At 35.6% G+C, this 57671-nt stretch carries 49 protein-coding genes, 1 tRNA gene, 1 other RNA gene and 1 other annotated feature (1 of these 52 cut by a window edge); of the genes, 41 read left to right on the plus strand and 10 right to left on the minus strand.

Going from position 1 to position 57671, the window contains the following annotated elements:
* Positions 1 to 38 precede the first annotated feature (38 nt).
* Positions 39 to 295: a binding site (T-box leader), on the plus strand.
* Positions 296 to 460: 165 nt separating this feature from the next.
* The 10 genes from H8S01_RS09820 (at position 461) to H8S01_RS09865 (ending at position 11713) form a co-directional block, all read left to right on the plus strand.
* On the plus strand, positions 461 to 2131 hold the full coding sequence (locus H8S01_RS09820; protein ID WP_021866598.1) for a 2-isopropylmalate synthase: 1671 nt from the start codon (positions 461 to 463) through the stop codon (positions 2129 to 2131).
* Positions 2132 to 2133: 2 nt separating this feature from the next.
* Entirely contained in the window at positions 2134 to 2757 is a 624-nt protein-coding gene (locus tag H8S01_RS09825; protein WP_186837065.1) for a Maf family protein, read from the plus strand.
* The gene (locus H8S01_RS09830; RefSeq protein WP_021866596.1) at positions 2754 to 3527 is read left to right on the plus strand and encodes a Cof-type HAD-IIB family hydrolase; all 774 of its coding nucleotides are present in this window, start codon (positions 2754 to 2756) and stop codon (positions 3525 to 3527) included. Before H8S01_RS09825 ends, H8S01_RS09830 begins: the two co-directional genes overlap by 4 nt.
* Complete coding sequence (locus tag H8S01_RS09835; RefSeq protein WP_186837066.1) at positions 3527 to 3790, plus strand: glyoxalase; 264 nt, start codon at positions 3527 to 3529, stop codon at positions 3788 to 3790. The genes H8S01_RS09830 and H8S01_RS09835 overlap by 1 nt, the downstream gene beginning before the upstream one ends.
* Entirely contained in the window at positions 3790 to 4269 is a 480-nt protein-coding gene (gene rlmH, locus H8S01_RS09840) for a 23S rRNA (pseudouridine(1915)-N(3))-methyltransferase RlmH (protein WP_021866594.1), read from the plus strand. The genes H8S01_RS09835 and rlmH overlap by 1 nt, the downstream gene beginning before the upstream one ends.
* Before the next feature lie 30 nt (positions 4270 to 4299).
* A complete protein-coding gene (locus H8S01_RS09845; RefSeq protein WP_186837067.1) occupies positions 4300 to 5658 on the plus strand; it encodes a sodium-dependent transporter in 1359 nt (452 codons plus the stop codon).
* A 226-nt stretch (positions 5659 to 5884) separates the two neighbouring features.
* Positions 5885 to 6310, plus strand: coding sequence for a large conductance mechanosensitive channel protein MscL (gene mscL / locus H8S01_RS09850; protein WP_021866591.1), 426 nt, complete (start codon positions 5885 to 5887; stop codon positions 6308 to 6310).
* A 74-nt stretch (positions 6311 to 6384) separates the two neighbouring features.
* On the plus strand, positions 6385 to 7380 hold the full coding sequence (locus H8S01_RS14310) for a peptidylprolyl isomerase (protein WP_186837068.1): 996 nt from the start codon (positions 6385 to 6387) through the stop codon (positions 7378 to 7380).
* 17 nt (positions 7381 to 7397) lie between these two features.
* Positions 7398 to 9335, plus strand: coding sequence for a DNA gyrase/topoisomerase IV subunit B (locus H8S01_RS09860; protein ID WP_021866589.1), 1938 nt, complete (start codon positions 7398 to 7400; stop codon positions 9333 to 9335).
* A 65-nt stretch (positions 9336 to 9400) separates the two neighbouring features.
* Positions 9401 to 11713: a DNA gyrase/topoisomerase IV subunit A gene (locus tag H8S01_RS09865; protein ID WP_186837069.1), complete on the plus strand. Its 2313-nt coding sequence runs from the start codon at positions 9401 to 9403 to the stop codon at positions 11711 to 11713.
* 179 nt (positions 11714 to 11892) lie between these two features.
* Here the strand turns inward: H8S01_RS09865 and argH are convergent, their stop codons facing one another.
* Entirely contained in the window at positions 11893 to 13281 is a 1389-nt protein-coding gene (gene argH, locus H8S01_RS09870; RefSeq protein ID WP_186837070.1) for an argininosuccinate lyase, read from the minus strand.
* Position 13282: 1 nt separating this feature from the next.
* Positions 13283 to 15910, minus strand: coding sequence for a YfhO family protein (locus tag H8S01_RS09875; RefSeq protein WP_186837071.1), 2628 nt, complete (start codon positions 15908 to 15910; stop codon positions 13283 to 13285).
* 152 nt (positions 15911 to 16062) lie between these two features.
* Here H8S01_RS09875 and H8S01_RS09880 point away from each other — a divergent pair, with 152 nt between their 5' ends.
* The 6 genes from H8S01_RS09880 to holA all read left to right on the plus strand — a co-directional run bounded on the left by H8S01_RS09880 (position 16063) and on the right by holA (position 23251).
* Positions 16063 to 16731, plus strand: coding sequence for a helix-hairpin-helix domain-containing protein (locus H8S01_RS09880; RefSeq protein ID WP_186837072.1), 669 nt, complete (start codon positions 16063 to 16065; stop codon positions 16729 to 16731).
* 23 nt (positions 16732 to 16754) lie between these two features.
* Positions 16755 to 17444, plus strand: a complete 690-nt coding sequence (locus H8S01_RS09885) for a response regulator transcription factor (protein WP_021866584.1) — start codon at positions 16755 to 16757, stop codon at positions 17442 to 17444.
* Positions 17437 to 18912, plus strand: a complete 1476-nt coding sequence (locus H8S01_RS09890) for a sensor histidine kinase (RefSeq protein WP_021866583.1) — start codon at positions 17437 to 17439, stop codon at positions 18910 to 18912. Before H8S01_RS09885 ends, H8S01_RS09890 begins: the two co-directional genes overlap by 8 nt.
* A gap of 29 nt (positions 18913 to 18941) precedes the next feature.
* A complete protein-coding gene (locus H8S01_RS09895; protein WP_186837073.1) occupies positions 18942 to 19874 on the plus strand; it encodes a GerMN domain-containing protein in 933 nt (310 codons plus the stop codon).
* 8 nt (positions 19875 to 19882) lie between these two features.
* On the plus strand, positions 19883 to 22195 hold the full coding sequence (locus H8S01_RS09900; protein ID WP_186837074.1) for a DNA internalization-related competence protein ComEC/Rec2: 2313 nt from the start codon (positions 19883 to 19885) through the stop codon (positions 22193 to 22195).
* A gap of 69 nt (positions 22196 to 22264) precedes the next feature.
* Entirely contained in the window at positions 22265 to 23251 is a 987-nt protein-coding gene (gene holA, locus H8S01_RS09905; protein ID WP_186837075.1) for a DNA polymerase III subunit delta, read from the plus strand.
* 21 nt (positions 23252 to 23272) lie between these two features.
* Here the strand turns inward: holA and H8S01_RS09910 are convergent, their stop codons facing one another.
* Positions 23273 to 24556, minus strand: a complete 1284-nt coding sequence (locus H8S01_RS09910) for an MATE family efflux transporter (protein WP_186837076.1) — start codon at positions 24554 to 24556, stop codon at positions 23273 to 23275.
* A gap of 245 nt (positions 24557 to 24801) precedes the next feature.
* Here H8S01_RS09910 and H8S01_RS09915 point away from each other — a divergent pair, with 245 nt between their 5' ends.
* Positions 24802 to 26379 carry a cellulase family glycosylhydrolase gene (locus H8S01_RS09915; RefSeq protein WP_186837077.1) on the plus strand — a complete coding sequence of 526 codons (1578 nt, stop codon included), beginning with the start codon at positions 24802 to 24804 and terminating at the stop codon, positions 26377 to 26379.
* A gap of 119 nt (positions 26380 to 26498) precedes the next feature.
* Here H8S01_RS09915 and rpsT read toward each other — a convergent pair whose 3' ends face one another.
* Entirely contained in the window at positions 26499 to 26759 is a 261-nt protein-coding gene (gene rpsT / locus H8S01_RS09920; protein WP_021866577.1) for a 30S ribosomal protein S20, read from the minus strand.
* Positions 26760 to 26985: 226 nt separating this feature from the next.
* Here rpsT and gpr point away from each other — a divergent pair, with 226 nt between their 5' ends.
* Both gpr and H8S01_RS09930 read left to right on the plus strand, forming a co-directional pair.
* Positions 26986 to 27834 carry a GPR endopeptidase gene (gene gpr / locus H8S01_RS09925; RefSeq protein WP_207723047.1) on the plus strand — a complete coding sequence of 283 codons (849 nt, stop codon included), beginning with the start codon at positions 26986 to 26988 and terminating at the stop codon, positions 27832 to 27834.
* A gap of 69 nt (positions 27835 to 27903) precedes the next feature.
* Positions 27904 to 29148: a stage II sporulation protein P gene (locus H8S01_RS09930; RefSeq protein WP_021866575.1), complete on the plus strand. Its 1245-nt coding sequence runs from the start codon at positions 27904 to 27906 to the stop codon at positions 29146 to 29148.
* Between the two features lie 41 nt (positions 29149 to 29189).
* Here H8S01_RS09930 and H8S01_RS09935 read toward each other — a convergent pair whose 3' ends face one another.
* Complete coding sequence (locus H8S01_RS09935) at positions 29190 to 30635, minus strand: PLP-dependent aminotransferase family protein (protein ID WP_021866574.1); 1446 nt, start codon at positions 30633 to 30635, stop codon at positions 29190 to 29192.
* 380 nt (positions 30636 to 31015) lie between these two features.
* On the opposite strand from H8S01_RS09935, the gene H8S01_RS09940 reads away from it, so the two are divergent.
* Positions 31016 to 31918, plus strand: a complete 903-nt coding sequence (locus H8S01_RS09940; RefSeq protein WP_186837078.1) for a DUF5688 family protein — start codon at positions 31016 to 31018, stop codon at positions 31916 to 31918.
* Positions 31919 to 31955: 37 nt separating this feature from the next.
* Here the strand turns inward: H8S01_RS09940 and H8S01_RS09945 are convergent.
* Positions 31956 to 32028: transfer RNA gene (locus tag H8S01_RS09945), tRNA-Arg, on the minus strand.
* Between the two features lie 106 nt (positions 32029 to 32134).
* Here H8S01_RS09945 and H8S01_RS09950 point away from each other — a divergent pair.
* From H8S01_RS09950 to H8S01_RS09980, 7 genes are all read left to right on the plus strand, one after another.
* Entirely contained in the window at positions 32135 to 32851 is a 717-nt protein-coding gene (locus H8S01_RS09950) for a pseudouridine synthase (protein ID WP_021866572.1), read from the plus strand.
* A 21-nt stretch (positions 32852 to 32872) separates the two neighbouring features.
* The gene (gene ligA, locus H8S01_RS09955) at positions 32873 to 34846 is read left to right on the plus strand and encodes an NAD-dependent DNA ligase LigA (RefSeq protein ID WP_186837079.1); all 1974 of its coding nucleotides are present in this window, start codon (positions 32873 to 32875) and stop codon (positions 34844 to 34846) included.
* 73 nt (positions 34847 to 34919) lie between these two features.
* Positions 34920 to 35837, plus strand: coding sequence for a homoserine O-acetyltransferase MetA (gene metA / locus H8S01_RS09960; RefSeq protein ID WP_021866570.1), 918 nt, complete (start codon positions 34920 to 34922; stop codon positions 35835 to 35837).
* A gap of 3 nt (positions 35838 to 35840) precedes the next feature.
* On the plus strand, positions 35841 to 36419 hold the full coding sequence (locus H8S01_RS09965) for a hypothetical protein (RefSeq protein ID WP_021866569.1): 579 nt from the start codon (positions 35841 to 35843) through the stop codon (positions 36417 to 36419).
* Positions 36420 to 36517: 98 nt separating this feature from the next.
* Positions 36518 to 37192, plus strand: a complete 675-nt coding sequence (locus H8S01_RS09970; protein ID WP_021866568.1) for a response regulator transcription factor — start codon at positions 36518 to 36520, stop codon at positions 37190 to 37192.
* A gap of 14 nt (positions 37193 to 37206) precedes the next feature.
* Positions 37207 to 38859 (plus strand): sensor histidine kinase, encoded by a 1653-nt coding sequence (locus tag H8S01_RS09975; RefSeq protein ID WP_186837080.1) that lies wholly within the window; start codon positions 37207 to 37209, stop codon positions 38857 to 38859.
* A gap of 50 nt (positions 38860 to 38909) precedes the next feature.
* A complete protein-coding gene (locus H8S01_RS09980) occupies positions 38910 to 39659 on the plus strand; it encodes a hypothetical protein (protein WP_186837081.1) in 750 nt (249 codons plus the stop codon).
* A gap of 59 nt (positions 39660 to 39718) precedes the next feature.
* Here the strand turns inward: H8S01_RS09980 and H8S01_RS09985 are convergent, their stop codons facing one another.
* A complete protein-coding gene (locus H8S01_RS09985; protein ID WP_186837082.1) occupies positions 39719 to 40678 on the minus strand; it encodes a pectinesterase family protein in 960 nt (319 codons plus the stop codon).
* A gap of 170 nt (positions 40679 to 40848) precedes the next feature.
* Here H8S01_RS09985 and H8S01_RS09990 point away from each other — a divergent pair, with 170 nt between their 5' ends.
* Entirely contained in the window at positions 40849 to 41268 is a 420-nt protein-coding gene (locus tag H8S01_RS09990) for a GNAT family N-acetyltransferase (protein WP_186837083.1), read from the plus strand.
* A gap of 116 nt (positions 41269 to 41384) precedes the next feature.
* Here the strand turns inward: H8S01_RS09990 and H8S01_RS09995 are convergent, their stop codons facing one another.
* Positions 41385 to 42026 (minus strand): RpiB/LacA/LacB family sugar-phosphate isomerase, encoded by a 642-nt coding sequence (locus H8S01_RS09995; RefSeq protein ID WP_021866563.1) that lies wholly within the window; start codon positions 42024 to 42026, stop codon positions 41385 to 41387.
* A 226-nt stretch (positions 42027 to 42252) separates the two neighbouring features.
* Here H8S01_RS09995 and H8S01_RS10000 point away from each other — a divergent pair, with 226 nt between their 5' ends.
* The 3 genes from H8S01_RS10000 to H8S01_RS10010 all read left to right on the plus strand — a co-directional run bounded on the left by H8S01_RS10000 (position 42253) and on the right by H8S01_RS10010 (position 45829).
* Complete coding sequence (locus H8S01_RS10000) at positions 42253 to 43146, plus strand: sigma-70 domain-containing protein (protein WP_021866562.1); 894 nt, start codon at positions 42253 to 42255, stop codon at positions 43144 to 43146.
* A 129-nt stretch (positions 43147 to 43275) separates the two neighbouring features.
* Positions 43276 to 43456: non-coding RNA, 6S RNA (gene ssrS / locus H8S01_RS10005), on the plus strand.
* Between the two features lie 186 nt (positions 43457 to 43642).
* Positions 43643 to 45829: a SpoIID/LytB domain-containing protein gene (locus tag H8S01_RS10010; RefSeq protein WP_186837084.1), complete on the plus strand. Its 2187-nt coding sequence runs from the start codon at positions 43643 to 43645 to the stop codon at positions 45827 to 45829.
* Here the strand turns inward: H8S01_RS10010 and H8S01_RS10015 are convergent.
* Positions 45794 to 46639 carry a YihY/virulence factor BrkB family protein gene (locus H8S01_RS10015; RefSeq protein WP_186837085.1) on the minus strand — a complete coding sequence of 282 codons (846 nt, stop codon included), beginning with the start codon at positions 46637 to 46639 and terminating at the stop codon, positions 45794 to 45796. The genes H8S01_RS10010 and H8S01_RS10015 overlap by 36 nt on opposite strands.
* Positions 46640 to 46834: 195 nt before the next feature.
* Between H8S01_RS10015 and H8S01_RS10020 the strand changes: the two genes are divergently transcribed.
* Genes H8S01_RS10020 through thiI form a run of 7 tightly spaced genes read left to right on the plus strand, consistent with a single transcriptional unit; the run spans position 46835 to position 53842 of the window.
* Positions 46835 to 47614 carry a segregation and condensation protein A gene (locus tag H8S01_RS10020; protein ID WP_021866559.1) on the plus strand — a complete coding sequence of 260 codons (780 nt, stop codon included), beginning with the start codon at positions 46835 to 46837 and terminating at the stop codon, positions 47612 to 47614.
* A gap of 14 nt (positions 47615 to 47628) precedes the next feature.
* The gene (gene scpB, locus H8S01_RS10025) at positions 47629 to 48246 is read left to right on the plus strand and encodes an SMC-Scp complex subunit ScpB (protein ID WP_021866558.1); all 618 of its coding nucleotides are present in this window, start codon (positions 47629 to 47631) and stop codon (positions 48244 to 48246) included.
* Positions 48247 to 48287: 41 nt separating this feature from the next.
* Positions 48288 to 49709, plus strand: a complete 1422-nt coding sequence (locus H8S01_RS10030; protein ID WP_186837086.1) for an aminopeptidase — start codon at positions 48288 to 48290, stop codon at positions 49707 to 49709.
* 54 nt (positions 49710 to 49763) lie between these two features.
* Positions 49764 to 50726, plus strand: a complete 963-nt coding sequence (gene prmA / locus H8S01_RS10035; RefSeq protein ID WP_021866556.1) for a 50S ribosomal protein L11 methyltransferase — start codon at positions 49764 to 49766, stop codon at positions 50724 to 50726.
* Entirely contained in the window at positions 50726 to 51463 is a 738-nt protein-coding gene (locus H8S01_RS10040) for a 16S rRNA (uracil(1498)-N(3))-methyltransferase (RefSeq protein WP_186837087.1), read from the plus strand. Before prmA ends, H8S01_RS10040 begins: the two co-directional genes overlap by 1 nt.
* Before the next feature lie 30 nt (positions 51464 to 51493).
* Positions 51494 to 52651, plus strand: a complete 1158-nt coding sequence (locus tag H8S01_RS10045; protein WP_021866554.1) for a cysteine desulfurase family protein — start codon at positions 51494 to 51496, stop codon at positions 52649 to 52651.
* Positions 52652 to 52663: 12 nt separating this feature from the next.
* Positions 52664 to 53842: a tRNA uracil 4-sulfurtransferase ThiI gene (gene thiI / locus H8S01_RS10050; protein WP_021866553.1), complete on the plus strand. Its 1179-nt coding sequence runs from the start codon at positions 52664 to 52666 to the stop codon at positions 53840 to 53842.
* An 85-nt stretch (positions 53843 to 53927) separates the two neighbouring features.
* Here the strand turns inward: thiI and H8S01_RS10055 are convergent, their stop codons facing one another.
* The gene (locus H8S01_RS10055) at positions 53928 to 54158 is read right to left on the minus strand and encodes a hypothetical protein (RefSeq protein ID WP_021866552.1); all 231 of its coding nucleotides are present in this window, start codon (positions 54156 to 54158) and stop codon (positions 53928 to 53930) included.
* Between the two features lie 171 nt (positions 54159 to 54329).
* Here H8S01_RS10055 and mtaB point away from each other — a divergent pair, with 171 nt between their 5' ends.
* From mtaB to pstC, 3 genes are all read left to right on the plus strand, one after another.
* Positions 54330 to 55667 carry a tRNA (N(6)-L-threonylcarbamoyladenosine(37)-C(2))-methylthiotransferase MtaB gene (mtaB, locus tag H8S01_RS10060; protein ID WP_186837088.1) on the plus strand — a complete coding sequence of 446 codons (1338 nt, stop codon included), beginning with the start codon at positions 54330 to 54332 and terminating at the stop codon, positions 55665 to 55667.
* Positions 55668 to 55865: 198 nt separating this feature from the next.
* Positions 55866 to 56777 (plus strand): phosphate ABC transporter substrate-binding protein, encoded by a 912-nt coding sequence (locus H8S01_RS10065; RefSeq protein WP_207723048.1) that lies wholly within the window; start codon positions 55866 to 55868, stop codon positions 56775 to 56777.
* Positions 56778 to 56943: 166 nt separating this feature from the next.
* Positions 56944 to 57671 carry the 5' portion of a phosphate ABC transporter permease subunit PstC gene (gene pstC, locus H8S01_RS10070; protein ID WP_021866549.1) on the plus strand. It continues 211 nt past the right edge of the window, so the window shows 728 of its 939 coding nt (coding positions 1-728); the start codon lies at positions 56944 to 56946; the stop codon falls past the right edge of the window.

Raw genomic sequence — 57671 nt, forward strand, 5'->3', positions numbered from 1 at the left:
ATGGTTAAAAATATAATGTATTATTTAGATAATAATTAGCAAAAGCAATGAAGAGGAATAATAGGTATTAACCGGAGTCAGAGAGTTGCCGTGTGGTGCGAGGCAATGGAAGGAAGATATTGAACTCACCTCGGAGCTGCTATCTGAAAGTATTATTATATATGAGTAGGCGTAGCCGGAAGCCAACCGTTATATTGGACAGAATATAAGGCAGAGATGTCCGTATTCAGTGAGTGCACGATTGATTCGTGAATAAGAGTGGTAACGCGTGAGACTATAGTCTTTCGTCTCTTGACAGATGTTTTGTCATGGACGGAAGACTTTTTTATATGACAGGATATTTTGAGCAGATATACTAAAAAATGTCTTGTTATAAAAATACATGCGTTCAAAAAACGAGAAAATTGCAAATGCTTTTTATTGAATTTAAGAATAGTATTAATTTTTTGGAGGTATTAAGATGTTTGATTACAGACAGTACAAGAGAGGTTATTTCATGCCACCTGTAGAGTGCAACGACTGGGTGAAAAAGGAGTATATTGATAAGGCACCAATCTGGTGTTCAGTTGATTTAAGAGATGGAAACCAGGCACTTGTAGAACCGATGAGCCTTGAACAGAAACTTGAATTTTTCAAGCTCCTTGTAAAAGTTGGTTTTAAGGAAATCGAAGTTGGTTTCCCGGCTGCATCAGAGACAGAATATGTCTTTTTAAGAACACTTATTGAAAAGAACATGATTCCTGATGATGTTACAATTCAGGTCCTTACTCAGGCAAGAGAACATATCATCAAGAAAACATTTGAGGCTGTAAAGGGTGCACCGAGAGCTATTGTTCATGTATACAATTCAACATCTTTAGCACAGCGTGAACAGGTATTCAGAAAGTCAAAAGAAGATATCAAAAAGATTGCTGTTGAGGGTGCAAAGCTTCTTAAAGAACTTGCTGCAAAAGAAGAAGGAAACTTTGCATTTGAATACAGTCCTGAAAGTTTTACAGGAACAGAACCTGAATATGCACTTGAAGTATGTAATGCAGTAATTGATATCTGGGAACCTACAGCTGACAATAAATGCATAATCAACCTTCCTGCTACAGTGGAGATGTCACTTCCTCATGTATTTGCAAGCCAGGTGGAATACATGGATAAGAATCTTCATAACAGGGAAAATGTTATTATTTCGCTTCATCCTCATAATGACCGGGGAACAGGCGTTGCTGATGCAGAACTTGGTCTTCTTGCAGGTGCGGACAGAATTGAGGGAACATTATTCGGTAATGGTGAAAGAACAGGTAATGTTGATGTAATTACACTTGCAATGAATATGTATGCACAGGGTGTTAATCCTGAACTTGATTTATCTAATATGCCTGAACTTTCAGAGACATTTGAAAGACTTACACAGATGAAGATAGATGACAGACATCCGTATTGTGGTAAACTTGTATTTGCAGCTTTCTCAGGTTCACATCAGGATGCTATTTCAAAGGGGATGCATTACCGTATTGAAAATGATACAGAGCATTGGACAGTTCCATATCTTCCAATTAATCCTGAAGATGTAGGACGTACATATGATTCAGATGTTATCAGAATTAACAGCCAGTCAGGAAAGGGTGGCGTTGCATATGTCCTTGAACATAATTATGGAATGATAATACCTAAGAAGATGAGAGAAGATCTCGGCTATGCTGTTAAGGATGTATCAGATGTTAATCATAAAGAGCTTACACCTGGAGAAGTTCTCGAAATATTTGAAAAAAGATATAAGAAATATACACCTGTATTTAAGATTACAGAAGTTCATTTCAGACAGATTGATGGAATCCAGACAACAGTTACAATAGAAAAAGACGGTGAAAAGATTAATGTTGAATCAAAGGGTAACGGACGTCTTGATGCTGTAAGTAATGCACTTTCAGAATATTTCAACCATAACTGCGATATCTGCTGCTATGAAGAGCATACTCTTAATAATAAGGGTTCAGAATCAAGTGCTATTGCATATGTAGGTATTGTAAGTGATGATGGAAAGGAATATTATGGTGCAGGTGTTGACCATGATATTATCCGTGCATCTATAGATGCTCTTGAGTCAGCTATGAACAGAAGTTTGGAAAAGGCTGAATAAAAATGAAAAAAGAGATTATACTTGCTTCGGGGTCGCCTAGAAGAAGAGAACTTCTTAATCAGATTGGAATTGATTTTACTGTGATTACAAGTGACGCCGATGAGATAACAACAGAAAAATCTCCCGAAAAAATAGTTATGCAGCTATCAAGCCTTAAAGCAGAAGCGGTTGCAAAACTTCCTGTTAAAAAAAGTACAGCTGCGGTACAAAAAAGTGCCGCAGCCTCTTTCGGTGATAGCGATAGTTATGTTATAATAGGAGCTGATACGATTGTCTATGCGGATGGTCAGGTTCTTGGCAAGCCAAGAGATGAGAGACATGCATTTGATATGATAAAATGTCTTTCGGGCGGCAGCCACAGTGTATATACGGGAGTTACATTTATTTGTGGAAAAGAAAAAACGTCATTTTATGAACAGACAGAAGTTTATGTATATGATATGACAGATGAAGAAATTCTTGATTATATAAAGACAAAAGAGCCGATGGACAAGGCGGGGGCTTATGGCATACAGGGCAGATTTGCGGCTTTTGTATCAAAAATTGAGGGCGATTATAACTCAGTAGTCGGACTGCCTGTTGGCAGAGTATATCAGGAATTAAGAAAGGCCGGGTATATCGGATGATAAAACTTGTTGCAAGTGATTTGGATGGAACGATTCTTCTGAATGGAGCACAGCATGTTGACGATTCAATGTGTGAAACTATAGACATGCTTGGCAGAAAAGGAATAATATTTGCACCCGCAAGCGGCAGACAGTGTGAAAGTCTTGTAAGACTTTTTTCAAAGGTAAAAAGTCCGTTAATGTATATTTCTGATAATGGTGCATTAGTAAGATATAAAGGTGAGACAATTGTAAAGACACCAATGGATTATAATCTTGCAATAGAGATTGCGAAGGATATAATTTCAGTTCCGAATTGCGAGGTACTGTTATCAGGAGAAAAGACAGCATATATAATGCCAAAGACAGAAGAATATCTTATCAGGATGACAAAGGTTGTGCAATATAAGACGACAATAATTAAAAGTCTCGATGAGATTCAGGAAGATATTTTAAAAGTGTCTGTCTGTGATTTGTCAGGAATTGCCAATTCTGAAAAGTATTTTGCGGATAAGTGGTCTGATAAAGCAGCAGCGGCAGTTTCCGGTGACCAATATATGGATTTTATGGATTTGTGTGTCAGCAAGGGGGACGCTTTAAAGAAAGTCCAGAAAATTTATGGCATAGACAGAAGTGAATGTATGGCATTCGGAGATAATTATAATGACTGTGAAATGTTAAAGCAGGCAGAGTTTTCTTATGCAATGGCATCGGCTGCTGATGATATAAAGAAAAATGCATTATATGTAACTGATTCGGTAGAAAAAATATTAAGAGGAGAGCTGTTATAATGAAAGATGATTTAACATTATGTGCTGAAGTTTTTTTAAAGGAACAGACAAAGCTGTATGATGAACCGGTCGCACAGGATATAGAAGAAGCAAAGGAATTTCTTGAAGATTGTTTTGCACAGGTATTTGACAATATTAAAGAAGTAAGGGAATATCTGAGTGAAGAGGGAATGGACGTTGATGAAATTACGGACGAAGAACTTGCAGAAGAACTTGAAGTGTTCGCTCTTCCGGATGGCAGATTCTTTGTGGTGGAAGGCTGATGCGTATAAGTATTGTATGTGTAGGTAAAATAAAAGAAAAGTTTTACGTACAGGCAGTCTGTGAGTATGTGAAAAGACTATCAAGATACTGCAAGCTCGATATAATAGAACTTCCTGATGAAAAAACACCTGAAAATGCAGGCGAACAGCTTAATCTGGCAATTAAAGCAAAAGAAGGCGACAGGATTCTTTCATCATTAAAAGATGATGCATATGTCATTGCACTTGCAATAGAAGGAAAGATGCTTGATTCAGTTGAATTTTCACAAAAGATAGAAAAACTTGGAATTGATTCAGTAAGTCATATAATGTTTGTTATAGGAGGTTCATTAGGGCTTGATGAGCGTGTACTTAAAAGGGCAGATTATAAACTTAGTTTTTCACATATGACATTTCCACACCAGCTTATGAGAGTTGTGTTGCTGGAACAGATTTATCGTGGGTATAGGATTATGAAAGGTGAACCATACCATAAATAATAAAAAAATAAAACAGGAGCGGTTTATTTTATGGAAAATAAAAAAAGAGGCAGTTTTTCCGGAGGCATAGGATTTGTACTTGCAGCAGCCGGAAGTGCGGTAGGTTTGGGAAATTTATGGAGATTCCCATATTTGGCAGCCCAGTATGGCGGCGGAATATTTATTCTTGTATATATTATTCTGGCACTTACATTTGGTTTTACACTTATGACAACAGAGATTGCAATAGGAAGAAAGACAAAGCTTAGTCCGACAAGAGCATATGGAAACATTGATAAGAGATTTGCTTTTATAGGACCGATATCATTTATAATTCCGGTAATTATTCTTCCGTATTATTGTGTAATCGGCGGATGGGTTATAAAGTATGTTACCGTATTTGCAACAGGTCAGGACATGGCGGCAGCAGACGGTTTGTTTTTTGCAAACTTTATCGGACAGGAATATGCACCGCTTGTATTTTTCTTTATCTTTTTAGGACTCACAGCACTTATAGTAGTTTTGGGTGTTGAAAAAGGTATTGAAAAAGTCAGTAAGTATCTTATGCCTGTGCTTATTCTGCTCGCTATAGTTATATGCATATATATTATGTTTATTCCGGGAGCCGGAGCCGGTATCAAGTATTATCTTCTTCCTGATTTTTCAAAGTTTTCGTTTAAGACAGTCTGTGCGGCAATGGGACAGATGTTTTACTCAATGAGCCTTGCGATGGGAATTATGATAACATATGGTTCATATACAAGAGATGACGTAAGCCTTGTGAAATCAGTAAATGGTATCGAAATTTTTGATACGGGAATTGCATTGCTGGCAGGTATGATGGTTGTTCCGGCTGTATATATTTTCAGTGGTGAAGCAGGAACTTCACAAAGTGGTGCCGGACTTATGTTTATGACACTTCCTAAAGTGTTTTCACAGATGCCTGGCGGACGATTTATCGGATTTATGTTTTTTGCACTTGTATTTCTTGCGGCACTGACAAGCTCTGTATCAATTATGGAAGCAATTACATCTATGCTTATAGACAGATTTCATATAAGCCGTGTATTAAGCTGTGCAATTATAATTGTAGTTGCGGTTGTACTCGGAATACCTTGTTCGCTTGGAAATGGAATATGGTCACATATTACAATAATGGGGATGGATTTCCTTACATTTTTTGATTTTATAAGTAACAGCCTTCTTTTACCGGTTGTGGCTTTCTTTACATGTATTATGATTGGCTGGTTTGTAGGTGCTGATTATATTATAGATGAGGCAGCAAAGAATGGTGAGAAGTTTGGAAGAGAGAAGATTTATCGTGTTATGGTTAAATATATAGCACCTGTACTTCTTCTTATAATTCTTGTGTTCTATACACTCGCACAGTTTGGAATTATAAAATATTAAAAATTTTTTTGGATAAAAAATCAAGTGCATATTTTTCACATTTGTTTTATAATAAAGCAAATGTGAATGAAGGAGCTGCTTTTATATGAACAGAAAAGGCTTTATGGTAATGCTTGGCGTTATTTTGATAAATACAATTCTTGCGATTCTTGTTGTTGTGCTTGGAATTGTAATAAAAAGCAGAATGTAATAATTAAAATTTTTATACAAAGGAAAGGGACTTCATATGAGAAAATTTCTGAATGAGTTTAAAACATTTATAAGCAGAGGCAATGTCATGGATATGGCAGTTGGTATTATCATCGGTGGTGCATTTACAAGCATAGTTACATCACTTGTCAATGATATTATCAATCCGGTTCTTGGATTGTTTGGCGGAATGAATTTTGACAAGTTGAGTGTTAATCTTCTTGGAGAAGTAACTTTATATTACGGAAAGTTTATTACAGCAGTTATTAATTTCCTTATTATGGCCTTGATAATCTTTATTATGATTAAGGCAATTAATTCTGCTTCAGAGAAGTTTTCACGTAAAGAAAAAGAGAAGCCTACAACAAAGACATGCCCATATTGCAAAACTAAGATTGCAATAGATGCAGTAAGATGTCCTAATTGTACTTCACATCTTGAAGACGGCGTCAGCAAAAGCTGACGCTATACTTTTGTAAATCAGGACAGAACATAATCATTTATTTGTAATAAAGAATTTATATATGGAGGCAGATTGTGAAAAAACAGAGAAAAAAGAAACTTATTGCGGCTGTAATTGTTGCATTTGTGTCATTGCTGATATTTGGATATATCAAATTTTTTAACGGAACATTTATTTACATTTCGACAGGATTTGGAAAAGACGGACTTTTAAAGACTGGAAATAAAAAGGCATCAGTTATGGAAGCAGATATTCTTCTTTCTGATGCAAAAAGTGAATATGAAGATTTATTTGGAACAGATATCTGGAATCAGAGTGTCGGTGATGTGAAATTTGATGAGTATGTAAAAGAACAGGTAAAAGCCAAGCTTGAACGTGTTTACTGCATGAATGTTTTAGCTGATAAAAAAGGTGTTGTACTCTCAAGAAACCAGAAGACAGCTGTATCTGATGCGGCAGAGGAATATTATAATTCATTAAGTGATGAAAAAAGGAATGAATTTAATATTACAAAAGAAAAACTTGTTAATATGTTTACCAGCTTTGCAATAGCAGATACACTATATAATGATTTGACAGATAATCTTGATATAGAAGTAAGCTATGATGAAGCGAGAGTTATAACAGTACAGTATATCTGTGCAGATACGCTTGAAGATATAAAAAAAGCACAGGAAAGACTTGATAATAAAGAAATTTTCTATGTTGTTGCAAAAGATTATAATGGTGAAGAATATGAGAGAGAATGCCGCAGAGGAGAACTTGACGAGAATTTTGAAAATGCGGCTTATAATCTGAAAAGCGGCGAAGTAAGTGATATTGTTGAATCGGATGGCAGATATTATATTATAAAATGTAACAGCGATAATGATAAATCAAAAACAGAGGCTAACAAAACAGCAATTCTTGAAAAGAGAAAACTTGAAGCATTTAACAGCGAATTTGAGTCATTTGAGGCAAAGCAGTATGTTGAATTTAATAATAAAGCATGGAATGAAATAAAGCTTACAGCAATTGGAAATATTAATGTAAAATTCGAAGAGGTATTTAACAGTCACTTGAAACAGTAGAAGGGAGAAATCTTTACATGGCTAATCAGAAGTACGATGCGTCCAGTATTTCAATTCTTGAAGGACTTGAGGCAGTAAGAAAACGTCCTGGAATGTATATTGGAAGTGTGGGAACAAAAGGTCTTAATCATCTTATATATGAAATTGCGGATAATGCCGTTGATGAGCATCTTGCTGGATATTGCAGTGAGATACGGGTAACTTTGAATAATGACGGTACAGCAACAATAAAGGATAACGGTCGTGGAATTCCTGTAGGAATTCATCCGAAAGCAGGAATACCGGCAGTTGAAGTTGTATTTACAGTGCTCCACGCAGGAGGAAAGTTTGGAGACGGCGGATATAAGATTTCCGGCGGCCTTCATGGTGTTGGTGCATCTGTTGTCAATGCACTTTCAAAGTGGCTTGAAGTTGAAATAAGAGTTGGTGGAGAAGTTTATTTCCAGAGATATGAACGCGGAAAGGCTGTTGCACCACTTGAAAAAACCGGAACATGCCGTAAAAATGATACAGGAACAACTGTAACATTTCTTCCGGATGATGAAATATTTGAAAAAACGAGATTTAAGTCAGAGGCAATAAAGAGCAGGCTGCATGAGACAGCATATCTTAATCCGGGACTTACAATTTATTTTGAAGATAAAAGACAGGGCAGTGAAGAGACAATTGAGTATAATGAGCCGGACGGAATTAAGGCATATGTAAAAGACTTAAATGAGGGAAAAGAAACAGTAACTGATATTGTTTATTTTAAAAAGAGCCAGGATGGCATAGAAGTTGAAGCTGCATTTCAGTATGTCAATGAATTTGAGGAAAATATACTGGGATTCTGTAATAATATTTATACGCAGGAAGGCGGTACACATATTACGGGATTTAAGACCAAGTTTACTATGGTAATCAACCAATATGCCAGAGAGCTTGGAATATTAAAGGATAAGGATGCCAATTTTACAGGTCTTGATGTAAGAAACGGAATGACAGCGATTGTTGCCGTAAAACATCCGGCACCAAGATTTGAAGGACAGACTAAGACAAAGCTTGATAATCCTGATGCAGGAACAGTAGTAAGTGCTGTCACTAATGATGAAGTACAGCTTTATTTTGACAGAAATATAGAGTCCTTAAAGGCTGTTATTGCATGTGCAGAAAAATCGGCAAAAATAAGAAAAGCGGAAGAAAAAGCAAAGACTAATCTTCTCACAAAACCTAAGTTTTCAATAGACAGCAACGGAAAACTTGCAAACTGTGAGAGCAAGGATGCATCAGAATGTGAAGTTTTTATCGTTGAGGGTGATTCTGCCGGAGGCTCTGCAAAAACAGCGAGAAACAGGCGTACACAGGCTATCCTGCCTATACGAGGTAAAATATTAAATGTAGAGAAAGCTTCAATAGACAAGGTTCTGGCTAACGCTGAGATAAAAACAATGATTAATTCATTCGGCTGTGGTTTCCTTGAAGGATATGGAAATGATTTTGATATAAATAAGCTCCGCTATGACAAAATTATCATTATGACGGATGCCGATGTCGATGGTGCACATATTGATACGCTCCTGCTCACATTTTTCTACAGATTTATGCCGGAACTTATTAATCAGGGACATGTATATATTGCAACACCTCCGCTCTACAGGGCTGAGATTAAAAAGGGAACAAAATCAAAGTCAAAGGGAGAATTCCAATATCTTTATGATGATAAGGCACTTGAAAAATACAGAAAAGAGCATGCTGCCGGTTCATTTACGCTTCAAAGATACAAGGGTCTTGGTGAGATGGATCCTGACCAGCTCTGGGAGACAACGCTTAATCCTGAAACGCGGATTTTAAAGCAGGTAGAAATAGAGGATGCAAGACTTGCAGCAGAAGTAACTTCAATGCTTATGGGCAGTGATGTTTCGCCGAGAAGGCAGTTTATTTATACACATGCTGAAGAGGCAGAAATAGATGCCTGATTTTAATATATAATTTTAAGTATAAAAATATTATCTTATAACGGAAAGATTGAGGAAAAAAGACAATGGCAGAAAATATCGTTAAGACCGAATATTCGGAACTTATGCAGAAGTCTTATATAGATTATTCCATGAGCGTAATTACAGCAAGGGCACTTCCTGATGTAAGAGATGGTTTGAAACCGGTACAGAGACGTGTTCTTTATGCTATGGACCAGCTTGGACTTAATTATGACAAACCGCATAGAAAATCGGCACGTATTGTCGGTGATGCAATGGGTAAATATCATCCACATGGTGACAGCTCAATTTATGAGACACTTGTTGTAATGTCCCAGGATTTTAAGAAGGGCATGGCACTTGTTGACGGGCATGGTAATTTTGGCTCTATAGAGGGTGATGGTGCCGCCGCTATGCGATATACAGAAGCTAAATTAAAGAAATTTACACAGGATGTATATCTTGCCGACCTGGACAAAGATGTAGTTGATTTTATTCCAAACTTTGATGAAACTGAAAAAGAGCCGGCGGTTCTTCCTGTAAGAGTTCCAAACCTTCTTGTAAATGGTGCTGATGGCATCGCAGTAGGAATGACTACTAATATTCCTACACATAATCTTGGAGAGGTTATAGATGCGGTATGTGCATACATGGATAATGTAAATATTACCACGCAGGAACTTATGCAATACTGCCCGGGACCTGATTTTCCGACAGGGGGTCTTGTTGTAAATAAGAGTGAACTTCCGGCAATATATGAGACAGGAACAGGCAAAATAAAGTTAAGAGGCAAGGTGGTATTTGAGCCTGCACAAAAGCGTGGTGAAAAAGACAAACTTGTGATAACTGAGATTCCATATACTATGATTGGTGCCAATATCGGCAAATTTATATCGGATGTTGTTGAGCTTATCGAGAGCAAAAAAGCAACGGATATTGTTGATATTTCAAATGAATCTTCAAAAGAGGGAATTCGTATTGTACTTGAATTAAAGAAAAATGCTGATGTAGAAAATCTAAAAAATCTTTTGTATAAAAAGACAAAACTTGAAGATACATTTGGCGTAAATATGCTTGCAATTGTTGACGGACGTCCGGAAACACTTGGAATTAAAAAAATAATAGAGCATCATATCAATTTTCAGTATGAAATAGCAACAAGAAAATATACAACACTTCTTAATAAAGAGCTTGCAAATAAAGAAATTAAAGAAGGTCTTATACGTGCATGTGATATAATTGACCTTATAATTGAGATTTTAAGAGGAAGCACTAATCTGAAAATGGCAAAAGAGTGTCTGATGACAGGTAATGCTGAGGGCATAAAATTCAAGTCGGAAGCGTCAAAAAAACAGGCTTCACAGCTCGATTTTACTGAGAGACAGGCATCTGCAATACTTGAGATGCGTCTTTATAAACTTATAGGTCTTGAAATACTTGCATTGCAAAAAGAATATGATGAAGCTTGTAAAAAGATTGCCAGATATGAGAAAATTCTTGGCAGCAGAAAAGAAATGGCAAAAGTCATTAAAGAAGATTTAATGAAAATCAAGAAAGAATATTCAGTTGGCAGACGCACAGTTATAGAAGACGGAAAAGAAGCAGTATTTATAGAAAAAAAGATACCTGAACAGGAAGTAATGTTTATTATGGACCGTTTTGGATATGCAAAAACAATTGATATGGCTGCATATGAGAGAAATAAAGAAGCTGTCCACAATGAATATAAGTATATTTTCTCATGTATGAATACAGATAAAATCTGTATTTTTACTGATAATGGCATGCTGCATCAGATTAAAGTTAAGGATATACCATTTTCTACAAAATTTAGGGATAAAGGTACACCAATTGATAATCTCGGCAATTATGACAGCAGTGGTGAACGCATAATTTATCTTTGTGCTTCAGAAAGAATAAGACAGAAAAGGCTTCTGTTTGTTACAAAACTTGGAATGATGAAGCTTGTTGATACATCTGAATTTGATGTTATGAAAAAAACGGTTGCATCAACAAAACTTACAGATGGTGATGAACTTATAGGAATTTATGAAACTGATGCGAGGACAGAGGTTCTGTCCAAGTTTAATTACGACGGGACAGTTGGCGAAGAAGAGGTCGTTTCAAGTGACCAGAATATTATATTACAGACTGCAAACGGTGTATTTTTGAAATTTCCGCTTACAGATGTTCCTCAGAAGAAGAAAAATGCAGTCGGTGTGCGTGGCATAAAACTTGGCAGTGATGATTATATCGAAGATGTATATATACTTACAAATGGTGATGAATTATCAATGGATTATAAAGGAAAAATGCTTGATTTTGGAAAAATGAAAATGGCACACAGGGATACTAAGGGGACGAAAGTCCGTAGATAAAAATTGAATAATAATTAGAAAAATCAGATATTTTTTTGCCTCGGGATTTTACAATCCAATATGCAAAAAAATATCTGATTTTTTAATACAATGATTTTATCTGCGGACTTTACCTGCCAATATGCAAAAAAAATATCTGATTTTTAATACAATGATTTTATCTGCGGACTTTGTCCGGGTCAGGCAGGAAAATTGCTGCTTTTCATGTAGTCATCATAGATGGCAATGACTTTATTCATTACGTCAGCACCTGGAGCACCGAGAGTAAGACGTTTTTCTACACATGTCTTTAAGCTGATTGCATCATAAATGTCATTTTCAAATACAGGGCTGATTTTTTTATACTCGTCAAGAGAAAGGTCGTCAAGAGCAATTCCTTTGTCGATGCATAAAAGAACGAGCTGGCCAACAATACCATGTGCATCACGGAAAGGGACCCCTTTCTTTACGAGATAGTCAGCGGCATCTGTAGCATTAGTGAAGCCCTTCTTTGCACTGTCTTCCATACGGGCCGGGTTGAATTTCATTGTGTCAATCATGCCTTTGAAGAGGCTTACACAGCCTTTGACAGTATCAATGGCATCAAATGAGAGCTCTTTATCTTCCTGCATGTCTTTATTGTATGCAAGAGGAATTCCTTTCATTGTAGTAAGAAGACTTATCAAAGCACCGTAAACACGGCCTGTCTTTCCTCTTACAAGTTCTGCAATATCCGGATTTTTCTTTTGAGGCATAATGCTTGAACCTGTGCTGTAAGCATCGTCTAACTCGATGAATTTATATTCATTTGAATTCCAGATACAGATTTCCTCTGAAAAGCGGCTGAGGTGCATCATTATAGTTGAAAGTGCATTTAAAAACTCAATAAGGTAATCCCTGTCTGAAACAGAATCCATACTGTTTAATGTAGGACCATAAAAGTCAAGAAGTTTGGCAGTCATCTCGCGGTCAAGAGGATAAGTTGTTCCGGCAAGTGCACCTGCTCCGAGAGGGCAGTAGTTCATTCTCTTGTAAATGTCGGCAAGTCTGCTTCTGTCACGCTTGAACATTTCAAAGTAAGCACCAAAATGGTGAGCAACAGTAACAGGCTGTGCTTTCTGAAGATGGGTGAATCCAGGCATGTAAGTGTGTACATTTTCTTTGATGATTCTTAAAATAACTTCCATGAGAGCTTTTACTTCATTGTCAATGTTTTTAACTTCATCTCTTGTATATAATCTCATATCAAGGGCAACCTGGTCATTTCTGCTTCGTCCTGTGTGAAGTTTTTTGCCGGCATCACCAATTCTTTCAATTAATGTTGCTTCCATAAATGTGTGGATATCTTCGTATTCATCCGTGATTTCAAGCTTTCCGCTCTCTATATCAGCAAGTATAGAAGTAAGACCATCTTGAATCTTAGTGCTTTCTTCCTCAGAGATAATTCCTGCTGCACCAAGCATTTTTGCGTGTGCAATGCTTCCCTGAATGTCCTGTTTGTAAAATTTCTGGTCAAAAGAAATAGATGCATTGAAATTATTTACAAGTTTATCAGTTTCTTTTGTGAAGCGTCCGCCCCAAAGTTTCATATTATTGTTCCTCCGTAGTGTTAGTATCCGATTCTGTAAGAGAATCATTATTTGCATGATTGTTGAAAATAACAATGAGCTTCTGTTTGAGTTTTTTATCTATGCCACGCCGTTTTGCAACAGCAGTGCCAATTAATATAATAATGCATATAAATGTAATAATGCAACCCTTAATAAGATTTACTGGCATAAATTTCAATTTTACGCTGTGGGTGCCTTTAGTAATATCAACTGCAAGCAGTGCATCTGCTATGCTGTATGTGCTGCATTTTTTGCCATCAATATATACAGACCAGCCTTTGTCGTAAGGTATTGAAAAAAGAAAAGTTCCGTCGTTGTCACATGTTACCGAACCTGTAAAGCCTGTTGAATTCCATTTTTCTACCTGAAATGAATTGTTGTTTAAAATATTATATGCCTGTTTAAATTTATTTTCGTTTAAAATGTATACATGAAGATTCATTGATGTTTCGGCATTTACATTGATCGAGTCGCCGGCATTGACATATCCGATATCAACTGTCCTGTTACCGTTTTTTAATCCTGAATATCCGGTTGTATTTCCATTGATTGTAACGCCGATGTTATCAACACCTTCCTTTTGGATTACAAGATACATATGTCCGCTTGATGACGGCGAAAATGTCACATCAATCTGTGACGGATATACAAAGCATTCAGTAAATGTATCCTTAACTCCTGTCAATGCTTCAATAAGCGAATTCTGGTTTTCAATTCCGTTATAAATAGTGTCGGGTTTCCATTTCTCAGAAAGATTTCCGTCTGAAACATATCCGGCCGGAAGAGTATATTCATTTTTATATATAAATTCTCCGTCATACCCATTGTAATAAGTTCTTAGTGAATCTGTTGAAAGAAGTTTATTGCTTATAAGATATTTAACGGAAAAAAGTGAGTTGGTCACGATTGTTGAACCGTCATATCCGTAAGCATTAGTCGAACTTACCATTCCAAGATATTTGTAAAGCTGTGACATTCCGGCACTGCATGTTGATGAAAATGTCGATATAGTATGGTAATTGTGCCATGCACCGTCATTTTTGCTCCTTGCACCTGTTATTTTATCCATGCGGTAGAAAGAGTCGTCGTTGTCAGAAACATCAGAGGTGACTGTTTTTACGGCATTATAATCAAGCAGATATGCTGTGCGGCTTGTTGTTCCAAGCCCTGTAGATTCCATATTAATAGTACATTCAACAACACTTATACATAAAACGGCAAAAAATATGACCGGAATTTTGAAATTCTTTGTCTTTTTTAGATATATGAGCAATGCATAAATCAAAATAAAAGCACCGCTTATATAAAATATTTTAAAATCGTAGGTGTCGCTGTCTTTAAATATCTGTTCTGCAAGCACAAGGAATATAATTGAAAACCATACTGAGGCACTAATCTGTTTTACAGTTGACTGCCTTATCCGGTAAAAGGCCTCATAGCTCATGCTTAAAAGAAAGAATATATAAATAAATGACTGACGGCATGGAAGGCTGTTTGGATAGTGGAAACCATGCCATATAAAGTTAGGTATATTAAGATTAAATGCAAGTAAAAATACGAGAAGTATAATGCATTTACCAATTTTTTCAGCCGGTTTAATTTTTTTATTCATTATATAAAGTGGTATTAGTAAAAAAACAGCAACACCACAGTATATATTAGGATAATGTTCAAGGCCGAGATGAACCGGAACATTAATCAGTTGTCTTACAAGCATTTCCATTACCGAAAAATAGGATGTAAGTTTTGTCGGAAATGAAGTAGATGAGGAAGCTGACAGTGAAAAAGTATACATTTCCGGGAGAAGCAGGCATGCGGCAAGTCCTCCGGCTATCAGTGAATAAAAAATCCAGCGTAATATCTTTTTAATATATATTCCAAATGATTTGTCACCGTCATATGCAATCATAAGTACAATGAAATACAGGCATACACTTATGCAGACCATAATTGAAATATAATAATTTGTAAAAATACATAAACCAAGGCTTATGCAGTACAAATAGCATTTATTTTCATCTACAAGTTTTTCAAGACCCAGCATTATAAGCGGAATAAGCACTATGCAGTCAAGCCACATAATGTTCCAGCTGTATGCAGCACTGTAAGCTGATAACGCATAAAACATGCCAAAAAGTGCAATTGTACATTTTTTTGTATGAAAATGTTTTGAAATATAATATGAAAATGTTACAGATGAGGCACAAAGCTTCATAACGATAAGCATATTCATAATTTCAATCATATATTTCTGTGGCAGCAGTGCTATAAGCCAGTTTATGGGACTTGCAAGGTAATATGCAAAAAGTGATGTGAAATTGACCCCCATGCCGATATCCCATGAATACAGGAGTGTATCACCTGTACGCAGTTTGTGCCATAATTCAGAATAAAATGGTGCATACTGGTGATACATATCTGAGCGTAGATAGCAGTCATTTCCGAAAGGAAAGATGTCACGCAGATAATATAATGCAAGAAAAATAAGTGCCGGTATGCAAAAAGACAGAATAAATGTAATATTGCCGGCGGGAATTGACGTAGATGTATTATCAATCAGGCTGAAATTAAAACTTTTTTTCTTGTTTTCTTTATTAACAGTTTCCAATGTAAACCTCCAAGTTTATGATACATTTTTATAATTAATAATTGTACTATATTTTTGTATTATTTGCACTTGTATTATTAAAAATATTTAGGTAAAATATAAATGTACGTCAATGGGTTATTAATTCTTTAGGGGAATTAAGGAGATGTACAATGAGTTATATAAAAAAATATATAAATAAACTATATCTGAGGTTTGGTTATAAAACAAAATATATATATGGGGCATTATTTGTACTGGCTGCATGTATTATATGTTGTTTTTTACGTTTTACAGAATCAGAAAGTGAAAATGGCAGCATAAAAGATTATAATATGTCGCAAACCACAGCTGTTATTTCGGATGCTTCTGCATATGACGGAACAAAATCATATGAAGAAAAAGAGGAGAATATCTGTGTATATGTATGCGGCAGTGTTAATAATCCCGGTGTCTATGAGGCAGCAAAAGATGCAAGGATATATGAAATTGTAGATATGGCAGGCGGAATGACACAAGGAGCTGTTCCTGAAAGTATTAATATGGCAGGCTATGTGTCAGATGGGCAGATGATTTATATTCCCGGTGAACAGGATATATCATCAGGCGGTGTGACACCAGCTGGAAACAGCACAGAGATGTCGAATGTAAAACTGATAAATATAAACACCGCAGGTGTAAGTGAACTTATGACGCTTCCGGGAATAGGAGAGTCAAGAGCTAATGATATAATCCGTTACAGGACGGAAAATGGTGGATTTGGATGTATTGAAGATATAAAAAAGGTAAGCGGCATAAAAGATGCTGCGTATTCTAAAATAAAAGATTTGATACAAGTGTGAATTTTTGTGGAGGATATAAAATAATGGCTGTAAAAGTATTGGTTGTAGATGATGAAAAGCTTATTGTTAAAGGACTCAAGTTCAGTCTTGAGCAGGATGACATGGAAGTTGAATGTGCATATGACGGGGAGGAAGCACTTGAGTATGCAAAGAATAACCAATATGATATTATTCTTCTTGATATAATGCTTCCAAAACTTGACGGAATGCAGGTATGCCAGCAGATACGTGAATTTTCCAATATTCCTATTATAATGCTTACAGCAAAAGGCGATGATATGGATAAAATTCTCGGACTTGAGTATGGTGCCGATGATTATGTGACAAAACCATTTAATATTCTTGAAGTAAAAGCAAGAATGAAAGCAATATTAAGAAGAAATAATAAGTCAGGAAGCAAACCGGTACAGACCAACATTATAAATGCAGCTGATATGAAGCTTGACTGTGACAGCAGAAGTCTTTATATCGCAGGCAGAGAGATTAATCTTACATCAAGGGAATTTGATATATTGGAGCTTCTTGTTAAAAATCCGGGTAAAGTATACAGCCGTGATAATCTTTTAAAGAAAGTATGGGGTGAAGAGTATCCTGGAGATGCCAGAACAGTGGATGTACACGTAAGAAGGCTTCGTGAGAAAATAGAGTCAAATCCAAGTGAACCAAAATATGTTCATACACGCTGGGGGGTAGGTTATTATTACAATGCCTGATAATATTAAAAATAATAAAAGAACAGATGATTTTAATAAAGTAAAAAAGAATTTCAAAAATCTGCTTTTCAGAATGAAAAGCACAAAGACGTGGATATTTATATTTTTTGTTGGTCTGCTTGCAGCAGTTATGATAATTGTTGAAAATGTGTCATATTATTTCTTTCAAAAAAATCTCATCGAAATAGAAATGGCACAGCTGCAGACAAGTGCTGCAGTCATGTCAGGAGAATTCTCTTCATATGCTTCATTTAGTGAAGCAGAAAAAAACGGAGTATATGAAAGAATGCGGCGATATTCTGCTATGAATTCAGTGAGAATAAGGGTTATTGATGAAAGATTTGTGATTGTTTCTGATTCTTATCTTGTAGAATATGGTAGAAACATAATTAATTCCAATGTTATTAATTCATTTACAACAGGAAAAAGTATCTCATTTTATGACAGAAAAAATACCAATATTGAGGTTGCTGTTCCGATAAACGGAACTGACGGGAGCATACTTGGCGTACTTGTTGTGAGCAAAGACCTTGATGAAGTATATAAGAACAGTGTAAATGATAACATATTTACAGTTATGGTTGCAGTTATTGCAGTTGCTGTTATTCTGGTTCTGCTTTTTGAGAGAGGAATAGGAAAATCCTATAGAAAAGCATATAAGATAGTTGAAGATGTTGCAAACGGACATACAGATAAGAGAATACCTGTAAAAGGAAGCTATGAGTTAAGGCAGTTTGCAAAAGATTTTAATAATATAATGGACAGGGCAGGTATGCTTGATGAAAGCAGGCAGGAATTTGTATCTAACGTGTCACATGAATTAAAAACGCCTATTACTTCAATAAAGGTACTTGCTGATTCACTTAATATGCAGGATGATGTTCCGATTGAGCTTTATAAAGAATTCATGCAGGATATTACTAATGAAATTGACAGAGAGAGTAAGATTATTGAAGATTTACTCTCTCTTGTAAAGATGGACAAGTCGGCAGCTGTTATGAATATAAGCTCTGTTAATGTCAACGAAATGCTTGAAATAGTATTAAAGAGATTAAAACCTATTGCACAAAAGAAGAATGTTGAACTTCTTTTTGAAAGTTTCAGACCTGTCGTTGCAGAGATTGATGAAGTCAAGTTTACACTGGTAATATCAAATCTTGTAGAAAATGCAATAAAGTATAATGTCAGCGATGGCTGGGTACATGTGTCTCTTAATGCGGATTATCAATATTTTTATGTGCGTGTTGAAGATTCAGGTATTGGAATACCGAAAGAGAGCCAGGATCTTGTATTTGACAGATTTTACAGGGTTGATAAAGCACGTTCAAGACAGACCGGAGGCACAGGTCTTGGACTTGCAATTGTACAGAATATTGTTCTTTTGCATCATGGCACAATAAAACTTCATAGTGAAGAAGGAACTGGAACAACATTTACAGTCCGTATTCCGCTTAACTATGTAGGATGACAGGATAAGAATAATAAGAGGGAATAAGTATGAGGTCATTGTTAAAAAAAATAACAGGAATATGTCTTTTGACGGTAATATCTGTATGCATGATTATTCCGTCAGCAGGTTGTTCCACGAAAAATGCAAAAAATAAATATAAACTATTTTATAAAAATGCTTCATCAAACAAACTTGTGACTGTTGATTACAGCACACAGACACAGGAGTTAGATGAGCTTGTGCCGGAACTTCTTAATAAGATGAACCAGAAGGTGAAAAATAAAAAATTAAGTATTTTAAAACCGGAAGAAGTAAATATTGAGAAGTGCGATATAAAAAATAATACAGTAAATATTTATTTTAATAATGGATATAATGATATGTCGGAATATGATGAATTATTTTATCGTGCCGGAGTTGTAAAAATGCTGACGCAGATTCACGATATAAGTTATGTCAAGTTCTATGTAGGCGATTCACAGGCAAAATATAAAGATGGTTCGTATATAGGGCTTATGACAAAAGACAGTTTTGTAGATGATACAAATGAGTCACTTGGAAATATTGAATGGAGAAAAGTGGATTTGTATTATTCTAATAAAATGGGAGATAAGCTTGTGAAAAAGGTAGAAAGTGTCGCTTACAGCAAAAATACGTCTCTTGAAAGAATAATAGTTGAACAGCTTATAAAAGGACCGGGAGATTCGACAATGAATTCAACACTTCCATCTGATTTAAAGCTGCTTAGTATATCAGTGAGTGATGGCATATGTTACGTTAATTTAAGCTCATCATTTTTAACTGAGATGGTAAATGTAACCAGTGAGATTCCTGTATATTCGATAGTCAATTCACTTTGCAGCCTTGGTAATATAAGCGGTGTAAAAATAATGATTAATGGTGATTCGGCGAAGAGTTACAGGGAGAGCATAAGTCTTGAAAATGTCTTGAAATTTAACAGTGAGGTGATTAGCTCATAAAAAGACCGATGGTATTGCTGGCTGTACTTTTTCTGGCAGCAGATGTAAGCACAGCCTGCACAGGTTATTGGTTTGTGGCAGCAGCCGTAGTTACATATTTAATTGCGGCTGCCATTGTTCACAAAAATAAATTCTTTTGCTATTTTGGCATCTTTTTTACATTTTGTATCTATTGTGCCTTTATGACGGCACAGTCGGAAAACAGTTCAATGATTGATATGTATAATAAAACACAGGCAGTTATTACAGGGACAGTTTCCAGAATAAATAATACCGGATATGGAAAAAGTATCACATTAAAAGAATGTGAAATAAAAACAGAATATGGAAATTTGTACGAAAATGTAATTGTATATGTAAATAATGATGAAGTTTTCATAAAAGAAGGCTTTGTAATAGAAGTAAGCGGAAGTATAAGAAAATTTGAAAAGGCAAGAAATGAAGGAATGTTTGATGCGTATACTTATTACAAATCAAACGGAATTGCATACAGATGTGAAGCCGGCAAAATAGTAGTTACAGGGCAGAAAAACTCAATTGAATATATAATGCCTGAAATAAAAAATAAAATAAATAATATATATGAAAAAATTACAGATAACGAAACAAAAGGATTTCTTAATGCTGTAATTCTTGGAGATAAATCAGAAATAGATGATGAAATGTATGAGCTTTACAGAAACAATGGAATAGCACATATACTTGCAATAAGCGGGCTTCATATAACATTTCTTGCGTCATTTGTTTATAATATGTTAAGGAAACGTGGACTTGCATTTTTTCCAGCATTTGGAATATGTGCTTTATTTCTTGTATTTTATAGCATTATGACAGGGAATTCTGTGTCTGCAAAAAGAGCAGTAATAATGTATATGGTCAAAATGGGAGCTGAGTTTGCCGGAAGGACATATGATACATTGTCATCACTTGCATTTGCAATGATTATTATATGTGCCGAAAATGTAAATATTATATATAATCCCGGATTTTTATTGTCATTCACAGCAATAGCAGGCATTGCTATATTTTGTCCGGCTGTAGTAAAAAGCATGAAAAAAATAATAAAAACTCAGAATAAATATATTAGTAAGATTATAGAAATGGTTTCTGTGAGTGTGGGGATAAGTGTTTTTATGATGCCTCTTATAGCATATAATTATTTTGAGATTCCGTTGTATGCACCATTTCTTAATCTGATAATTATTCCGTTAATGTCAGTCGTAATATTATGTGCTGTGGCAGCAGTCATGCTGTCATTTATATCAATGAGTGCAGCATCTTTTATAATTGGTGCTGTAAGCATAATAATAAAGTTGTATACAGCATTTTGTAAAATTATAAATATCATGCCGTATAGCAGAATTATAACAGGCAGACCTGAAAAATCATCATGTATTATTTTTTATATAATATTAATTATTATGTCGGCGGCAATATTAAATAATAAAAAAATTATTATGAAAAAATTTCCGCTTATAATAATTGTATCAATAATTATATTGTTTGCAAAGGATACGAAAACAGTTGAGGCTGATTTTATTGATGTCGGGCAGGGTGACAGCATTTTAGTCAGGGAAAAATCGGGAACAGTAATGTTATTTGACGGAGGAAGTTCGGATATAAAAAATGTAGGTGAAAAAAGAATATATCCGCTTATAAAATGCAAAGGAATTAAAAAAATTGATTATATATTTATAAGCCATACGGACAATGATCATATAAATGGAATTATGGAACTTATAGAATTAAGCGGAAGTGATTTAAAAATAAAGAATATAATACTTCCATTAATAAAAAATGCTTCACAGGATGAAAATTATAATAATATAATAAAAAAATCATGTGAAAAAGGAATAAATATTAATTATGTAAATACGGGAAGTAAATTTAATTTAAAAAATGATTTTTCGGTAACATGTATTCATCCTGATAATGGATATATATATTCGGATGCCAATGATTATTCCGCAGTATACATATTAAAAAAAGATGATTTTAAAATGCTTCTGACAGGTGATATAGAAAAAAAGGCAGAGGATAATATTTTAAAAAATAAAGATGTAAGAGAAGAATTGAAAAATATGACTGTGCTGAAGGCTGCACATCATGGTTCTGCATCATCATCCGGTGAAGAATTTATAAAACTTGTAAACCCTGAGGTCACGGTTATCTCATGTGGAATCAATAACAGATACGGACATCCAAAAGAGAGTACACTTGAAATGTTGAAAAAATATAACAGCGATATTTATGTGACAAAGGAATGTGGGCAGGTTATGATAAGGTATACGAAAGACAAATTTTACGTCAAAACATTGTAAATAGGTAAAAAATAAGATACAATTGCCTCTGACGCAAAGTTTGTATGTCTGAAAGAGAAGAAAAATTGTATGAAAATAATAAATGAACATATAAAATCAAATGAATATAAAAATGTATATCTTTTATATGGTGATGAGCCGTATCTTAAAAAGCAGTACAGGGATAAATTAAAGCAGGCAATTGCCGGTGATGACACCATGAATTATTCTTATTATGAAGGCGATAAGATATCTGTAAAAGAGATAAAAGATATGGGCGATACGCTTCCATTTTTTGCAGAGCACAGATTGATAGTGGTTGAAAACAGTGGATTTTTCAAATCATCAAATGATGAACTTGCCGATTATATAAGAAATATTCCGGATTATCTTATTATTATATTTGTTGAGACGGAAGTTGATAAAAGAAATAAAGTTTATAAAGCAGTTAATGATATTGGATATATTTCCGAGATGAAACAGCAGACTCCTGCCGTTCTGGAAAAATGGATAGCAGGTCTTTTAAAAGCAGAAGGAAAAGCTATAACAAGACCGGCTGCAGAACTTATTCTTAATAAAACAGGAGCTTCGATGAATCTGATAAGAGCAGAACTTGATAAGATAATAAGTTATTGCGGAGACAGAAATGAAGTGACTGAAAAAGATATAGAGGATATATGTACAACGCAGACAGTAAGCCGTATTTTTGATATGATAGCTGCGATTGCATCAAAAAAACAGCAGCAGGCACTTGAATTATATTATGACCTTCTTACGCTCAAAGAGCCGCCGATGCGTATATTATATCTTATAGTAAGACAGTTTAACGGGATTTTTCAGGTGCAGGAAGAACTTAATCATGGACGGAGTAATGCCGACATTGCAAGAACAATGGGAGCAGCACCATTTATAGTAAATAAATATGCCGCACAGGCTAAAAATTTTACTCCGTCACAGTTAAAAGAAGTACTTGCTGATTGTGCCCAGGCAGAAGAAGACGTAAAAACAGGCAGACTTAATGAAAAAATGGCAGTAGAATTGATAATAGTTAAATATTCTGCTAAAAATAAAAAGTAAAATCCAGAAAGACTTTTATTTTTATGAAACACTCTTGTGTTTTATGTTAAGAATTGCAGACAAAATCATTGCAAGAATCTGTGCAATACTCATACTCCACCATACGGCCGGCTCCCCGAAAAAACGAGGGAATATAATAAGCAGTAAAAAGAAAAATATAATTTCTGAATAAACGATTACTGAAGATTTTACAGCTTCCTGTGTCGCATAAAAAGATGAAGTTGAAACTCTTGCATATGCGAGAAATAAAAATCCGACAAGAAGTATAGGCATATTATCGCCGACCATTCTTGTTACAGTTTCAGAAGCACCGAAAAGATTACCGGTATGATACCTTAAAACATATAGTAATACAAAAGATAATGCGGCAATAATTTCGGCTGTTATATATGCGAGATGTTTTGTCTTGTGCAATGCAGTCATGTCACCGCGACCGAAGTAATCGCTTAAAAGCGGCTGGCATCCGTCACCAACACCTTGAAGAATCAGATATACAAAATATGTTGCATATGAAATTACAGCATAACAAGCAACGGATGATTCCCCGCCGTATTTTAAGAGAAATAAATTCATAAGGAGAAGTGTTATGTTAGGGCATAGAGTAATTCCAAATGCAGAAATTCCATTTTTAAAAATTCTTAAAAACATCGCTGGTTTGAAATGCAGTCTGTATACAGGAATTTTTTTCCATAAAAGATAACATGTTCCTATAACAGCTGTTACAAACTGACCTGTAACAGTAGCAAGTGCGGCACCGGCAACTCCTTTTCCAAGTACCCATACAAAAGTATAATCTAATATTACATTTGTGATAAAACCGGAAATCATTGTAAACATACTGAATGAAGCACCACCATTATTTCTTACGAGCGGTGTCATTCCCGTTCCAAAAATCTGACAGAATGACCCTAAAATAACGACAGAAAGATAGCTGCGTCCGTATTCGGCAATAATTCCTGTTGCACCAAGAATTTTAAGAATAGGTGTCATAAGCGGAAGTACAATAAGCGGCATTAATATGCTTGATATAAGCAGGCATGTTATTGTGGCACGAAGATATTTAAGTGCATTTTCATCTTTTCCGGCAGCTTTTAATATTGAATATTGTATTGAACCCCCCATTCCTATGCCGGTTCCGAGTGCCTGTAATATAGAAACAACAGGAAAAACTACATTAATAGCGGTCATTCCGGCATCACCTACATTGTTGCCGACAAAATATCCATCCACAATTGAATATATGCCTGAGAGAGCAAATGCCAGAATTGATGGCATTACAAAGCGGAAAAATTTCTTTGAGTACATAAAAATCTCCATTTCTAAAATATTTTTTATATGAAAAGAAGCAGGCAGGGTGTAATTTCATGCAGCTCCGTTTTTGTAATAAACGTAAAATATTATTATATCACACTTTTTGAAAAATAAAACAGAAAAAAATATATATTTTCTGTTGCATATTTAATAAATATATACTATACTTTTATTAACTTAAAAATACGTGAAAATAGTGTCAGAACTGATGCTGTAATAAGAGTAAGGAAGTGTTTAATTTGTCTGGATTAAGTAAAAAAGTAAAGATTATTATTGCGGCAGCTGTGTCAGTTTTAATTCTTGTTGCAGGTATAGTAACAGGAATACTAATATCTTCCCATAGCGGGGACAAAGATTCTTACAAAGCAAGTGAGGAATCAGATAGCAGGAATGAGCAGGTTATAAGCAGCAACGGTACACAGAAAGATAAAGAACAGGATAAAAAGTGGACAGATGCGGCAGCAGAGTTTAAAGATGTTAATTCATGGGAATCAGAAGGCAAGAAGTTTACACAGTATGAACTTACTGTTACCAATCATGGAAGCAGTGCAATTGATGAATGGAAGATAAATTTTCCGGTCGGGAGTACAACACAGCTGTCACAGAGCTGGAACTGCGACATAAGTGTTGATAACAATAATGGCAACGTAAGGTTTATACTTGTGCCTGCTGATTATAATAAAAAGCTTGAAGCAGGTGCCAAAACACAGGGAATAGGTTTTATTGTCAGTATGACAGATGACTATAAGCTTGGAGATTATGATATTGAAACTGTTGTGACAGATGATACGCTTACAGCATCGAATGTATCAGATCAGGTGTCAGAACAGGTGTCAGGTCAGACATCAGATCAGTTATCAGGTCTGTATGATGAAAATGCGGATTCACAGGATAATAATAGCCGGGAGAGTAATGATAATGAAGATTTGTCAGGTCAGCTTCATGTTTCAGGGACTGATATTATAGACGGCAATGGCAATGTTGTCAGGCTGAAAGGTGTGAGCACACATGGGCTTGCATGGTATCCGCAGTATGTCAATTATGATGCATTCCGTACTTTGAGGGATGATTGGGGTGTTAATGTAATAAGGCTTGCCATGTATACACAGGAGTATGGGGGATATTGTAACGGCGGTGACAGAGAAGGTCTTAAACAGCTTATAGATAATGGTGTTTCATATGCATCACAGCTTGGAATGTATGTGATTATAGACTGGCATATTTTAAGTGACGGCAATCCTAATCAGCATAAGGATGAAGCATTGGAATTCTTTGACGAAATGTCGTCAAAATATGCAGGATATAATAATGTAATATATGAAATATGTAATGAACCTCAGAATTCTGACTGGAACAGTCAGATAAAGCCTTATGCACAGGAGGTTATAGCACGAATACGACAGCATACGGATGCACTTATTCTTGTAGGAACAAACAGGTGGTCACAGGATGTCGATGAGGTTATAGGCAACAGACTTGATGATGATAATGTAATGTATGTTGTTCATTTTTATGCAGGAACACAGAAGGAATGGGTAAGAAATAAGATGATTGCTGCACTTGACGCAGGGATTCCTGTATTTATAAGTGAATGCAGCATATGTGATGCATCAGGAAACGGTGGTATAGATTATGGTTCGGCTGATGCGTGGTTTTCACTTCTTAACGAAAGAGGAATAAGTTATATAGCTTGGAGCCTGAGCAATAAAAGTGAGACGTCTGCACTTATAAATTCGTGGTGTGATAAGTTGAGTGACTGGAGTGATGATGATTTATCAGATACAGGAAGATGGTTCAAGAATATGATGAGCAGGTAAAAACTTTGACATGCAGTTCCATAAGACATAATGGTCCAATGAATGGTTCAATTGTGGACAGGACAAAATAAAAGCACTGAATGTGAGTGGGTGACGAACATTCAGTGCTTTTTTATAAATTATAAAGAGTTTACAGCCTTTGTTATGCGAGATACCTTTCTTGCAGCTGTGTTCTTGTGGAAAATTCCCTTTGAAGCAGCCTTAGAAATCTCAGCGATAGCAACTGGAAGAGCAGCCTGAGCAGCTTCCTTGTCGTTAGCAGCAACAGCAGCGTCAACCTTCTTGATATAAGTTTTTACTCTTGATTTAACAGCCTTATTTCTATCAGCTCTAACCTGACTTGTAAGGACTCTCTTTTTCGCAGATTTAATGTTAGCCAAATCCGTACACCTCCAAAAATATTTATTATTAGTTAAATTAATTGTGATTTGTTTTGCATTAAAGCCGGACACGGACGATCTAATGTAAACATACCTCTGTATTCTATAATATCGATGTGATTATGTCAATAAAAAATATAATAAATTTTATAAATTACAATAAAAAGCAGTTAATCTGACAAGAATATAGATATAAAAGAATAATATTCAAAAGGAGTGACTGTTTATGGGAAATATAAATATAAGAACGGACCTTGCAGTTGAGCTTAATGAGGCTGTTGACAAAAGTGACAGCCGTTACAGTGGTGTAATTGTAAGAGAGCATATTGATAAAGTGTCTTTGGTAAAAGTGACGACATTAGAGATAATAAATGAGGAAGGTGAAAAACTGTTTAATAGAAAAGCGGGCATATATATAACTATAGAAGCAGAGGGGCTCGGCGAAAATGATGATTTTTATAATGAGAGAGTAATAGAGATTATTTCCGGACAGATAGATGCGTTAATACGTCCATGTATATCAAAAAATAACAAACTGCTTGTTGTTGGGCTTGGAAACAGGAACGTAACAGCGGACTCACTGGGACCCGATGTTGTTGATAAATTAATAATAAACAGTCATATACATGGTGAAAAAGATGAAATTTCAGTCAGGCTGTCAGCATTATCTCCGGGAGTTATGGCACAGACAGGAATAGAGACTTCGAGCATAATAAAAGGGATAGCAGATGAGATTGATCCCGGAGTGATTATTGTTATAGATGCATTGGCTGCAAGAAACATACAGAGACTTAATAAGACAATCCAGATTTCAAACAGGGGAATTAATCCGGGGTCAGGCGTTGGAAATCACAGAACAGGGATAACATCGGATAATATAGGAGTCCCTGTGATTGCAGTGGGAGTGCCGACAGTAATAGATGCAGCAACGATAATAGGTGATGTAACGAAAGATTATGAAAATATTCCTAAACACCTTTCGGATATGTATGTTACACCGAAAGATATTGATGAAAATATACGGATTACAGCAGAAATTATAGCTGAATCAATAAATGAACTTGTTTATGCATAAAGTTTTACAGATGTTCATATAGATAGTGTAGCCGGGAATAAATAAGGCGGTGCATAGCGGAGGCGGGAAATGTCGGTGAAAAAATATAGACGTGCTGTTTTTTTGATAATAATGCTGATATTGACAATTGTGTTTTATTTTATTTTTTGTGGAGGTAAAAATGCAATTGGAAATGTTCTTGCCGGAGTAATAAGTGGTGCGGGAAATTTCCTTGCAGGAGAGTATGTGCCGTCATATACATTTTATGATTCGGTAGAATCACAGTCGGAATATACATTAAAGAATTCAATTTTAAATGATATTTATCCAACAGGTGAATATTACAGAATATATGCAGGGCAGGGCGAAGCGTGTGTATCATATGACGGTTATGTTGATACAATAGCACAGGTTGTAAATATAACAGGTCAGGATGATAATAAAGAAGATAATAACCAGAATCAGGAAAATGATGTTTCTGTGGAATCAGATAAAGCCACAGGTGGTGAAACAGAAAGTGAAAAAAGCACAAATATAATAGCTGCTGATACAGTTACAGGTAATGTCTATGACAGGCAGGATCTTAATGATTATAATTTCTGTCAGCAGTTTTATACTGTTACAAGCATTACGAGTCTTACAAAAGAAATATTCAGACCTTCAGAGTTTCTTGATAAAGATATGAAAATCACACATGATTCGTCAAGTCCGCAGATTCTTATTTTTCATACACATTCACAGGAAAAATTTGCGGATTCAACAGATGATGATTCAACATCAATACTTGGTGTTGGTGATTACCTCACAGAACTTCTGACCGGTAAAGGGTACAACGTTATACATGACAGGAGTGTTTATGATTATGTTGATGGTAAACTTGACAGGAGCAAGGCATATACTTATGCCGAACAGGGGATAGAATCAATTCTTGAAAGCAATCCTTCAATAGAAGTTGTTATTGACCTCCACAGGGATGGAGTGGCAGATACAACACATCTTGTGACGGAAGTTGACGGCAGGCAGATGGCTAAAATAATGTTTTTTAACGGAATAAGCTACAGCAATGTTAAGGGGAATATAAATTATCTGTATAATCCATACAGGGATGACAACCTGGCAATGAGTCTTCAGATGCATCTTATCGGGGAGGCATATTATCCTGGATTTCTTCGCAGAAATTATATTAATGCATACAGATACTGCCTCCATGAGCGTGCAAAATCAATGCTCATTGAGGCAGGAGCACAGACCAATACATTTGAAGAGGTAAAAAATGCAATGGAACCGCTGGCAGATATGCTTGATAAACTGCTTACAGGAGTAAGAGCGTATTGAATGAGAAAAAATTATGCTTGATGTGTTATCATGTATATAATTTAATCAGTTAGGCATTGATATAATTTATCTATTGATTCATTAATTTTATCATCGGAGAGGGCTGAATAGTTAATTACCAGTGTATGGTCGATTGCAAGGCTTTTGTCTGCATAATATTCTGACAGACATGATATTTTAAGCCCTCTTTGCATAGCACGTTCAATAAGCTTTTCATCGCTAAGAGTGGTGTTTGCGTGAAGCAGAAAATGAAGTCCGGCATTTTCCTCATGAATAGTTATAATTGAGGAAAGAGGACTTTTATTTATAGCATCAATAAACATATCACGCTGGCGGCGGTAAAGAATTCTCGTGCGGTTTATATGTTTTTCAAAATACCCTTTATTAATAAAAGCAGCAAGTGTATACTGTTCAAAATTTGATACGGTACAGGCATAAAAATTAAGTTTTTCTTTAAAAAGCTGCATGAGCTGCACTGGAAGCACCATGTAGCTTATTCTTATTGTAGGAGAGAGCGTTTTTGTAAATGTATTCATATAAATTACTTTTCCGGATACATCAATACTTTCAAGCGAAGGTATAGGCTTTCCTAAAAGCCTGAATTCACTGTCATAATCATCTTCAATTATGTATCGTGATTCGCAGTTTAATGCCCATCCAAGAATTTCATAGCGGCGTCCTATTGGAGTGACAATTCCGGTAGGGTAGTGATGTGATGGTGAAAGATGGAGAATATCCGCATTTCCGGCCTTTAATGCATCTATATTAACACCTTCTTCATCAATGGGAATGCTTACACATTTTACATTGTTGCTATTATAAATTTTGCGTATTTTTTCGTATCCTGGGTCTTCAACCGCAAATGTTTTATCGCGTCCGAGAAGCTGTATAATGAGAGTATAAAGATATTCAGTTCCGGCACCTATTATAATCTGTTCAGGATGTACATTCATGCCTCTAAATTCTTTTAAATGGCTGCATATGGCAGCTCGAAGCTCATATATTCCCTCTGATGGTGATGGCTGTAAGAGTGCATCACGTCTGTCAGCCATAATTTCTTTCATAAGTTTTGACCATGTGTAAAAAGGAAAATTATCGGCATTTATCCTGTTTGAAGCAAGGTCTGCAAAACAGTTGTCTGAAGGATTTGGTTTGATATGCAGATTTTTATAAACAGGAGATTTTACGGAAATATCTGCGTTACGTTCTTTAAATTCATTTTCATATGCCGGGATAAGTATCTGGCTGATATCAGATACATAGTAGCCCTTTTTGGGAATAGAATAAATATATCCCTCAGCGATAAGCTGTTCATAAGCATTTTCAACTGTGATTGTGCTTATTCCGAGATTCTTGGCAAAATTACGCTTGGATGGAAGTTTATATCCATTGGTCAGATTGTGCTTTAAAATATCGTCACGTATACATTTGTACAGATATTCATACATGCTGTCAGAACCTGTATTTTCAAAAGAATATGTAAGCATAAAATTACCTCTTTCAGTTATATTTAAAGAATAACAATTATTTAGCTCAATATACACTATTTGAAAAATTATGTCAAAATTACATCAAAAAATATCAAAAATATATTGACAATTAAATAAAATTAATATATAGTGAATATAAATTATTAATACTATTTATTTCTTGCACGAGTTTTCGTGTTCTTATTTGTATATATGCATAAGAGGCATATATACAAGTCGGTGCAGTCATTATACCTGCTTCTATTGCCTTATACAGGACTTTTCATTTTTATTCCATAAGGTTACAGATTTTTCGGGTAAGATTCCACTGGTGTTTATGTAAATATCCGTGTGTATACGGTTTATTTAAATATTATATTAAAGGAGAGTAACTTATTATGGAGTACAGGGAGTTTCTGGAAAATGTACGAAAGGAGGTAGAATCAAGGTATGACAGTAATGTCAGCGTCACGCTTAATCATGTCATGAAAAATAACGGAACGGAGCTTGACGGCATTACAATAATGGAAAAAGATAAGAATATCGCACCTACAATATATATTAATTCTTTTTATGACAGATACAGGGAAGGGGTTTCTTTAAAAGCTGTTGTAAGTGAGATTATACGTATTTATAATCAGAATAAAAATTCAATTAATATTAATGCTGATTATTTTGAAAATTATGAAAATGTCAGAAAAACAATCGTATATAAGCTTGTCAATTATCAGAAGAATAAAAAACTTCTGGAAGATGTGCCATACAAAAGAGTGCTTGACCTTGCTGTAGTTTTTTACTGCCTGATAGAGCAAAGAAAAGGTGTGAGTGCAACGGCACTTATTCATAATGAACATTTAAGAATCTGGAATGTGACAGAGGATGAAATTTATAATGATGCATTGAAGAATACACCTGTTCTGCTTGCCGGCAGCATTGTGCCTATGAGTAAAATATTAAGTGAGATTGCAGGAACAGCTCCGGCTGATAATGACGAGAAAGTGTGTGAATACACAGGCGAAGACATTTTATATGTACTCACCAATTCTTCAAGGGTAAATGGTGCCGCATGTATATTATATGATAATCTTCTTAAAAAATTTGCGAATGATGTACATTCTGATTTATACATACTTCCGTCATCTGTTCATGAGGTCATTATTGTTCCTAAAAAGAATGCATTTGATAAATCTGAACTTGCAGATATGGTAAGGGAAGTGAATGAACAGGGAGTTTCGCAGGATGAGATTCTGTCTGATAATGTGTATGAATATAACAGAAAGAATGGACTTATTACAATGTGATAAAAATAGTAGAAACAGATATTAAATAAAGACAGTATGTGCATGATGGGGGTCGAACCCACGGCCTTTCGCTCCGGAGGCGAACGCTCTATCCACTGAGCTACATGCACATGCTGTATTATTTTACATTATAAAAACAAAAAAAGCAAGATGGTTGAAATGACGAAATGATTTTGTTAAAATTATATTATTTATTAATAACAGGAATGAAAGCATATGGATGATGGAGTAAGAATTAATAAGTTCCTCGGTTCGGCAGGATATTGTTCGAGAAGAGAAGCTGACAGGCTTGTCGGTGAGGGACGTGTTTTTATAGATGGAAATATGGCAGATATGGGAAGCCGTGTTATGCCGGGACAGAAGGTATATGTTGATGGTAAGGCAGTTGTTCCGGAAGAAGAAAATATACTTATAGCAGTGAATAAACCAAGAGGAATAGTATGCACCACAACTGATAAACAGGGGGCTAATAATATAGTTGATTTTCTTGGATGTGACAAAAGAATTTACCCTGTCGGAAGACTTGACAAAGATTCAGAAGGCCTGCTTTTAATGACTAATGATGGTGAACTGATGAATAATATTCTCACGGGGAAAAATGAGCATGAGAAAGAATATATAGTTGAGGTAGATAAAAATCTTTCAGATGATTTTGAACGCAGAATGTCAGAACCGATGTATTTAAAAGAACTTGATAAAACGACAAGACCGTGCCGTGTTATTAAGACAGGGAAAAAAACATTCAGGATAATTTTAAAACAGGGATTAAACAGACAGATAAGACGCATGTGTTCCAATCTTGGATATAAAGTCGTAAAATTGAAAAGAATAAGAATAATGAATATAGAACTGAATGATTTGCCAGCCGGTGCAACAAGAAAAATTGAAGGCAGCGAATATGAAAAATTAATGAATCTTATCAATAAGAAATAAGGACAGAAAGTGGTAACGGAAATGACGGATTTGGAAAGAATTAAAGAGCTTGTAAGCATATTAAACAAGGCAGGAAAAAGTTATTATTCAGAAGGCGTTGAGATAATGAGCAACTTTGAATATGATAAGCTTTATGACGAACTTGTAAAACTTGAAGAAAAAACTAAGATTGTTCTTTCGGACAGCCCTACTGTTAATGTTGGATATGAAACGCTCAGTGAGCTTCCAAAGGAAAGACATGACAGTCCTATGTTAAGCCTTGATAAGACAAAAAATTCCGACGAGCTGGTGGACTGGCTTGGAAGCCAGAGAGGTCTGTTATCATGGAAACTTGACGGGCTTACTATAGTCCTGACATATGAAAATGGCGAACTTTTAAAAGCTGTAACAAGAGGAAATGGCGAAGTTGGGGAAATTATTACACAGAATGCAAAAGTATTTAAAAATGTTCCGTTGTCAATTCCTTTTAAAGGCAGACTTGTTATAAGAGGAGAGGCAATTATAACTTATTCTGACTTTGAAAAAATCAATGAAAAGATTCCTGAGATAGATGCAAAATATAAGAATCCAAGAAATCTTTGCAGCGGTTCAGTACGCCAGCTTAATAATAAGATTACTGAAGAAAGAAATGTAAGATTTTTTGCATTTTCACTTGTTTATGCAGATGGACAGGATTTTAAGAATTCAAGGAAAGTACAGTTTGAATGGCTTAAAGAACAGGGATTTTCTGTAGTTGAATACAAAGAAGTGACATCAGAAAATCTCAAAGACACAATTATGTGGTTTGAAGATAAGATAAAAGATAATGATTTTCCATCAGACGGACTTGTAATATTGTATGATGATATCGCATATGGCGATTCACTTGGAAGAACGTCTAAGTTTCCACGTAATTCAATGGCATTTAAGTGGACTGATGAGACAGCCGTAACACATCTTAGAAAGATTGAATGGAGTGCGTCAAGGACAGGACTGATAAATCCTATAGCGGTATTTGATACGGTTGAGCTTGAGGGCACAAAAGTTTCAAGGGCAAGTGTTCATAATATAAGCATTATGGAAGGCTTACAGCTTGGAATAGGTGATGAGATAAGTGTCTTTAAAGCTAATATGATTATTCCGCAGATAGCAGATAATTTTACAAGAAGCGGCAATGTTGAGATTCCTTTGGAGTGTCCTGTCTGTAAAGGAAAGACACAAATAAAGCATATTAATGATGTCAAATCACTGTATTGTATGAATGAAGAATGTCAGGCAAAGCATGTAAAGAGATTTGCACATTTTGTTTCAAGGGATGCAATGAATATTGACGGACTTTCAGAGGCTACACTTGAGAAATTTATCCAGAATGGTCTTATAAAAGATTTTACGGATTTATATCATCTTGACAGATATAAGGACATAATATCAGGCATGGAAGGATTTGGTGAAAAGTCCTGTGAAAATATTCTTAATGCTGTTGAACAGTCAAGAAAGACAATTATGGCAAAGGTTATATACAGTCTCGGAATTCCGGGAATAGGACTTTCAAATGCCAAGATGATTGTAAAAGCAATTGGTTCAGATAAAGAACAGCTTACGGCAGCAGACCGTCCGGCACTTGAAGCTGTAAAAGGTGTAGGAGCTGTACTTGCTGATGCATTTGTTTCCTATTTTGAAAATGAGAATAACAGGGCATTATTTGAAAAGTTATTAAAAGAGCTGGATATTGAAAAAGAAGAAGATAATAATTCTGAAAATGCAGATGCTCTTGAAGGTAAAGTTTTTGTTATAACGGGTTCACTAAGTCATTTTAATAACAGAAATGAATTAAAAGACCTGATAGAATCAATGGGTGGAAAGGTCACAGGGTCTGTTACAGGTAATACAAGTTATCTCATTAATAATGATGTAACATCTACATCATCAAAGAATAAAAATGCATCAAAGCTTGGAATACCGATTATAAGTGAAGAAGAATTCCTCGATATTGCAGGCAGAAAAGATTTGATGTAATATACAGGTGTTATTAAATTTAGAAAAATTATGTTTACAGATTATATAAATTGATTTGGGAAAGGCGGAGGTTATGCCAATCAGGATACAGAGTGATTTGCCGGCAAAGGCGGAACTTGAGGATGAAAATATATTTGTCATGGATGAGAACAGGGCTCTTTCACAGGATTTCAGAGAGCTTAGAATAGTGATTCTTAATCTCATGCCTATAAAACAGGATACAGAGCTTCAGCTCTTAAGAGGACTTTCTAATACACCTCTTCAGATAGATGTGACATTTCTACAGATGGAGAGCCATGTTTCTAAGAATACGTCAGTTTCACATTTAAAAAAGTTTTATGTTACATTTCCGGAGATAATGAGAAAGAAATTTGATGGAATGATTATAACAGGTGCACCGGTTGAGAAGATGGATTTTGAGCAGGTAGATTACTGGGATGAGCTTACAAGAATTATGGAGTGGTCAAAGACTCATGTAACATCAACGCTTCATATATGCTGGGGTGCACAGGCAGGATTGTATTATCATTATGGAGTTAAGAAAGTGCTTCTGGATAAGAAACTTTCAGGTGTTTACAGACATCATGTAATGAATAAACGTGAACCGCTTGTACGCGGTTTTGATGATTTTTTCATGGCACCTCATTCGAGATATACAGAAGCCTGCCGTGAAGATATACTTTCTAATCCAAATCTTAAAGTACTTGCGGATTCCAAAGAAGCCGGAATTTATATTGTTATGGAAAAAGAAGGAAAACAGATATTTGTTATGGGACATCCGGAATATGACCGTGTAACACTTGATGGTGAGTATAAGCGTGATATTGAAAAAGGATTAGATATTGAACTCCCGGTTAATTATTATCCTGATGATGACTGTAACCGCAGGCCGGTTCTTTCATGGAGAAGCCATGCGAATAATCTTTATACGAATTGGCTTAATTATTATGTTTATCAGATAACTCCGTATATTCTTGAAGAGGATGTGTAAGATATGGCAGATGAAAAACAGACATTTACAGTTGCTGGATATAAGTTTGCAACTAAGGAAGAAGCACAGGATGCCAAAGATGAACTTAATGCAATAAAGTATCTGTCATCAAAGACAGATGGAAAAGACCCAAAACAGGTATATATGTTATACAACCAGATACTTGACAAACAGCTGTTTAATACGCCTGTCGGAATTGATTATTTAAAGGAACTTCAGCAGTTTTTATATATTAATAAAGATATTCCGAATGATAAAATAAGACCAATTCCGATTAATAATGAATTGAGCGAAATGCTTGATGAGAAGAAGATACCTTTAAAGGTAAAAGATGAGATAAGACAGTTAAAAAGAGATAAGAACAGATATAAGGATAAATATATAAAGTTAATGATTGTCAATATTGTCCTTGTTGTTGTTATAGCTGCGATGGCTGTTATTTTAAAGACTTCATCAACACCGACTGTAATAGATTATGAGAGAAAATTACAGGATAAGTATGCTACATGGCAGGAACAGCTTGAATCACAGGAAGCATCACTAAAGGCAAGAGAAAATCAGACACAGTCAAAACAAAATTAAAAATCTTCACATTTTAAACATATATTTGTTTTATATTTATTTTTAGTAAAAGGCAGAAGTCTTAAAGTGAAAATTAATAAAAACAGGAGATAGATGATATGGATAAAATAAAAGTTTTAGTTGTTGATGATGAGAGCAGAATGAGAAAACTTGTTCATGATTTTTTATCTAGAAGTAATTATGAAGTTATAGAGGCAGCTGATGGGGAAGAAGCCATAGATATTTTCTATGCTGATAAGTCTATTTCACTTATAATACTTGATGTTATGATGCCTAAGATGGATGGATGGGAAGTATGCCGACAGATTAGAAAAGACTCAAAAGTGCCAATTATAATGCTGACAGCAAAGAGCGAGGAAAAAGATGAATTACAGGGCTTCGACTGTGGTGCTGATGAGTATGTTTCAAAACCTTTCAGTCCAAAGATTCTGACGGCGAGAGTTGATGCACTCATAAGAAGAACTTATCAGATAGATAGTTCTGAAGTGTATGAAATAGGCGGAATTGAGATTGATAAGGCTGCACATATTGTAAGGATAGATGGAAAAGAGATTGATTTAAGTTTCAAAGAATTTGAACTTCTTACATATTTTGTTGAAAATAAAGGAATTGCGTTATCAAGAGAAAAGATTCTTAATAATGTCTGGAATTATGATTATTTCGGAGATGCAAGAACGATTGATACGCATGTAAAGAAGCTCCGCAAGAAGATGGGTGAAAAAGGTGACTGCATCCGCACGATATGGGGAATGGGATATAAGTTTGAAGTTTAAAGGAAGAGACAGATATGGGAAGACATTCTATTAAGTTTAAAATTACTTTAATGCTTACAATTATTATTTCAAGCCTTCTTGTGCTGCTTATGATATTAAACAGTACAATGTCAGAAAAGTTTTATCTGAATGGACGCAGGAAACAGATGCTTGAAGGGTATACTTATATTAATAATACAATAGTTTCATACACAGGTGGAACACTCGGCAAGGATGAGATGCAGGATAAGATAGAGCAGTTTGCGTCAGGTGCGGCTATTTCTGTAATAGTTATAAACAGTGACTGGACAACGCTTTATACTAACTGTAATGGTGAAGCTGAGATGGTTGAAAGACTCAGAATGAGTATGTTTAACAGAGACGTGTTTGGAAAACAGGACAGTTATGATAATTCTAATATACAGGACGATAAACAACAGGATGACAAACAACAGCCGTCAGATGATGATATAAAAGATGACGATAAAAAGTTCCCAATGAAAGATAGAAATGGCGGTTCGCTTTCTATAAATATGGAGCAGAGCGGAATTGCAGAAAAGCGTGAGATTATAAAAGAAACTGATAAATATACACTCCAGAAAGTGTATGATGAACGACTTTCAGATGACTATTATGAACTCTGGGGAACGCTTGATAATGGATGTTCTATTATGATGCGTGTTGCAATTCAGGGAATTAAAGATAATGTAAGTATTTTTAATAAGTTTGTAACTTATATCGGACTTGTAGTATTGGCAGCAGGAATTGCAGCAGCCTATGTATTATCCGGATATATTTCCAAACCAATTAAGGAACTTTCAAATCTTGCTGAGAGAATGGCAGATATGGATTTTGATGCGAGATATACAGGGAGTGATAAGGGCGAGATAGGCATATTGGGAAAGAGCATGAATAATATGTCAGAAAAACTGGAACAGAATATTTCACAGTTAAAGACTGCCAATCTTGAACTAAAAAAAGATATTGATAAAAAAGAAAAACTCGAACAGATGCGTTCAGATTTTTTGTCCAATGTATCGCATGAATTAAAGACACCGATAGCACTTATTCAGGGATATGCAGAAGGATTAAAGGAAGGAATATCTGACGACCCTGAGAGCATGGAATTTTATTGTGATGTAATTATTGATGAATCAAATAAAATGAATGAGATGGTAAAGAAGCTTCTTACACTTAACCAGATTGAATTTGGCGATGAGGAGACAGTTCTTGAAAGGTTTGATATAGTAGAACTGCTTAATTCAGTTATATCTGCCAATACACTTCGTGCATCACAAAAAGATATATCTATTACATTTTCTGCACCGGAAAAAAATATGTATGTCTGGGCGGATGAATATAAGATAGAAGAGGTTGTGACAAATTACATCAGCAATGCCATAAATCATTGTGATTTTGATATGAAAATAGTCGTCAGGACACAGAGAATCGGCGACAATATAAGAGTGTTTGTATTTAATACCGGAAAGCATATTCCTGATGAAGACATAGATAATATCTGGATAAAGTTCTATAAAGTTGATAAAGCAAGAACAAGAGAGTATGGCGGTAATGGAATCGGACTTTCTATAGTAAAGGCAATTATGGATTCACTTGGCAAGGAATGTGGTGTCATGAATGTCGATGGTGGAGTTGAGTTCTGGTTTGACCTTGATGCAAAGGCGTGATATAATAATAGACAGCTTTAGGCTAATATTTTTTTGGGAGTTGTAAGCAGATGAAGAGATTAGCAGCATTAGGACTTGTATTTGTATTGATGTTTTCATTTACAGGATGTAAAGGTGATATAGAGCTTAACAAAGAAGATAATGACCATGTGGCAGAATATATTGCCGGTGTACTTCTTAAATATTCATATGAAAATGAATGGGAATATCAGAAGTTAAAGAATTCAGCATTGACTAATTATCAGAATTCAGTATCAGGCAGGACACAGACTTCATCTGATAATACGAAAGCTAATTCAGGTTCGAAAAATACAGCTTCGACATCGGGAAGTATATCACAGACAGGTTCTGCGGGTACATCGCAGTCTGGTCTGGGAGTTATGGAACAGTTTGCATCTGCATTAGGTCTTGACAATGCCCAGATTACATATAAGACATATCAGTCAGGAGACAGATATCCAACAGATGAATATTCAATTTCTGTTCCTGCAAAGAGTGGATGTAAAGTTGTGGCACTTGAATTTGAAATAAAAAATAATGGAAGTTCGCAGATAACAGCCAATACATCATCAAAAGGTGTTTCAATAAAATTAACAGTTGGAGATAAGACTGTTGCAGAATCAGCCACATTATTAAAGAATGATATTTTACAATTGAAAAATGTCAGCATTAATGCAGGCTCATCATATACAGCAGCAGCAATTTTCCAAGTGCCTGAAAGCAATATATCAGCAATATCAGGAGCGACAGCTGTTATTTCTGTAAATGGTGCATCTATAGGCACAATTAATATCCAGTAAAAATATAAAAGGTATAAAAAAGCACCCTCAAAGATGTAACTGACTTTGAGGGTGCTTTTTTATGGTTCAGCCGGATAAACCGGAGCGTTAAGAACTTTTTCCATTGTATATTCCTCAGCTTCAGCTTCAGTAAGCTGATGGACATATGGCGGTCTTTTTTGTGGAACGTATCCTTCACCATGACAATTATATTCTGCATAATAGCATGTATCATGGGATTCTTCTTTGTTCCAGTCACTAAAACCGGTCTCTGTAATCTGACCGCTCATTTCACAGTTTAAAAAGACAGCTTTTGCATATATACGCCAAGGACGGCTGAGCATTACAGTTCTGTCTGGACAGTTGCCTGTAAGGCGGCAGTGGTCAAATACATAACCATATTTCTGATTGGAATATGTAGAAGGAGCTGTATAATAGCTGTTTATTTTTTGATTGCGGTTAAGTGCATATAATTCACAATTTTTAAAATAAGCAGTGGCACTTCCAAATATAAAATCAATTTCGCCGCAGATATAACAATCTTCGTAGAGCTGTCTTCCCGGAATTCTTTTAGCAAATTCTGTAGGACCGGTAAAACCACCGGGTTCTTTTTCTTTTAATGGAAGAGGTCCTGTAAATAGTGTGTCCTGATGACCAAGCATACGGCAGTTTTTAAAATGTATGTCATCACCTTCCGCATACACAGCAACAGCCTGACCTACATCAAGTCCGAATCCGGATGAATTTTCAAATGTAATATCAGATGCACGGAAATGATTGGCATTGACAAAAAAAGTATATGAACGGAAAGTTCCTCTTTTGATGCCGTCATCCATTATCATTCTGGCATAATAATTGTTGGTTATAATAGTATCTTTTGCAGATTCACCTTTTAAGGTGACATTGTCAAGTCTGATTTCCACGCGTTCATTATATATACCATTTTTTATGTAAATTATTTCAGGAGTAGATTTAATGCTGTCAACAGCAGCCTGAATACTGGTAAAATCACCTGTGGAATCTTTTGCAACGGTAATCATTTAATGCATGCCTCCAAAAGTTAATATAATTCATTTAAACATAGTATAACATATTTTAGGATATAATGGCTATAGAGAAATATGTTTATAAAAATAAATTCGGATATAGACTTTTTAATAAATTAAGCGTATACTTCACATATTAAATATAAAATTAAGGACTAAAAGTTATGCTTACATTTAAAGAAGATATTAAAGATACACAGATTTACCTCGGACTTCGTAAAAAAGTCGGCTGGATAGAATTAAATCCGGTTCAGGCACAGAGGGCATTAGATAACAGCATGAAAATAATAACAGTGTATGATGATGACAAGCCTATAGGAATGGGAAGAATAGTAGGTGACGGAGCGGTTATCTGTTATATACAGGATTTGATTATTATACCTGAATATCAGGGAAAGCATATAGGAAGCCGCCTTATTGATAAACTTATAGAATATGTTAACAGTCTTATTATACCTGACAGCCGCATGATGTTATGCCTCATGTGTGCAAAAGGAAGAGAAGAATTTTATACTAAGCATGGATTTATAGCCAGACCGACATCTAAACTTGGTCCGGGAATGATTCAGTACATATTAAAGTAAAGTATTATAAAAACGGATGTGATTTACATTGATATATGTAAAATTCACATCCGTTCTTTATATCTGTCCGAGAAATTGTCTCAAATCAGCTCATACTGGTATTTAATAATTGTTGATTATGCAAGAAGAGTCTTTACATATTCTGCGAGCTTGTCACATTTGCAGTTAGCAAAGAAGAGTTCCTGGAACTTTTCACCTGCAACAGCACCTTTAACAAGATCCTGGTCAAGGTTCTTTAAGATATCAATAAGGCTGTCCTTGAAAGCAACCTTTCTTACTTCATCAAGAATCTTTTTGTTTCTCTGTTCCGGAACAACTCTTTCCTTAGGATAGCCACCACCTGGTTCGCCTTCAAAAAGTTTTTCAAAAATATATGTAAGATTTAATTCGGCACCCCAGCCAAAACCTTTTGCAAAAGGAAGAGCGATAGCATTACCATCGTTAATCTGCATGAACATATATGCATCAGAAGGGTCAACAACATGTCCGCATATTACGCCAGGGAATGAGTTGAGTGCGAGCATGGCACCTTCACCTGTGCCGCATCCGGTTACAACAAAATCAGCAGCACCGCTGTTAAGAAGGATAGCAGCAAGGATACCATTCTGTACATATGTAAGCTGTGCTTTATCATCAGCTGAGTACATACCATAGTTATCAACTTCAAATCCCTTAGAATCAGCTACCTTCTTGAGTGTAGAATAAATCATGTCATTCTTTGCAGCCTGACTGTTTTCATTAATTAATGCAATTCTCATTATACAAAAACCTCGTCTTTCTTAGTTGATTATGTAGAAAATATTTTTTCTGCACATATAGTTTAACTATAATCAAAAAAGCTGATTTTGTCAACAGTAATGAATAATGAACTATGCAAAATAGCGGTTTTGCTTTATATAAAAATATATGTTATTATAACTTTTACCGGAAAAATCAAGACAGATTTAATTATAGATTATAAATTAAAAGATTGGAGAATAAAATATGGATAACAATAATCAGGCAGCTTTTATGGGGGCATTAAACAGCCTTAAAGAATATGCAAAAGTTAATGGTAATATAGTTACAAAGCAGGATGTTGAGAGTTATTTTAAAGACCTTGGACTTGATGATTCAAAGTATCAGATGATAACAGGTTATCTTCTTGCCAATGATATTACAGTCAAGGGTGAGAACGGTGTTGACAATGAATTCCTTAACATGCTTGAGAAATCTGCTGTAAAGCAGACAGAAGAGCTTGAAGAGGAAGTCGCAGAAGAGACGGTATTTGTCACAGATGAAGATTATGAAAAAGATGAAAAATATATACAGATGTATATGGAAGATTTAAAAGATGTAGAGGAATTGTCTGATACAGGAAGAGCATTTCTGCTTATGAATATTGTCGAAGATAATGATAAAGAATCATTAAGCCTGCTGTCACAGTCATTTCTAAAAAAAATAGTAGGGTGGATTGAGCCTTTCAGAAGAAAAGGAGTGCTTGCAAGTGATTTAATACAGGAGGCCAACCTTGCGATGATGGCTTATATAGGTGAAAAGCATTTCCTTAATAATTATGAGTGGAAGGATAAGATAAAAGAAGGAAATACACAGGATTTGATAAACGTTCTGGAAGAAATTGAAAAAGAAGTAAAGTCAGAAATAGAAGGAAGTTTACGCATGATGATTGATGAGCAGAATATGTCCAACAAAGCTGCGGCAAAAGTCCTTGGAAAAGTAAATCTTGTAAATGACTGGGCAAAAAGGCTTAAAGAAGAACTTGAAAGAAAACCTACAGTTGATGAACTTGCTGAAAAAATGGGAATATCAAAAGAGAATGTAATGGAAGCGATAAGACTTTCGGCAGAAAATATTGAAGATATTGATATAAGAGCATAATTTTAATTTTTTTGCATACCATATTGTATGAGCAGCAGATGTATGATATAATAAGCGAAAAGAAAGCCATGACAGGTCAGACTGTTTATGGTGAACGTAAACGATTAATCGTATTTTAATTTAATATTTATATTCCTGGGATGTTCGACAGCCTGTCATATTTTGATCCTACATTTTTTCGTCGGGATTCCTATATTTTCATGCTAATGTCAAGCCTCCTTTGTCAGTGGAAGGCAGCGGTATGTGTGCGGTAACCCACCTGGCTTTGGCTAGGAGTCGAAAAAGATGGGAACGGCATTTTGGGAATTATAAGAGCTGTATGGGAGTAACCATCCAGCTCTTTTCTTTTGCCTGACAGCTGCAAAGCCAATGCCATCACCGGATAACGGCATTTGTACGATGACTTTGCCACTTGGGTTCTAATAAGAAATTCTTCCGAATATACTAAATATTATCAGGCATGTACTTGTGTGCCATTGAAGGGAGAAATCTTCACATGAAAACACGCTATGCTAAAAGAAGAAAAAAGTTAAAAATAATGGTGTTTATTGTTCTTGTATCAATTGGAATCCTTTTTGCATTATTTGTTAAAAAAAATAAAAGTGAACATGAAGGCATTAATATGGCACAGGCATGTAAAGTGATAGCGTATGCCTGCGGATACAAGCCGTCGGACGGTCATGGTAATTACTGGTATGATGAATATATTGATTATGTGCGTGAAAAGCAGATATTTACAGACTTTAAAGCCAAGGATGCTTTTACACGGAAATATGCAAAAGAATTATTTTCATATTGCGGTGTGAATTTTACGGAAGAACTGTATTCATACGATACATTTTCAAATGAGCAGTTTTCACAATTGATTTATGAGTTGAAAGATTTTTTCAGTAGTGGAGATAATTTATCATGGATGGAAGCAGCGGTAGTTGCAACTCCTGACATGGACAGTCAGCTGTCAGGATGGAGTGTGTGCACAGACAAAGGAATTTATTCATTTAAAGGTCTGAAGCTTTCAGGTAAAGTTGATAAAAATTGTGTGTTCCTTACATGTGGCAGTGAAATTCTTATGTTTGTAAAAGAAACAGGAACAGAAGTGATATATAAAAATGTATGGATTTATAAAATTGAGAATAACAAAATGTATATTGATTTGTATGGTATAAAACGTAAGTTTCAGGTAGGAAATATTGAAAATATAGGAAGTGCCCTGGCAGATGTTTCACTTGAAAACAAAAAGATTGATGCAATTAATCTGAAAAAGGATACAATATCCGGAAAAGTACTGTCTGTAAGTGATGAATACATAGAAATTACAGGATATGGAAAAGTTTTTGTTGATAATAATTTTGTGAGATACAATCTTACTGATTATTCCGCAGACAGAGATGTAAATAATATTGTTATAGGTTATGATTTGCAGGATTTCATTGTGGCCGGAGGAAAAATCTGTGGTGCATTTTTATCTAAAGGATTTTCTCCGGGAAATATAAGAGTTCTGCTTAAAACTACAGGATATGCTGATATATTTCATAATAAAGTTTCAGTTACTTCTGACAATGGGTATAAGGTGTGCTTTGATGAAAAAGAAATACATGTTGATGCGGGAAATATATCTGAATTTGATATTTCAGATTCAAAATTTGACAATGGCAGAATAGAGATAAAACCCGATACGGCAGATGGAAAGATAAAAGTGACAAATATTTCACGAAGTCAGGGGAATCCTGAATATTATGGCATTATAGAACTGTCTTTATGGGATGAAGGAATAGTTATAATAAATGAGACAGATATTGAACAGTATCTTAAAACTGTTGTACCAAGTGAAATGCCTGTAAGTTTTGGTGTTGAAGCGTTAAAAGTGCAGGCAGTGTGTGCGAGAAGTTATGCGTATAAACATCTTACCAATGTAGGTTATGCATTATATGGTGCACATGTTGACGACAGCACACAGTTTCAGGTTTACAATAATAATTTGGAATTTGATGCATCAAATCAGGCAATTCTTGCGACAAAAGGCGAGATGTTAAGATATGGTGATGATGTTGTTCAGGCATATTATTATTCGACATCGTGCGGCAGTGGCACAGATGTGACATTGTGGGGCTCATCAAAGGAAAGTTATCCGTATTATGAAAGCCGTGATATAGGAAGCAGTGAAAGAAATATTAATTATATGGATGAAGAATCCTTTGCTTCGTTTATAAAACAGAAGTATGACAGTGATTATGACAGCACATGTAATTATTACAGGTGGAAAATGACTGTGAGTGACAAAGATTTGAGCAGCTCGTTTGATTCAAAGATATCAGATGTGGGGATTATACAGAATATATATGTCAGGAAAAGAGTATCAGGTGGAGCTGCCGTAAGCGTTGTTGTTGAAGGTGATAAGAATACAGTTACGCTTGACAGTGAATCACTTATAAGGCAGGCATTTGGAAATGCTGCAGTGACGCTTGAGACAAATGGCGGAACTGTCAATACACCATATCTTCCAAGTACATTCTGTATATTTGAAAGCCAGGAAAGAGATGGTGAAAAATATTTTGTGATTACGGGAGGCGGTTTCGGACATGGCATAGGCATGAGCCAGAATGCCGTAAATGCCATGACAAAACGAGGTATGAGTTACAAAGATATATTAGAGTTCTTCTATCCAGGAACCAAAGTCGCCTGAACGCTTTTTTGTAAGAAACATATTAAGTTCAGCACCCAAGAAAACAATTATCATACAGAAATACATCCACATAAGGGCAAAAACCAGTGTTGAAAGACTTCCGTACATAAGAGAAAAATTAGGTGAATGGTTTACATAAACTGAGTAAAAATATGAAAACAGAAACCATCCTGTTGCGGCAAATACAGCACCGGGAAGCTCATTGAAAAAAGTTGTCTTTCTGTTGGGAACATATTTATACATGCATAAAAATATAACCATTAATACACAAGGGAAAAGCAATGTCCTGTTGTGCAGTATGGCGGTAAATGTATTTGCAACTTTAGGAAGAAATAATCCGATTATCGAAACAAATTTGTCACCGAAAACCATAAGTACAAGCGTAAGAAGTATGCTTAATAAAAATATAAGAGTGTAAACAGTTGAGATGATTCTTGAAATAAACCAGTTGCGGTGTCTGTTTGAACCGTATATTGAATTAAGGCATTGCATTATTGAGAGAAATCCCTTTCCGGCTGACCATAAAACAACGACAGCCGTAATAGAGACTATTGCAATGCTCGAATTATTGTATACATCGTTGATGATAGTTTCAAAGACAGGTTCTATCTGCGGTGGGGCAACAGCACGCAGTACCTCTATTATCGTATCAGGTGTAACCGGAAGGTAATGTATAAGGCTCATAAGTATTATCAAAGCCGGAAAAAATGATAACAGCATATAAAAACATGACTGTGCCGCATAGCTTGTTATGGAGTCTTTTGATAATTTGGATGCTATCTGTTTGATTGTTATAATAATAGTATTCATTAAATCTCCATTTCTAAATAAATAATCATGAAAATAAGTATATATCATCAGAAGAATTTTTTCAATCTGCTTGTACTTGCAATAAGTTTTATTTTTGGTTACAATATAAGTTGCGTTTTTATATTGTATGAAGATGTATGTATACATATGTGCAGCAATATAAAGATTTATATCAAATTAAAACGGAGCCGCAGTATGGGAATAAATGTAAAACTTCAGGTGTTTGAAGGGCCGCTTGACCTGCTTTTACATCTGATTGATAAAAATAAAGTGAATATTTATGATATTCCGATTGCAATGATAACAGAGCAGTACATGGAATATGTCAATCAGATGGACAAAGAAGACCTTAATGTTGTCAGTGAATTCCTTGTGATGGCTGCGACACTGCTTGACATAAAATCAAGAATGCTTCTTCCAAAAGAAGTTAATGAAGAAGGAGAAGAGGAAGATCCAAGAGCAGAGCTTGTTGAAAAACTTCTTGAATATAAGCTTTTTAAATATATGTCGTATGAATTAAAAGACAGGCAGATGGATGCAGAAAAGTCATTTTACAAACGTCCGACAGTTCCGAAAGAAGTTGAGGCTTACAGACCACCTGTTGATTTGAATGAGCTTATTGGTGATACGACGCTTGCAAAATTAAATGCAATTTTTCAGGATGTACTAAAACGTCAGGAAGAAAAGGTTGACCCTATAAGAAGCAAGTTTGGCAAGATTGAAAAAGAAGAAGTCAGCATGTCGGAAAAGCTTGTTCAGGTTCAGGATTTTTTAAGGACAAACAAAAAGTTTTCATTCAGGGAAATGCTTTCAAAGAATTCTTCAAAAGTTTCTGTTATAGTTACATTTCTTGTAATGCTTGAACTTATAAAGACTGGTTTTGTAGAAGTACATCAGGAGAGTACATTTGGAGACATTGATATTAATGTTGTAAAAGACCCGGAACTGATAGATGAGATAATAGTTGAAGAATAGAGGAATTGGTTTAAATGGATTTGGATAGAATAGAAGCTGTTATAGAAGCAGTGTTATTTACGATGGGCGATTCGGTTGAGGTTGAAAAACTTGCTGCTGCCATAGAGCATGATGTTGATACAACAAGAAAAATAGTACATAATATGATGGATAGATATGAGGCCGCAAACAGGGGAATAAGAATAATTGAACTTGAAAATGCATTCCAGCTTTGTACAAAGACAGAATATTATGATGAACTTATAAAAGTTGCAAGTCAGCCAAGAAAATATGTCCTTACGGATGTTTTGCTTGAAACACTTTCAATTATAGCTTATAAACAGCCAATAACGAAACTTGAGATTGAAAAAATCAGAGGCGTAAGCTGCGACCATGCCGTAAATAAGCTTGTAGAATATGGGCTTGCAAAGGAACTTGGACGTCTTGACGCTCCAGGAAGACCAATGCTTTTCGGTACTACAGAGGATTTTTTACGAAGCTTTGGTGTTCAGTCAATAGACGAACTTCCTGTAATCAGCGAAGATCTTGTTGAAAAGTTCAAGGATGAGGCACAGATGGAACTTGAAGCACAGCAGCGTGATTTGGAAAGCGGTAATTCAGATGATGATAACCAGCTTACACTGGATATATAAATTATTCTTTTAGCCATTCAGGCAGAAACGGAGGCAGTACAATGGAAAGAAAGAATGCATGGGAAAAGTATGATGAATCAGGGAAGAAAGATGTTTTTGGATTTTCTGAAAAATACAGGAAATTCATTTCTTCCTGCAAAACTGAACGCGAATGTGTAAAGGAGTCTGTAGAGCTTGCAAAGGCAGCGGGATATAAAGACCTTTATGAAGTTATAAAAAATAACGAGACACTTTCAGCAGGTGATAAAGTATATGCCGTTAATATGAATAAAGCTATAGTTCTTTTTTCAATAGGAAAAAAGCCTATGGAAGAAGGACTTAACATTCTTGGAGCACATATTGATTCACCGCGTCTTGATATAAAACAGAATCCGTTATATGAAGACAATGGTCTTGTTTTAATGGATACACATTATTACGGAGGCATTAAGAAGTACCAATGGGTAGCACTTCCACTTGCACTTCATGGTGTTGTTGCATTAAAAGACGGAACAAGTGTTGAAGTTTGTATAGGTGAAAAAGAAGATGATCCTGTGGTGGGAGTTTCAGACCTTCTTATACATCTTGCATCTGAGCAGATGACAAAAAAGGCAGATAAAGTAGTTGAGGGTGAGGATTTAAATGTCCTTGTTGGAAGCATGCCGGCAGTTAAGAAAACAGATGATTCTGACAGTGAAAACAATCAGGATGTTAAGGAAGAAAAGGAAAGAGTTAAGGCAAATATACTTTCACTTCTGAAAGAAAAATATGGAATAGAGGAAGAAGATTTTCTTTCAGCAGAGCTTTGCGTAGTTCCGGCAGGTCCGGCGAGAGATTACGGCTTTGATAAGAGCATGATAATGGGTTATGGACATGATGACAAAGTGTGTGCATATCCTTCACTTATAGCACAGCTTGAATCGGTAAAACCTGAAAAGACAAGTGTATGCATTCTTGTAGATAAAGAAGAAATAGGAAGTGTCGGTGCGACTGGCATGCATTCAAGATTTTTTGAAAATATGGTTGCAGAAGTGATGGATAGATGCGGACAGTATTCCGAACTGAAATTAAGACGTACACTCACTAATTCATGCATGCTTTCATCAGATGTAAATTCTGCATTTGACCCGAATTATGCCAATGTAAATGAAAAGAAGAACACAGCATATTTCGGAAAAGGCGTAGTATTTATGAAGTATACAGGCTCAAGAGGCAAGAGTGGTTCAAATGATGCCAGTGCAGAATATATTGGTAAATTAAGAAAAATAATGGATGATAACAATGTTTCTTTTCAGACAGCCGAACTTGGCAGGGTTGACCTTGGCGGCGGCGGAACGATAGCTTATATACTTGCTAATTACGGAATGAATGTTATTGATTCAGGTGTCGGTGTGCAGAATATGCACGCACCATACGAAGTTATAAGCAAGGTTGACCTTTATGAGGCATATAAGAGCTACAAAGCATTTTTAAAGGACGCTTAAAGTAATAATGGTGAGAGACTTTTTTCTGAAAATTGATTGGAATTGGAGATAAATATGAAGTGGAACAGATATACGATTAAGACAACAACTGAGGCAGTTGACCTCATAAGCTGCATGCTTGCAGAGCTTGGCATTGAAGGAATAGAAATTCAGGATAATGTACAGCTTACACAGGAAGAAGCAAAAACGATGTTTGTAGATTTCATTCCTGAACTTCCGCCGGATGACGGAACGGCAAAGGTTAATTTTTATATAGACGCCGATGAGGATGATAATACAATACTTGGAAAGGTTGAAGAAGGCCTTGAAGAGTTAAGAACTTTTGTAAATGTTGGTGATGCAACCGTAACAGAAAGCCAGACAGAAGATAAAGACTGGATAAACAACTGGAAACAGTACTGGCATACATTTACAATAGGAGACCTTTATATAAAGCCTACATGGGAACCTGTGACAGACGAGATGAAAGGACATCAGGTGCTTTCAATCGACCCGGGTACAGCGTTCGGAACAGGTTCACATGAGACAACAAGAATGGTAATATTACAGCTTCAGAAATATATAAAAGGTGGCGAGGAAGTCCTTGATGTAGGATGCGGAAGTGGTATTTTATCTGTTGTGGCATTAAAATACGGTGCAAATCATGCACTTGGAACAGACCTTGACCCTAATGCAATTATTGCTTCGGAAGAAAATGCACAGCAAAATGATATTGCACCGGAAAAGCTTGAAGTTATAGAGGGCAATATTATTGACGACAAGGCAGTGCAGGACAGATGCGGATATGAGTGTTATGATGTAGTATGTGCCAATATTCTTGCAGATGTGCTTGAACCTTTATCAGCAGAGATTACACAGCATATGAAGCCGGGAGCTTATTTTATAACATCAGGAATTATTGATACAAAAGAGCAGGAAGTGGCAGAGTGTTTCAAAAAGAATCCTGAGCTTGAGATAGTTGAGATAAATCACGACGGTGAGTGGGTTAATATAACAGCAAGGAAAAGAGGTATATAATGTATCATTTTTTTGCACAGCATGAAAATATCCATGATACTTATATTGATATTACAGGTGATGATGTCAATCACGTAAAAAATGTTTTAAGAATGAAAACGGGTGATGAACTTCTTATAAGCAGCGGAAGCAATGTAGACTATTATTGTCACATCAGTGAGATGACAGATGATAATATAAGAGCCGAAATAGACAGCATTGATGAAGAAGGCAGGGAATTGGGCATAAAAGTATGGCTGTTCCAGGGACTTCCAAAAGGCGATAAAATGGAGCTTATCATTCAGAAAATGACAGAGCTCGGAGTATACAGAATTGTTCCTGTTTCCATGAAACGCAGTGTTGTAAAGCTTGATAAGAAAAAAGCGGATTCGAAAGTAAAACGCTGGAATATGATTAGCGAGTCAGCTGCAAAGCAGAGTAAAAGAAGCATAATTCCGGAGATTATGCCTGTATGCACATTCAACGAGGCATTGGAAATGTCGCAGCAATTAGATGTTAAACTGCTTCCATATGAATGTGCCGATGGAATGGCAAAGACGAAAAAAATCATAGAAAACCTGAAAGGCAATGAAAGTATAGGAATATTTATTGGTCCTGAGGGCGGATATGATTTGGACGAGCTTTCAAAGGCAAAAGAAGAAGGCTGGGAAGAGATTACGCTTGGCAAGAGAATTCTTCGTACCGAAACGGCAGGAATGATGCTTATGTCAGTACTTATGTATATGAATGAAAAATAAATTAATATAATATGCGAATGAGGTGAAAAAATGGAAGCATATCTGGATAATGCTGCAACGACGAGGGCTGCCGATGAGGTTGCAAAGGTCGTAACAGATATTATGCTTAATGATTACGGCAATCCTTCATCAAAACATTCAAAAGGTTTTGATGCGGAAAAGCAGGTTAAACAGGCTGCACAGATTATAGCAAAAACACTTAAATGTGATGAAAAAGAGATTTTGTTCACATCTGGCGGAACAGAGTCAAACAATATGGCAATTATAGAAAGTGCCATTGCTAATAAAAGACGTGGAAATCATGTCATAGTTTCAAGCGTCGAACATTCTTCTGTAAAAGAACCGTTCAGATACCTTGAGGAAAATGGATTTAATGTGACATATCTTCCTGTTGATAACAGAGGGCTCGTATCTGTTGATGCTTTAAAAGAAGCACTTGACGAAGAGACAATACTTGTATCTGTAATGCTTGTAAATAACGAGATAGGAACAATTGAACCTGTTGAGAAAATTGGAAAAATAGTAAAAGATTACAATAAAGATATAATTTTCCATGTTGATGCAATACAGGCATATGGTAAAATGCGTATATATCCGAAGAAAATGAATATCGATCTCCTTTCTGTAAGTGGACATAAAATTCACGGTCCAAAGGGAACTGGATTTTTATTTATTAAAGATAAGACCAAAATAAAGCCGCTTATACTCGGAGGAGGACAGCAGCGTGCAATGCGTTCCGGCACAGAAAATGTTCCCGGAATAGCTGGACTTGGAAAGGCAGCAGAACTTATTTATACAAAAGATTTTGATGAAAAAGTCGATAAAATGTATGAATTAAGAGATTATTTTGTGTCAGAACTTGAAAAGCTTGATGGTGTGCATATAAATGGAATGAGAGGACGTGAAAGTGCACCGCATGTTGTCAGTGCGGGATTTGAAGGTGTACGTGCAGAAGTTCTTTTGCATGCACTGGAAGATAAAAATATATATGTATCATCAGGTTCGGCATGTTCATCAAACAAGCCGGGACTCAGTTCGACACTTGTCGCAATAGGAACAAAAAAAGAACTGCTTGATTCAACAATAAGATTCAGCTTCTGTTTTGAGACGACAAAAGAACAGCTTGATTATACTCTGGAGGCATTAAAAGAACTGCTTCCTGTGTTAAGAAAATATAAAAGAATGTAAATGGAGAGAAAAATGTACAAAGCTTTTTTGATTAAATATGGTGAGATAGGTGTTAAGGGAAAAAACAGATACCTTTTTGAAGATGCACTTGTGCGTCAGATAAGATATGCACTAAAAGAAGTAGATGGAGAATTTAACGTAACGAAGGAGAACGGAAGAATTTATGCAACAGCAGTTTCAGATTTTGATTATGATGAAGCGGTTGCAGCTTTAAAGAGAGTTTTTGGTATTATCGGAATCTGTCCGGTTGTCCAGATTGAAGATAACGGATTTGATGACCTTGCAAAACATGTTGTTGAATATTTTGATGCAACATATCCAGACAAAAATATTACATTTAAGGTAAATGCGAGAAGAGCACGCAAGAATTATCCTATGGATTCAATGGAGATAAATATGGAACTCGGCGGAAGACTTCTTGATGCATTTCCTGAGCTTAAAGTAGATGTTCACAAGCCTGAAGTTCTTTTACAGGTGGAGATAAGAAATAAAATAAATATTTATTCTGTCGAGATTCCGGGACCGGGAGGCATGCCTATCGGAACAGCCGGAAAGGCAATGCTTCTTTTATCGGGTGGTATCGACAGTCCTGTTGCAGGCTATATGATTGCAAAAAGAGGTGTCCAGATTGAAGCAACATATTTCCATGCACCTCCATATACAAGCGACAGGGCAAAGCAGAAAGTAGTTGACCTTGCTAAGCTTGTGTCAAGATATTCAGGTCCTATGGTACTTAATGTAGTTAATTTTACAGATATCCAGCTTGCAATTTATGAAAAGTGTCCGCACGATGAACTTACAATTATAATGAGAAGATATATGATGAGGATTGCAGAGGAACTTGGAAAGAAGAGCGGCTGCCTCGGACTTATTACAGGTGAGAGTATCGGTCAGGTTGCAAGCCAGACAATGCAGAGCCTTTACTGTACAAACGAAGTGTGTGAGATGCCTGTATTCCGTCCGGTTATCGGTTTTGATAAGCAGGAAATTATCGATTTATCTGAAAAAATCGGAACATATGAGACTTCAATCCAGCCATTTGAGGACTGCTGTACAATATTTGTAGCAAAGCATCCGGTTACAAAGCCAAATCTTAATATCATTAAAAATGATGAGAAACATCTCGATGACTGCATAGAAGAAATGTTAAAGACAGCAATTGATACAGTTGAAAGAATTGAAATTAAATAATATTAATAATAATATAAGAAAAGCGGCAGAGATTTTTCTCTGCCGCATATGTAACTAAAAATAATAATATACAGATTATTTGAAATTATACCATGTATGGTGCAAGAACTGCCAGTATAGTATCAATATCTGTATCAGCATGGATATTTAAGTCGATTGGTTTGGATAAATCAAGACTAAAGATACCCATGATAGACTTTGCATCAATTACATATCTTCCTGATACAAGGTCGAAGTCGACATCAAATTTTGTAATATCATTGACAAAAGATTTTACCTTGTCTATTGAGTTTAACGAAATTTTAACAGTTTTCATAATGCCCTCCTGAAATACATATTGTGATTGTGATAATTTATATCAGAATCACGTCTCTTTATTAAATATTATAAAGATTAAAAAAAACATGTCAACATAAATTATGTCGATAAGTAAGAAAAATTGGGAAAAAGATTATTTTAGTGTGTACGGACACAGAAATGGAGAAAGATGAACCGAACGGTTGCAATACACAGCCTTGGCTGTAAAGTTAATTCATATGAAGCAGAATCAATGGAACAGCTTTTAAAGCAGGCCGGATATACGATAGTGCCATTTGATGAGAATATAACGGCAGATATTTATATAATAAATACATGTTCTGTCACTAATATAGCTGACAGAAAATCAAGACAGATGCTTCATAAATCAAAAAAAATTAATCCTGATGCGATAGTTGTTGCAGCAGGATGTTATGTCAATGCAGATACAAAGAAAGCCGCTGAGGACAATGCTGTAGATATAGTCCTTGGTAACAACTGCAAAATTAATATAGTAGAAGCACTTGAAAATTATTATAAAGACAAGAATAATTCCGAGATGGTTGTTGATTTTAAAGAAAAGCAGGAATATGAGGAATTAAAGCTTGATGAAGTAAGTACACATACGAGAGCTTATATAAAGATACAGGACGGATGTAACCAGTTCTGCTCATATTGCATAATTCCTTATACAAGAGGAAGAATAAGAAGCCGTGATATAGATGAAATTGAAGAAGAAGTGACTAAACTTGTGTCAAAAGGATTCAAGGAAGTTGTTCTTACAGGAATCCACCTTACATCATATGGTGTTGACAATAACAAAGGCTCACTTCTTGAAGTAATAATGCGGCTTGATAAAATAGAGGGATTGCAAAGAATAAGGCTTGGTTCACTTGAGCCACGCGTTATAACAGAAGAATTTGCAAAAACATTATCATCAAGCAAAAAAATATGTCCGCATTTTCATCTGTCGCTTCAGAGCGGCTGTGATACAGTTTTAAAACGTATGAACAGAAAATATACTACACAGGAATATTATGATAAATGCTGTATTTTAAGAAAGTATTTTAACAATCCGGCAATTACAACAGATGTTATAGTTGGATTTCCGCAGGAAACAGAAGAAGAATTTGAAGCAACGAAGGTATTTCTTGAGAAGGTGCATTTTTATGAAATGCATATATTCAAATATTCAAGAAGAAAAGGTACAGTTGCAGACCGCATGGAAGGTCAGGTTGATGAAAAGGTAAAGACACAGCGTAGTGCAATTTTACTTGAACTTGAAAACAAAATGTCAAAAGAATACAGGCAGCAGCATATAGGTAAGACGGAAGAAGTGCTGATAGAAGAAATCGTATCAGAAAACGGCAAAGACTATTTCATGGGATTTACACCTGATTATATACGTGTAAAAATTGCGTGTGATACGGCTTTGGATAATTCGGAATACATTAATACAATTAAGAAAGTTTACATGAAAGAACTTAGCGATGACGGCATCGTTGTGACAGGAATATTTGAATGTTAAAACTCATGTAAAAAATATTTTACACAAAGAGGCAGAACCCTTTAAAACGGGGCATATGCCTCTTTTTTTATATTTAAACAGATTTTACATAACATTTACAGCTATTTAAGGAAAATATGATAGTAGATTTCACATGATTTTTTGTATATTAACATCGTTGAAAGAAACAAACTCAAAAAGAAAGACGAGGAAGCAATGATGAGAAAACAGAGTTTAAAAAAAGCAGCAGCACTTGCGATTAGCGTAATGTGCATGGCAGGAGTATTTACAGGATGTGGAAACAACAAGTCAAATACTTCATCAGGAGATAATGCAAATACAGATGCAAAACTTACAGGAAGCATTACAGCAGCAGGTTCATCTGCATTAAAGCCACTTGTGGATGATGCAGCAGATTTATTTAATGAAAAACATCCTGATGTAAATATTACAATTGATGCCGGTGGTTCTGGTGAAGGACTTAAACAGGTTGCCGAGGGTACAGTTAATATCGGTAATTCAGATGTAGAAGCAGCAGAAAAGCTTGACGCTTCAAAGGCATCACAGCTTGTAGACCACAAGGTATGTGTTGTTACAATGGCACCTATCGTAAATAAAGATGTAACAGCAGGTGGTGTTAAGAACCTTACAAAGCAGCAGCTTACAGATATTTTCACAGGTAAGATTACAAACTGGAAAGAAGTCGGTGGTGCTGACGAATCAATAGTTCTTATAACACGTCCTGAGTCTTCAGGTACAAGAGCAACATTTAAGAAATATGCACTTGGTGGGGCAACAGAGGCTTCAAACAAGTCAATGGAAACAGATGATTCAGGTGTACTTCTTCAGAATGTTAAGACAACAAAGGGTGCAATCGGTTATGTAGCATTATCATATCTTACAAAGGATGCAAGCGTAGATACAGTATCACTTGATGGCGTAGCACCTACACTTGAAAATACATACAGCGGTAAATATCCTGTATGGACATATGAACATATGTATACAAAGGGAACACCAAATGAGACAACACAGAAGTTCCTTGATTACATAATGTCAGATGAATATGGCAAGAAAATGGAATCACTTGGATATGGTGTTTCATCAAAGATGCAGGTAAAAGAACACTAATTGTAAAATCCTTTAAACCCTCAAAAACATAAAAGTTATCGCGGCAGTCACAAGATTATAGTACAGACATGGAAATCGGCCTGTTGCTCGCGGAATATAATGCGGGCAGTAACTGCCCGCAAATTTTGGTAGTTAAATACGATTTTTGTGGAAGTGGAGAAAATTTATGAACAGTAAAAAAGGTATGTTTGCCAAAGAATACTTATGGCGTACAATCGTAACATTATGCGGATTATCCGTTATTGTCCTCACACTGGTAATAGGCGGATTCCTTGTATACAAAGGCTCAGGCACATTTTTTAAATTTCATCATACGATAGGAGAATTCTTATTTTCCCCTGATTGGGCACCTATAGATAATATGGAGGGCGGCGGAAGTGTAGGTACGCTTATATTTATTGTGGGCTCTCTTAGTACATGCGGACTCGCACTTCTTATTGCGACGCCGTTTGCTTTAGGCTCAGCCATATTTATGACAGAAATAGCACCTTCATTTGGTGAAAAATTCTATCGTCCTGTCATTCAGATTTTTGCCGGAATTCCGTCGGTTGTATACGGATGGGCTGGTCTTACTGTGCTTGTTCCTGCAATAAGAAATGTATTTCACAGACAGGTTGGACATTCGATTCTAGCTGCCGGACTTGTGCTGGCGATAATGATATTTCCTACGATAACAAGCGTTTCGGCTGATGCAATTCGTTCAGTTCCGAAAGATTACAGAATGGGTGCATATGGAATGGGTTCAACACGCTGGCAGACAATATATAAAATAGTCCTTCCGGCTTCAGCTTCGGGAATTTTTTCAGCAATTATTCTTGGACTTGCAAGGGCGTTTGGTGAGGCACTTGCTGTTGCTATGGTAATAGGACAGACAACAGCACTTCCTACAAGTAT

The organism is Lachnospira hominis (ex Liu et al. 2021), from assembly GCF_014287955.1.
GTDB classification, from domain to species: domain Bacteria; phylum Bacillota; class Clostridia; order Lachnospirales; family Lachnospiraceae; genus Lachnospira; species Lachnospira hominis.

What these genes read in the sequence shown, in the direction of transcription:
- H8S01_RS09820 (WP_021866598.1), top strand. Translation starts at nt 461, where the DNA reads ATGTTTGATTACAGACAGTACAAGAGAGGTTATTTCATGCCACCTGTA.
- H8S01_RS09825 (WP_186837065.1), top strand. Translation starts at nt 2,134, where the DNA reads ATGAAAAAAGAGATTATACTTGCTTCGGGGTCGCCTAGAAGAAGAGAA.
- H8S01_RS09830 (WP_021866596.1), top strand. Translation starts at nt 2,754, where the DNA reads ATGATAAAACTTGTTGCAAGTGATTTGGATGGAACGATTCTTCTGAAT.
- H8S01_RS09835 (WP_186837066.1), top strand. Translation starts at nt 3,527, where the DNA reads ATGAAAGATGATTTAACATTATGTGCTGAAGTTTTTTTAAAGGAACAG.
- rlmH (WP_021866594.1), top strand. Translation starts at nt 3,790, where the DNA reads ATGCGTATAAGTATTGTATGTGTAGGTAAAATAAAAGAAAAGTTTTAC.
- H8S01_RS09845 (WP_186837067.1), top strand. Translation starts at nt 4,300, where the DNA reads ATGGAAAATAAAAAAAGAGGCAGTTTTTCCGGAGGCATAGGATTTGTA.
- mscL (WP_021866591.1), top strand. Translation starts at nt 5,885, where the DNA reads ATGAGAAAATTTCTGAATGAGTTTAAAACATTTATAAGCAGAGGCAAT.
- H8S01_RS09860 (WP_021866589.1), top strand. Translation starts at nt 7,398, where the DNA reads ATGGCTAATCAGAAGTACGATGCGTCCAGTATTTCAATTCTTGAAGGA.
- H8S01_RS09865 (WP_186837069.1), top strand. Translation starts at nt 9,401, where the DNA reads ATGGCAGAAAATATCGTTAAGACCGAATATTCGGAACTTATGCAGAAG.
- argH (WP_186837070.1), bottom strand. Translation starts at nt 13,281, where the DNA reads ATGAAACTTTGGGGCGGACGCTTCACAAAAGAAACTGATAAACTTGTA.
- H8S01_RS09880 (WP_186837072.1), top strand. Translation starts at nt 16,063, where the DNA reads ATGAGTTATATAAAAAAATATATAAATAAACTATATCTGAGGTTTGGT.
- H8S01_RS09885 (WP_021866584.1), top strand. Translation starts at nt 16,755, where the DNA reads ATGGCTGTAAAAGTATTGGTTGTAGATGATGAAAAGCTTATTGTTAAA.
- H8S01_RS09890 (WP_021866583.1), top strand. Translation starts at nt 17,437, where the DNA reads ATGCCTGATAATATTAAAAATAATAAAAGAACAGATGATTTTAATAAA.
- H8S01_RS09895 (WP_186837073.1), top strand. Translation starts at nt 18,942, where the DNA reads ATGAGGTCATTGTTAAAAAAAATAACAGGAATATGTCTTTTGACGGTA.
- H8S01_RS09900 (WP_186837074.1), top strand. Translation starts at nt 19,883, where the DNA reads ATGGTATTGCTGGCTGTACTTTTTCTGGCAGCAGATGTAAGCACAGCC.
- holA (WP_186837075.1), top strand. Translation starts at nt 22,265, where the DNA reads ATGAAAATAATAAATGAACATATAAAATCAAATGAATATAAAAATGTA.
- H8S01_RS09910 (WP_186837076.1), bottom strand. Translation starts at nt 24,556, where the DNA reads ATGTACTCAAAGAAATTTTTCCGCTTTGTAATGCCATCAATTCTGGCA.
- gpr (WP_207723047.1), top strand. Translation starts at nt 26,986, where the DNA reads ATGGGAAATATAAATATAAGAACGGACCTTGCAGTTGAGCTTAATGAG.
- H8S01_RS09930 (WP_021866575.1), top strand. Translation starts at nt 27,904, where the DNA reads ATGTCGGTGAAAAAATATAGACGTGCTGTTTTTTTGATAATAATGCTG.
- H8S01_RS09935 (WP_021866574.1), bottom strand. Translation starts at nt 30,635, where the DNA reads ATGCTTACATATTCTTTTGAAAATACAGGTTCTGACAGCATGTATGAA.
- H8S01_RS09940 (WP_186837078.1), top strand. Translation starts at nt 31,016, where the DNA reads ATGGAGTACAGGGAGTTTCTGGAAAATGTACGAAAGGAGGTAGAATCA.
- H8S01_RS09950 (WP_021866572.1), top strand. Translation starts at nt 32,135, where the DNA reads ATGGATGATGGAGTAAGAATTAATAAGTTCCTCGGTTCGGCAGGATAT.
- ligA (WP_186837079.1), top strand. Translation starts at nt 32,873, where the DNA reads ATGACGGATTTGGAAAGAATTAAAGAGCTTGTAAGCATATTAAACAAG.
- metA (WP_021866570.1), top strand. Translation starts at nt 34,920, where the DNA reads ATGCCAATCAGGATACAGAGTGATTTGCCGGCAAAGGCGGAACTTGAG.
- H8S01_RS09965 (WP_021866569.1), top strand. Translation starts at nt 35,841, where the DNA reads ATGGCAGATGAAAAACAGACATTTACAGTTGCTGGATATAAGTTTGCA.
- H8S01_RS09970 (WP_021866568.1), top strand. Translation starts at nt 36,518, where the DNA reads ATGGATAAAATAAAAGTTTTAGTTGTTGATGATGAGAGCAGAATGAGA.
- H8S01_RS09975 (WP_186837080.1), top strand. Translation starts at nt 37,207, where the DNA reads ATGGGAAGACATTCTATTAAGTTTAAAATTACTTTAATGCTTACAATT.
- H8S01_RS09980 (WP_186837081.1), top strand. Translation starts at nt 38,910, where the DNA reads ATGAAGAGATTAGCAGCATTAGGACTTGTATTTGTATTGATGTTTTCA.
- H8S01_RS09985 (WP_186837082.1), bottom strand. Translation starts at nt 40,678, where the DNA reads ATGATTACCGTTGCAAAAGATTCCACAGGTGATTTTACCAGTATTCAG.
- H8S01_RS09990 (WP_186837083.1), top strand. Translation starts at nt 40,849, where the DNA reads ATGCTTACATTTAAAGAAGATATTAAAGATACACAGATTTACCTCGGA.
- H8S01_RS09995 (WP_021866563.1), bottom strand. Translation starts at nt 42,026, where the DNA reads ATGAGAATTGCATTAATTAATGAAAACAGTCAGGCTGCAAAGAATGAC.
- H8S01_RS10000 (WP_021866562.1), top strand. Translation starts at nt 42,253, where the DNA reads ATGGATAACAATAATCAGGCAGCTTTTATGGGGGCATTAAACAGCCTT.
- H8S01_RS10010 (WP_186837084.1), top strand. Translation starts at nt 43,643, where the DNA reads ATGAAAACACGCTATGCTAAAAGAAGAAAAAAGTTAAAAATAATGGTG.
- H8S01_RS10015 (WP_186837085.1), bottom strand. Translation starts at nt 46,639, where the DNA reads ATGAATACTATTATTATAACAATCAAACAGATAGCATCCAAATTATCA.
- H8S01_RS10020 (WP_021866559.1), top strand. Translation starts at nt 46,835, where the DNA reads ATGGGAATAAATGTAAAACTTCAGGTGTTTGAAGGGCCGCTTGACCTG.
- scpB (WP_021866558.1), top strand. Translation starts at nt 47,629, where the DNA reads ATGGATTTGGATAGAATAGAAGCTGTTATAGAAGCAGTGTTATTTACG.
- H8S01_RS10030 (WP_186837086.1), top strand. Translation starts at nt 48,288, where the DNA reads ATGGAAAGAAAGAATGCATGGGAAAAGTATGATGAATCAGGGAAGAAA.
- prmA (WP_021866556.1), top strand. Translation starts at nt 49,764, where the DNA reads ATGAAGTGGAACAGATATACGATTAAGACAACAACTGAGGCAGTTGAC.
- H8S01_RS10040 (WP_186837087.1), top strand. Translation starts at nt 50,726, where the DNA reads ATGTATCATTTTTTTGCACAGCATGAAAATATCCATGATACTTATATT.
- H8S01_RS10045 (WP_021866554.1), top strand. Translation starts at nt 51,494, where the DNA reads ATGGAAGCATATCTGGATAATGCTGCAACGACGAGGGCTGCCGATGAG.
- thiI (WP_021866553.1), top strand. Translation starts at nt 52,664, where the DNA reads ATGTACAAAGCTTTTTTGATTAAATATGGTGAGATAGGTGTTAAGGGA.
- H8S01_RS10055 (WP_021866552.1), bottom strand. Translation starts at nt 54,158, where the DNA reads ATGAAAACTGTTAAAATTTCGTTAAACTCAATAGACAAGGTAAAATCT.
- mtaB (WP_186837088.1), top strand. Translation starts at nt 54,330, where the DNA reads ATGAACCGAACGGTTGCAATACACAGCCTTGGCTGTAAAGTTAATTCA.
- H8S01_RS10065 (WP_207723048.1), top strand. Translation starts at nt 55,866, where the DNA reads ATGAGAAAACAGAGTTTAAAAAAAGCAGCAGCACTTGCGATTAGCGTA.